The organism is Psychrobacillus sp. NPDC096623, assembly GCF_044762655.1.
Classification (GTDB): Bacteria; Bacillota; Bacilli; order Bacillales_A; family Planococcaceae; genus Psychrobacillus.
This window is the reverse complement of record NZ_JBIWER010000007.1, coordinates 1-56,354: the sequence shown is the minus strand read 5'-3', so window position 1 is coordinate 56,354 and position 56,354 is coordinate 1. Positions and strand designations below refer to the sequence as shown.

71 protein-coding genes and 2 other annotated features (1 of these 73 running past the window's edge) are annotated in these 56,354 nt (G+C 38.7%); of the genes, 69 read left to right on the top strand and 2 right to left on the bottom strand.

Annotation, left to right across the window (positions count from 1 at the left end; genetic code table 11):
* The 68 genes from ACIQX2_RS16640 to ACIQX2_RS16305 form a co-directional block, all read left to right on the top strand.
* On the top strand, positions 1-638 hold the 3' portion of the coding sequence (locus ACIQX2_RS16640; RefSeq protein ID WP_402852901.1) for a PIN/TRAM domain-containing protein. It extends 451 nt beyond the left edge of the window; only the last 638 of its 1,089 coding nucleotides appear in the window; the start codon falls outside the window, past its left edge; it ends in the stop codon at positions 636-638.
* A gap of 66 nt (positions 639-704) precedes the next feature.
* Positions 705-1,397 carry a 2-C-methyl-D-erythritol 4-phosphate cytidylyltransferase gene (ispD, locus tag ACIQX2_RS16635; protein WP_402852898.1) on the top strand — a complete coding sequence of 231 codons (693 nt, stop codon included), beginning with the start codon at positions 705-707 and terminating at the stop codon, positions 1,395-1,397.
* Complete coding sequence (gene ispF / locus ACIQX2_RS16630) at positions 1,398-1,877, top strand: 2-C-methyl-D-erythritol 2,4-cyclodiphosphate synthase (RefSeq protein ID WP_402852895.1); 480 nt, start codon at positions 1,398-1,400, stop codon at positions 1,875-1,877. It begins immediately after the preceding gene.
* A 203-nt stretch (positions 1,878-2,080) separates the two neighbouring features.
* Positions 2,081-3,544, top strand: a complete 1,464-nt coding sequence (gene gltX, locus ACIQX2_RS16625; protein ID WP_402852893.1) for a glutamate--tRNA ligase — start codon at positions 2,081-2,083, stop codon at positions 3,542-3,544.
* 60 nt (positions 3,545-3,604) lie between these two features.
* Positions 3,605-3,821, top strand: a binding site (T-box leader).
* 58 nt (positions 3,822-3,879) lie between these two features.
* Positions 3,880-4,536, top strand: a complete 657-nt coding sequence (cysE, locus tag ACIQX2_RS16620) for a serine O-acetyltransferase (protein WP_402853291.1) — start codon at positions 3,880-3,882, stop codon at positions 4,534-4,536.
* Positions 4,533-5,933, top strand: a complete 1,401-nt coding sequence (gene cysS, locus ACIQX2_RS16615) for a cysteine--tRNA ligase (protein ID WP_402852890.1) — start codon at positions 4,533-4,535, stop codon at positions 5,931-5,933. Before cysE ends, cysS begins: the two co-directional genes overlap by 4 nt.
* A 4-nt stretch (positions 5,934-5,937) precedes the next feature.
* The gene (locus ACIQX2_RS16610; protein WP_402852887.1) at positions 5,938-6,357 is read left to right on the top strand and encodes a Mini-ribonuclease 3; all 420 of its coding nucleotides are present in this window, start codon (positions 5,938-5,940) and stop codon (positions 6,355-6,357) included.
* Complete coding sequence (gene rlmB / locus ACIQX2_RS16605) at positions 6,358-7,128, top strand: 23S rRNA (guanosine(2251)-2'-O)-methyltransferase RlmB (protein WP_402852884.1); 771 nt, start codon at positions 6,358-6,360, stop codon at positions 7,126-7,128.
* Between the two features lie 4 nt (positions 7,129-7,132).
* Positions 7,133-7,642 (top strand): NYN domain-containing protein, encoded by a 510-nt coding sequence (locus ACIQX2_RS16600; RefSeq protein ID WP_402852881.1) that lies wholly within the window; start codon positions 7,133-7,135, stop codon positions 7,640-7,642.
* Positions 7,643-7,711: 69 nt separating this feature from the next.
* The gene (sigH, locus tag ACIQX2_RS16595) at positions 7,712-8,353 is read left to right on the top strand and encodes an RNA polymerase sporulation sigma factor SigH (protein WP_371326730.1); all 642 of its coding nucleotides are present in this window, start codon (positions 7,712-7,714) and stop codon (positions 8,351-8,353) included.
* 39 nt (positions 8,354-8,392) lie between these two features.
* Entirely contained in the window at positions 8,393-8,578 is a 186-nt protein-coding gene (gene rpmG / locus ACIQX2_RS16590; protein WP_402852879.1) for a 50S ribosomal protein L33, read from the top strand.
* Between the two features lie 43 nt (positions 8,579-8,621).
* Positions 8,622-8,807 (top strand): preprotein translocase subunit SecE, encoded by a 186-nt coding sequence (gene secE / locus ACIQX2_RS16585; RefSeq protein ID WP_402852876.1) that lies wholly within the window; start codon positions 8,622-8,624, stop codon positions 8,805-8,807.
* Positions 8,808-8,909: 102 nt separating this feature from the next.
* On the top strand, positions 8,910-9,443 hold the full coding sequence (nusG, locus tag ACIQX2_RS16580) for a transcription termination/antitermination protein NusG (RefSeq protein ID WP_402852873.1): 534 nt from the start codon (positions 8,910-8,912) through the stop codon (positions 9,441-9,443).
* 171 nt (positions 9,444-9,614) lie between these two features.
* Positions 9,615-10,040, top strand: coding sequence for a 50S ribosomal protein L11 (gene rplK, locus ACIQX2_RS16575; protein WP_139176005.1), 426 nt, complete (start codon positions 9,615-9,617; stop codon positions 10,038-10,040).
* A gap of 128 nt (positions 10,041-10,168) precedes the next feature.
* Positions 10,169-10,861, top strand: coding sequence for a 50S ribosomal protein L1 (rplA, locus tag ACIQX2_RS16570; RefSeq protein WP_402852870.1), 693 nt, complete (start codon positions 10,169-10,171; stop codon positions 10,859-10,861).
* Positions 10,862-10,903: 42 nt separating this feature from the next.
* Positions 10,904-11,047: a sequence feature (ribosomal protein L10 leader region), on the top strand.
* 32 nt (positions 11,048-11,079) lie between these two features.
* On the top strand, positions 11,080-11,580 hold the full coding sequence (gene rplJ, locus ACIQX2_RS16565) for a 50S ribosomal protein L10 (protein ID WP_402852867.1): 501 nt from the start codon (positions 11,080-11,082) through the stop codon (positions 11,578-11,580).
* Positions 11,581-11,650: 70 nt separating this feature from the next.
* Positions 11,651-12,013: a 50S ribosomal protein L7/L12 gene (gene rplL, locus ACIQX2_RS16560; protein ID WP_402852865.1), complete on the top strand. Its 363-nt coding sequence runs from the start codon at positions 11,651-11,653 to the stop codon at positions 12,011-12,013.
* A gap of 77 nt (positions 12,014-12,090) precedes the next feature.
* On the top strand, positions 12,091-12,711 hold the full coding sequence (locus tag ACIQX2_RS16555; protein WP_402852862.1) for a class I SAM-dependent methyltransferase: 621 nt from the start codon (positions 12,091-12,093) through the stop codon (positions 12,709-12,711).
* Positions 12,712-12,920: 209 nt separating this feature from the next.
* Positions 12,921-16,475 (top strand): DNA-directed RNA polymerase subunit beta, encoded by a 3,555-nt coding sequence (gene rpoB, locus ACIQX2_RS16550; RefSeq protein ID WP_402852859.1) that lies wholly within the window; start codon positions 12,921-12,923, stop codon positions 16,473-16,475.
* 146 nt (positions 16,476-16,621) lie between these two features.
* The gene (rpoC, locus tag ACIQX2_RS16545) at positions 16,622-20,224 is read left to right on the top strand and encodes a DNA-directed RNA polymerase subunit beta' (RefSeq protein ID WP_402852857.1); all 3,603 of its coding nucleotides are present in this window, start codon (positions 16,622-16,624) and stop codon (positions 20,222-20,224) included.
* Between the two features lie 135 nt (positions 20,225-20,359).
* Positions 20,360-20,608 (top strand): ribosomal L7Ae/L30e/S12e/Gadd45 family protein, encoded by a 249-nt coding sequence (locus ACIQX2_RS16540; RefSeq protein ID WP_402852854.1) that lies wholly within the window; start codon positions 20,360-20,362, stop codon positions 20,606-20,608.
* A gap of 98 nt (positions 20,609-20,706) precedes the next feature.
* A complete protein-coding gene (rpsL, locus tag ACIQX2_RS16535) occupies positions 20,707-21,126 on the top strand; it encodes a 30S ribosomal protein S12 (protein WP_090567780.1) in 420 nt (139 codons plus the stop codon).
* 41 nt (positions 21,127-21,167) lie between these two features.
* Positions 21,168-21,638 carry a 30S ribosomal protein S7 gene (gene rpsG, locus ACIQX2_RS16530; protein ID WP_090567783.1) on the top strand — a complete coding sequence of 157 codons (471 nt, stop codon included), beginning with the start codon at positions 21,168-21,170 and terminating at the stop codon, positions 21,636-21,638.
* Positions 21,639-21,706: 68 nt separating this feature from the next.
* The gene (gene fusA, locus ACIQX2_RS16525; protein ID WP_402852849.1) at positions 21,707-23,785 is read left to right on the top strand and encodes an elongation factor G; all 2,079 of its coding nucleotides are present in this window, start codon (positions 21,707-21,709) and stop codon (positions 23,783-23,785) included.
* 116 nt (positions 23,786-23,901) lie between these two features.
* Positions 23,902-25,089, top strand: coding sequence for an elongation factor Tu (gene tuf, locus ACIQX2_RS16520; RefSeq protein ID WP_402852846.1), 1,188 nt, complete (start codon positions 23,902-23,904; stop codon positions 25,087-25,089).
* 104 nt (positions 25,090-25,193) lie between these two features.
* A complete protein-coding gene (locus tag ACIQX2_RS16515; protein WP_402853288.1) occupies positions 25,194-25,880 on the top strand; it encodes a response regulator transcription factor in 687 nt (228 codons plus the stop codon).
* Between the two features lie 2 nt (positions 25,881-25,882).
* A complete protein-coding gene (locus ACIQX2_RS16510; RefSeq protein WP_402852843.1) occupies positions 25,883-26,908 on the top strand; it encodes a sensor histidine kinase in 1,026 nt (341 codons plus the stop codon).
* 99 nt (positions 26,909-27,007) lie between these two features.
* A complete protein-coding gene (locus ACIQX2_RS16505) occupies positions 27,008-27,769 on the top strand; it encodes an ABC transporter ATP-binding protein (RefSeq protein ID WP_402852840.1) in 762 nt (253 codons plus the stop codon).
* Positions 27,759-29,747 (top strand): FtsX-like permease family protein, encoded by a 1,989-nt coding sequence (locus ACIQX2_RS16500; protein ID WP_402852837.1) that lies wholly within the window; start codon positions 27,759-27,761, stop codon positions 29,745-29,747. Before ACIQX2_RS16505 ends, ACIQX2_RS16500 begins: the two co-directional genes overlap by 11 nt.
* Before the next feature lie 113 nt (positions 29,748-29,860).
* Entirely contained in the window at positions 29,861-31,177 is a 1,317-nt protein-coding gene (locus ACIQX2_RS16495) for a Na+/H+ antiporter family protein (protein ID WP_402852834.1), read from the top strand.
* Between the two features lie 361 nt (positions 31,178-31,538).
* Positions 31,539-31,847, top strand: a complete 309-nt coding sequence (gene rpsJ, locus ACIQX2_RS16490) for a 30S ribosomal protein S10 (RefSeq protein WP_042478628.1) — start codon at positions 31,539-31,541, stop codon at positions 31,845-31,847.
* A 45-nt stretch (positions 31,848-31,892) separates the two neighbouring features.
* A complete protein-coding gene (gene rplC / locus ACIQX2_RS16485; RefSeq protein ID WP_093062488.1) occupies positions 31,893-32,522 on the top strand; it encodes a 50S ribosomal protein L3 in 630 nt (209 codons plus the stop codon).
* A gap of 26 nt (positions 32,523-32,548) precedes the next feature.
* Positions 32,549-33,172 carry a 50S ribosomal protein L4 gene (gene rplD, locus ACIQX2_RS16480; RefSeq protein ID WP_093062489.1) on the top strand — a complete coding sequence of 208 codons (624 nt, stop codon included), beginning with the start codon at positions 32,549-32,551 and terminating at the stop codon, positions 33,170-33,172.
* Positions 33,172-33,456, top strand: coding sequence for a 50S ribosomal protein L23 (gene rplW, locus ACIQX2_RS16475; protein ID WP_342599464.1), 285 nt, complete (start codon positions 33,172-33,174; stop codon positions 33,454-33,456). The genes rplD and rplW overlap by 1 nt, the downstream gene beginning before the upstream one ends.
* A gap of 41 nt (positions 33,457-33,497) precedes the next feature.
* On the top strand, positions 33,498-34,328 hold the full coding sequence (gene rplB, locus ACIQX2_RS16470) for a 50S ribosomal protein L2 (protein WP_402852825.1): 831 nt from the start codon (positions 33,498-33,500) through the stop codon (positions 34,326-34,328).
* 60 nt (positions 34,329-34,388) lie between these two features.
* A complete protein-coding gene (gene rpsS / locus ACIQX2_RS16465; RefSeq protein ID WP_090567829.1) occupies positions 34,389-34,667 on the top strand; it encodes a 30S ribosomal protein S19 in 279 nt (92 codons plus the stop codon).
* Between the two features lie 20 nt (positions 34,668-34,687).
* Positions 34,688-35,032: a 50S ribosomal protein L22 gene (rplV, locus tag ACIQX2_RS16460; RefSeq protein ID WP_093062492.1), complete on the top strand. Its 345-nt coding sequence runs from the start codon at positions 34,688-34,690 to the stop codon at positions 35,030-35,032.
* Between the two features lie 3 nt (positions 35,033-35,035).
* Positions 35,036-35,692, top strand: coding sequence for a 30S ribosomal protein S3 (gene rpsC, locus ACIQX2_RS16455; RefSeq protein ID WP_090567835.1), 657 nt, complete (start codon positions 35,036-35,038; stop codon positions 35,690-35,692).
* A 1-nt stretch (position 35,693) separates the two neighbouring features.
* Complete coding sequence (gene rplP / locus ACIQX2_RS16450; protein WP_090567838.1) at positions 35,694-36,128, top strand: 50S ribosomal protein L16; 435 nt, start codon at positions 35,694-35,696, stop codon at positions 36,126-36,128.
* Positions 36,118-36,318: a 50S ribosomal protein L29 gene (gene rpmC / locus ACIQX2_RS16445; RefSeq protein WP_090567840.1), complete on the top strand. Its 201-nt coding sequence runs from the start codon at positions 36,118-36,120 to the stop codon at positions 36,316-36,318. Before rplP ends, rpmC begins: the two co-directional genes overlap by 11 nt.
* An 18-nt stretch (positions 36,319-36,336) precedes the next feature.
* Positions 36,337-36,600: a 30S ribosomal protein S17 gene (gene rpsQ / locus ACIQX2_RS16440; RefSeq protein ID WP_093062495.1), complete on the top strand. Its 264-nt coding sequence runs from the start codon at positions 36,337-36,339 to the stop codon at positions 36,598-36,600.
* Positions 36,601-36,643: 43 nt separating this feature from the next.
* Positions 36,644-37,012 (top strand): 50S ribosomal protein L14, encoded by a 369-nt coding sequence (gene rplN / locus ACIQX2_RS16435; RefSeq protein WP_053591327.1) that lies wholly within the window; start codon positions 36,644-36,646, stop codon positions 37,010-37,012.
* A gap of 36 nt (positions 37,013-37,048) precedes the next feature.
* On the top strand, positions 37,049-37,357 hold the full coding sequence (rplX, locus tag ACIQX2_RS16430) for a 50S ribosomal protein L24 (RefSeq protein ID WP_093062496.1): 309 nt from the start codon (positions 37,049-37,051) through the stop codon (positions 37,355-37,357).
* Positions 37,358-37,380: 23 nt separating this feature from the next.
* Positions 37,381-37,920, top strand: a complete 540-nt coding sequence (rplE, locus tag ACIQX2_RS16425; protein ID WP_090567848.1) for a 50S ribosomal protein L5 — start codon at positions 37,381-37,383, stop codon at positions 37,918-37,920.
* A gap of 18 nt (positions 37,921-37,938) precedes the next feature.
* On the top strand, positions 37,939-38,124 hold the full coding sequence (locus ACIQX2_RS16420) for a type Z 30S ribosomal protein S14 (RefSeq protein WP_093062497.1): 186 nt from the start codon (positions 37,939-37,941) through the stop codon (positions 38,122-38,124).
* Between the two features lie 30 nt (positions 38,125-38,154).
* Positions 38,155-38,553, top strand: a complete 399-nt coding sequence (gene rpsH, locus ACIQX2_RS16415) for a 30S ribosomal protein S8 (RefSeq protein WP_090567854.1) — start codon at positions 38,155-38,157, stop codon at positions 38,551-38,553.
* 30 nt (positions 38,554-38,583) lie between these two features.
* A complete protein-coding gene (gene rplF, locus ACIQX2_RS16410) occupies positions 38,584-39,123 on the top strand; it encodes a 50S ribosomal protein L6 (protein WP_402852816.1) in 540 nt (179 codons plus the stop codon).
* A 30-nt stretch (positions 39,124-39,153) separates the two neighbouring features.
* On the top strand, positions 39,154-39,513 hold the full coding sequence (rplR, locus tag ACIQX2_RS16405) for a 50S ribosomal protein L18 (protein ID WP_090567859.1): 360 nt from the start codon (positions 39,154-39,156) through the stop codon (positions 39,511-39,513).
* A gap of 21 nt (positions 39,514-39,534) precedes the next feature.
* Positions 39,535-40,035 carry a 30S ribosomal protein S5 gene (gene rpsE, locus ACIQX2_RS16400; RefSeq protein ID WP_093062499.1) on the top strand — a complete coding sequence of 167 codons (501 nt, stop codon included), beginning with the start codon at positions 39,535-39,537 and terminating at the stop codon, positions 40,033-40,035.
* Between the two features lie 14 nt (positions 40,036-40,049).
* The gene (gene rpmD, locus ACIQX2_RS16395) at positions 40,050-40,232 is read left to right on the top strand and encodes a 50S ribosomal protein L30 (RefSeq protein ID WP_090567866.1); all 183 of its coding nucleotides are present in this window, start codon (positions 40,050-40,052) and stop codon (positions 40,230-40,232) included.
* A gap of 32 nt (positions 40,233-40,264) precedes the next feature.
* Positions 40,265-40,705, top strand: a complete 441-nt coding sequence (rplO, locus tag ACIQX2_RS16390) for a 50S ribosomal protein L15 (RefSeq protein ID WP_402852810.1) — start codon at positions 40,265-40,267, stop codon at positions 40,703-40,705.
* On the top strand, positions 40,705-41,997 hold the full coding sequence (secY, locus tag ACIQX2_RS16385) for a preprotein translocase subunit SecY (protein ID WP_402852808.1): 1,293 nt from the start codon (positions 40,705-40,707) through the stop codon (positions 41,995-41,997). Before rplO ends, secY begins: the two co-directional genes overlap by 1 nt.
* Before the next feature lie 64 nt (positions 41,998-42,061).
* Positions 42,062-42,715, top strand: a complete 654-nt coding sequence (locus ACIQX2_RS16380; RefSeq protein ID WP_402852806.1) for an adenylate kinase — start codon at positions 42,062-42,064, stop codon at positions 42,713-42,715.
* 439 nt (positions 42,716-43,154) lie between these two features.
* On the top strand, positions 43,155-43,373 hold the full coding sequence (gene infA, locus ACIQX2_RS16375; RefSeq protein ID WP_016429904.1) for a translation initiation factor IF-1: 219 nt from the start codon (positions 43,155-43,157) through the stop codon (positions 43,371-43,373).
* 40 nt (positions 43,374-43,413) lie between these two features.
* Positions 43,414-43,527: a 50S ribosomal protein L36 gene (rpmJ, locus tag ACIQX2_RS16370; protein WP_003247619.1), complete on the top strand. Its 114-nt coding sequence runs from the start codon at positions 43,414-43,416 to the stop codon at positions 43,525-43,527.
* A gap of 23 nt (positions 43,528-43,550) precedes the next feature.
* A complete protein-coding gene (gene rpsM, locus ACIQX2_RS16365) occupies positions 43,551-43,916 on the top strand; it encodes a 30S ribosomal protein S13 (RefSeq protein ID WP_090567879.1) in 366 nt (121 codons plus the stop codon).
* Positions 43,917-43,941: 25 nt separating this feature from the next.
* Positions 43,942-44,331 (top strand): 30S ribosomal protein S11, encoded by a 390-nt coding sequence (gene rpsK / locus ACIQX2_RS16360; protein WP_090567882.1) that lies wholly within the window; start codon positions 43,942-43,944, stop codon positions 44,329-44,331.
* Between the two features lie 134 nt (positions 44,332-44,465).
* Entirely contained in the window at positions 44,466-45,410 is a 945-nt protein-coding gene (locus ACIQX2_RS16355) for a DNA-directed RNA polymerase subunit alpha (RefSeq protein WP_090567885.1), read from the top strand.
* Between the two features lie 53 nt (positions 45,411-45,463).
* Entirely contained in the window at positions 45,464-45,844 is a 381-nt protein-coding gene (gene rplQ, locus ACIQX2_RS16350; RefSeq protein ID WP_090567888.1) for a 50S ribosomal protein L17, read from the top strand.
* Positions 45,845-46,253: 409 nt separating this feature from the next.
* Positions 46,254-47,102, top strand: a complete 849-nt coding sequence (locus ACIQX2_RS16345; RefSeq protein WP_402852800.1) for an energy-coupling factor ABC transporter ATP-binding protein — start codon at positions 46,254-46,256, stop codon at positions 47,100-47,102.
* Complete coding sequence (locus ACIQX2_RS16340; RefSeq protein WP_402852798.1) at positions 47,078-47,947, top strand: energy-coupling factor ABC transporter ATP-binding protein; 870 nt, start codon at positions 47,078-47,080, stop codon at positions 47,945-47,947. Before ACIQX2_RS16345 ends, ACIQX2_RS16340 begins: the two co-directional genes overlap by 25 nt.
* A complete protein-coding gene (locus ACIQX2_RS16335; protein ID WP_093062505.1) occupies positions 47,947-48,744 on the top strand; it encodes an energy-coupling factor transporter transmembrane component T family protein in 798 nt (265 codons plus the stop codon). Before ACIQX2_RS16340 ends, ACIQX2_RS16335 begins: the two co-directional genes overlap by 1 nt.
* Positions 48,745-48,760: 16 nt before the next feature.
* Positions 48,761-49,510: a tRNA pseudouridine(38-40) synthase TruA gene (gene truA, locus ACIQX2_RS16330; protein ID WP_402852793.1), complete on the top strand. Its 750-nt coding sequence runs from the start codon at positions 48,761-48,763 to the stop codon at positions 49,508-49,510.
* 166 nt (positions 49,511-49,676) lie between these two features.
* Entirely contained in the window at positions 49,677-50,114 is a 438-nt protein-coding gene (rplM, locus tag ACIQX2_RS16325; RefSeq protein WP_090567905.1) for a 50S ribosomal protein L13, read from the top strand.
* Positions 50,115-50,136: 22 nt separating this feature from the next.
* Entirely contained in the window at positions 50,137-50,529 is a 393-nt protein-coding gene (gene rpsI, locus ACIQX2_RS16320) for a 30S ribosomal protein S9 (RefSeq protein WP_277583912.1), read from the top strand.
* 305 nt (positions 50,530-50,834) lie between these two features.
* Complete coding sequence (locus ACIQX2_RS16315) at positions 50,835-52,019, top strand: MFS transporter (RefSeq protein WP_402852787.1); 1,185 nt, start codon at positions 50,835-50,837, stop codon at positions 52,017-52,019.
* 51 nt (positions 52,020-52,070) lie between these two features.
* Positions 52,071-52,784, top strand: coding sequence for an N-acetylmuramoyl-L-alanine amidase (locus tag ACIQX2_RS16310; RefSeq protein ID WP_402853285.1), 714 nt, complete (start codon positions 52,071-52,073; stop codon positions 52,782-52,784).
* Between the two features lie 78 nt (positions 52,785-52,862).
* A complete protein-coding gene (locus tag ACIQX2_RS16305) occupies positions 52,863-53,915 on the top strand; it encodes an Mrp/NBP35 family ATP-binding protein (protein ID WP_402852784.1) in 1,053 nt (350 codons plus the stop codon).
* 30 nt (positions 53,916-53,945) lie between these two features.
* Here the strand turns inward: ACIQX2_RS16305 and gerD are convergent, their stop codons facing one another.
* Positions 53,946-54,539, bottom strand: coding sequence for a spore germination lipoprotein GerD (gerD, locus tag ACIQX2_RS16300; protein ID WP_402852782.1), 594 nt, complete (start codon positions 54,537-54,539; stop codon positions 53,946-53,948).
* A gap of 134 nt (positions 54,540-54,673) precedes the next feature.
* Between gerD and ACIQX2_RS16295 the strand changes: the two genes are divergently transcribed.
* Entirely contained in the window at positions 54,674-55,351 is a 678-nt protein-coding gene (locus tag ACIQX2_RS16295) for a KinB-signaling pathway activation protein (RefSeq protein ID WP_402852779.1), read from the top strand.
* Between the two features lie 37 nt (positions 55,352-55,388).
* Here the strand turns inward: ACIQX2_RS16295 and ACIQX2_RS16290 are convergent, their stop codons facing one another.
* Complete coding sequence (locus ACIQX2_RS16290) at positions 55,389-56,048, bottom strand: hypothetical protein (protein WP_402852776.1); 660 nt, start codon at positions 56,046-56,048, stop codon at positions 55,389-55,391.
* Between the last annotated feature and the right edge of the window lie 306 nt (positions 56,049-56,354).

Genomic DNA, 56,354 nt, shown 5'->3' with positions numbered 1-56,354 from the left:
AGAAAGCAGTGGATGATGATACCCAAGAATTGAGTCTAGGAACTTATAAATTGTTAGACACAAGTGTTATTATTGATGGTCGTATTGCTGATATTTCGACAACGGGATTTATTGAAGGAGTTTTTGTCGTTCCACAATTCGTTTTGACTGAGTTACAACATATTGCGGATTCCTCGGATACGCTTAAACGAACAAGAGGTCGTCGGGGGTTAGATGTTCTGAAAAAACTACAAACGGAACGAGCTTCTGCCGTGTTAATCGTAGAGGAAGACTTCGAGGATATCCAAGAGGTAGATTTAAAATTAGTTCGTCTCGCTAAAAAGATGAATGGAATCGTTGTAACGAATGATTTCAATTTAAACAAGGTTTGTGACCTGCACCAAGTACGGGTTTTGAATATTAATGACTTAGCTAATGCGGTAAAGCCGGTCGTTATTCCCGGGGAAATAATGCATGTTGTTGTCATTAAAGATGGTAAAGAGCACAATCAAGGTGTTGCATATCTAGATGATGGAACGATGATTGTTGTGGAAGGTGGTAAAGCATATATCGGACAGGCTATAAATGTAGAAGTGACAAGTGTGCTTCAAACATCGGCCGGTCGAATGATATTTGCAAAACCACAAGACTCGAAATAACGAAGAAGGGTTGTTTCCTTTGCTAAAGGAATACGCCCTTTTTCTGTGTGATGGAGGATCATTAACATGTTGTATACTGTTTTAATACCAGCTGCAGGTAGTGGGAAGCGAATGGGTGCCGATAAAAATAAGTTATTTTTGAAGCTACGAAATATTCCTATTTTGGTACATACTTTAAGAGTTTTTGACAAAGATCCTAATTGTGAACAAATAGTATTGGCTGTGAAAAAAACGGAACAACTATTCATTGAACAGCTACTTAAGGATTATCGCATTACAAAGGTTTCTGCAATTGTAGAGGGTGGTAATGAGCGTCAGCATAGTGTATATGCTGCTTTAAAAGCAGTTACATCTAAAGAAGTAATTCTCGTTCATGATGCAGCAAGACCATTTATTCATCAGGAAGTAATTCAACAATTAGTAAAAGCAGCAGTTGCTTCTGGGGCAGCGGTTGCGGCAGTTCGGGCAAAAGATACAATGAAAAAAGTAGAAGATGGTATAATTCAAGAAACAGTCGATCGAGAAAGCTTATGGATTATTCAAACGCCTCAAGCATTTCAGTATGCATTATTAGAAAAAGCAGAAAGACTAGCAGAAGCAGAAAATTTTCTTGGGACAGATGAAGCAATGCTCGTAGAAAGATTAGGAGAGCGCGTTCATATTGTGGAAAGCACCTATGATAATGTAAAAATGACAACGAGTGAAGATCTTCTATACGGAGAGGCTATTTTAAATAAGCGGGAGCAGGAGGAACAATAAATGATGCGAATTGGACAAGGTTTTGATGTACATGAATTTGCGGATAACCGTCCGTTAATAATAGGTGGGATTGAAATTCCATATGAAAAAGGGTTAATTGGTCACTCAGATGCAGATGTATTACTACATACTGTTACAGATGCGGCTTTAGGCGCGATTGGAGAAGGCGATATTGGCAGACACTTCCCAGACACAGACCCAGAATTTAAAGATGCAGATTCGGCGAAGCTACTAGAGCATATTTGGAAGCTAGTAGATGCTCGTGGATATAAGTTAGGGAATATCGATTGCACCATTATTGCACAGAAGCCAAAAATGGCACCATATATTGAAACGATTCGTACGCGTTTGGCGGAGTTACTTCAAGCGGATGTTTCTCAGGTAAATGTGAAGGCTACTACAACTGAAAAACTTGGATTTACAGGGCGCGAAGAAGGAATAGCATCGATGGCTACAATATTGCTTCTTAAGAAGGACTAACTTTAAAAAACATATAAGCAATGGTAGAATGAATGAAGTTTACACTTAATTCAGCAAGAGTTAGAACCCTTGCGGAATTAAGTGCAGCCTCCGGCGGATGTCACAGACTTTGTAGGGAGTTAATTGAGCTAGCTCAATTCAAAGTCTGGACACAAATACGCCAAGGCGGATTTGAATTGAACGAAAACTAGGAGGATACACTTATGACACAAGAAGTTCGCGTACGCTACGCACCAAGTCCAACAGGATTTTTGCATATTGGAGGAGCACGTACAGCATTATTTAACTACCTATTTGCACGTCATCATAATGGTAAATTTATTGTTCGTATTGAAGATACAGATATAGAACGTAATGTAGAAGGCGGCGAGTTATCGCAGCTTGAAAACTTAAAGTGGTTAGGAATAGACTATGATGAATCTGTAGATATTGGTGGACCTTATGCGCCATATCGTCAAATGGAGCGTCTAGATATATATACAAAGCACGCAGAGGAAATGTTAGAAAAAGGACATGCCTACAAATGTTTCTGTACTTCTGAGGAATTAGAAGCAGAGCGTGAAGTACAAAAAGAAAAAGGTATTGCAGCTCCTATGTACAATGGTAAATGCCGTCATTTATCAAAAGAAGAGGTACAAGCCAAAGAAGATGCGGGCCAAGCCTACACGATTCGTATGCGTGTACCAGAAAATATAACTTATACATTTGAAGATTTAGTTCGTGGATCGGTTACTTTTGAATCTAAGGACGTTGGTGACTGGGTATTAGTGAAAGCTAATGGGATTCCAACATATAACTATGCGGTAGTATTAGATGATCACTTTATGGAAATCTCTCATGTTTTCCGTGGGGAAGAGCATTTATCGAACACACCAAAGCAACTAATGGTTTTCGATGCATTCGGATGGGCATATCCTAAGTATGGTCACATGACATTAATCATCAATGAAAATCGTAAAAAGCTTTCAAAACGCGATGAGTCGATTATTCAATTTGTTACTCAGTACAAAGATCTTGGGTATTTACCGGAAGCAATGTTTAACTTCTTTGCATTATTAGGCTGGTCGCCTGAAGGAGAAGATGAAATTTTCACTAAAGAGGAATTCATCAAAAACTTCGATGTGTCACGTCTTTCAAAATCACCATCGATGTTTGACAAACAAAAGCTTACATGGATGAATAACCAATATATTAAACAACTGCCACTTGAAAAAGTAGTAGAGCTTGCACTGCCACATCTTCAAAAAGCAGATCTACTTCCAGCTGAATTATCGGAAGAAGAACTTACGTGGGCAACAAAGCTTATTGCTCTTTACCATGAGCAAATGAGTTTTGGTGCTGAAATAGTTGAATTATCTTCATTATTCTTTGACCACGAAATTGCATATACTGAAGAAGCAACAGAAGTGTTAGCTGGGGAGCAGGTTCCTGAAGTTATGGCTGCCTTCAAAACACAGCTTGAAAACTTAGATGCGTTTGAAGCAACAGAGATTAAAGCTGCAATTAAAGCGGTGCAAAAAGAAACTGGTCATAAAGGGAAAAACCTTTTCATGCCAATTCGTGTAGTAACGACTGGTCAAATGCACGGTCCAGAATTAGCTGATGCCATAAGTTTAATTGGAAAAGACAAGGTTATTGCTCGCGTTGCCAAGTTTGCAAAACAATAAGATTGACTTTCCGCTAACAAGGTGTGAAAATGGTGTTACAAATTCGAAAGCGAAACAAATAGTAAAGCGAAGACGAGGAGAAGTAAGTAAAGCATACTCTTTAGAGAGGACCATCACCGGCTGAAAGTGGTCTGAGCCTATGAGTTACTGAAATGCACCTTCGAGCGTCATGCCGAAGTTAAGTAGGCTGAACGTATCATCTGCGTTAAAGATGTCGAGTGGGAAAAGTAATTGTGTTTTCCAATCAGAGTGGAACCACGCAACTTGCGTCTCTGTCTATATTTTTATAGACAGAGACTTTTTTTATGGAGAAAAATGAAAGGGGTGGAGATCCTGTGTTTGAACGGATGAAGGAAGATATAGCAGTAGTATTCGAACAAGATCCAGCAGCTAATAGCAAGCTAGAGGTTGTATTAACATATGCAGGTTTACATGCCATTTGGAGTCATCGCATTGCGCATGCATTATTTAAAAAGAAATTCTTTTTCTTAGCACGTGTCATTTCGCAAATTAGTAGATTTTTTACAGGTGTAGAAATTCACCCAGGAGCAACAATTGGGAGACGTTTTTTTATCGACCATGGCTCGGGTGTAGTAATTGGAGAAACTTGTGAAATCGGAGATGATTGCACGATTTATCAAGGTGTCACACTAGGTGGTACCGGGAAAGAAAAAGGAAAGAGACATCCAACACTTCATAATAATGTTCTAGTTGCGACAGGAGCAAAAGTATTAGGATCGATAACAATTGGGGAAAATAGTAAAGTTGGGGCTGGCTCGGTTGTATTAAAGGATGTACCTACTAATTCAACTGTTGTTGGTATTCCGGGTGTCGTCGTCATTCAAGATGGTGTAAAAGTGAAGCGAAATCTCGATCATCAAGACCTACCGGATCCGTTTGCTGACCGATGTAAACAAATGGAAGCCAAAATAGAGGAGCTTCATAAAGAAGTTGACTGTCTAACGAAAGAAAAGGAGAGAAACTGGTCATGACAATCCAAATTTTCAATACATTAAAGCGCGAAAAAGAACCGTTTATCCCACTCGAAGAAGGCAAGGTCAAAATGTATGTGTGTGGTCCAACTGTTTACAATTATATCCATATAGGTAATGCTAGACCTGTAATTGTCTACGATACGGTAAGAAAGTATCTGCAATATCGCGGATATGACGTGACGTACGTTTCTAACTTCACAGACGTGGATGATAAAATTATTAAAGCGGCAAATGAACTCGGAGAAGATGTCTCAGAGCTTACGGAACGTTTTATCAACGCTTACTTTGCGGACGTGGAGGCACTTGGCTGCAATCGAGCAGATTCACATCCTCGTGTAACAGATCACATGGATCAAATTATTGAATTCATTAAAGTGTTAGAGGAAAAAGGCTACGCTTACGAATCACAAGGAGATGTTTATTACCGCACGAGAAAATTTGATGGATACGGTAAGCTTTCTCATCAGTCTGTAGACGATTTAAAGGTCGGAGCTAGAATTGAGACTGGCGTAAAAAAAGAAGATGCATTAGACTTCGCCCTTTGGAAAGCTGCAAAACCTGGAGAAATCTTCTGGGAGAGCCCTTGGGGGCAGGGGCGTCCGGGATGGCATATTGAGTGCTCTGTAATGGCACGTGAAATTTTAGGGGATACAATTGATATTCATGCTGGAGGTCAGGATTTAACTTTCCCTCACCATGAAAATGAGATTGCACAGTCAGAAGCTAGAACTGGTAAAACATTCGCGAGATATTGGATGCATAATGGGTATATAAATATAGACAACGAAAAAATGTCGAAATCACTCGGTAATTTTGTATTAGTGAATGATATTCGCCAGCAAATTGACCCGCAAGTTTTACGTCTATTTATGCTAAGTGTTCATTATCGAAATCCTATTAACTATTCAAAAGAATTGGTCGAGCAAGCGGAGGCTGGTTTGGATCGTATTCGCACAGCGTACGACAATTTAGTTCATCGCTTAAGTACCACTGCAAATTTAGGGGATCATGAGGATATTTGGTTCCAAAAAATCGCCGATGTGAAAGTGCAATTTGAGATAGCGATGGATGATGACTTCAATACAGCAAATGGAATAGCAGCTATTTTTGAATTGTCGAAACTCGCGAATACGTATTTACAAGAAAAACAAACCACTGAAGGCGTATTAAAACAATTTATATCCGTTATGGATTTATTAACGGCTGTCCTTGGACTTTCATTTGCCAAGGAAAAAGAAGTATTGGATGAAGAAATCGACGCATTGATCGAGGAACGCAATCAGGCAAGAAAGGATCGTAACTTCGCTCGTGCAGATGAAATTAGAGACCAATTAAAAGAGCTAAATATTATTTTAGAAGATACTGCACAGGGTATCCGATGGAAAAGAGGATAAACTTGTGGGAAATTTAAAGCTATCGGATGTCAAACAATTAAATTCTTTAGCGCTTGCCTATATGGGTGATGCTGTTTTCGAACAAGTTGTGCGAGAACACCTCATCCGCTCTGGGCGGGTTCGACCAAATATTTTACACAAAGAAGCTACTACTTATGTATCCGCAAAAGCACAAGCGATGATTGTAAAAGAAATGCTAGATAAAGAGTTTCTAACAGAGGATGAACAAGCAGTACTTCGAAGAGGGCGTAATGCAAAATCAGGATCAGTTCCAAAAAATACTGATGTTATTACTTATCACCATAGTACAGCGTTTGAAGCAGTCATTGGGAGTCTATACTTAAGTGAACAAACAGAGCGTTTGCAAGAAGTGCTGCATTTTTCGATTAACTTTATAGATGAACAGAAAGGGGCGAAAAAATAAATGGTGGAAAAAAATGATCAAATGGAGCAAACTGGAGAACTTATTGCTGGGAAAAACCCGGTAGTTGAAGCTCTTCGTGCTGGTAGAGATATGAACAAGGTTTGGCTAGCGGAAGGCATTCAAAAAAGTGGCGTATCGGAAATTATCCAACTAGCCAAAGATGCTGGAATAATCGTGCAGTTCGTGCCTAAAAAGAAATTGGATAACTTAACAGATGCAAACCATCAAGGGATAGTCGCATCGGTTGCTGCATATCGTTATGCGGAATTAGACGATCTATTTGAGCTGGCAGCTAGTAAACAAGAGGATCCTCTTTTCATTATTTTAGATGAAATTGAAGATCCTCATAATCTTGGTTCTATCATGCGAACAGCAGATGCGGTAGGAGCTCATGGAATTATTATTCCGAAAAGAAGAGCGGTCGGACTTACAGCGGTAGTTGCAAAAGCATCTACAGGAGCGATTGAACATATTCCTGTCTATCGTGCAGGTAACTTGGCCCAAACAGTGGATGAGCTAAAAGAGCGCGGTGTATGGATTGCTGGAACAGATGCTGCAAAGTCTACTGATTATCGAAATATGGATGCGACACTTCCTCTTGCCCTTATTATTGGTAGCGAAGGAAAAGGAATGAGTCGACTGTTAAGAGATAAATGTGATTTTCTTTACTATTTGCCTATGGTCGGTCATGTAACAAGTCTTAATGCATCGGTAGCAGCCTCTGTCTTGTTATATGAAATATGGCGCGTTAGAAATCCGCTAAAAGGATAAGAAGATGCAAATTCTACTTGTCGATGGATATAATATCATCGGCGCATGGAGCGAGTTAAGAAAGTTAAAAGAAATAAAATTATTAGACGCTAGAGACCGCTTGATCGAGCTAATGGCAGAATACAAAGCATATACAGGCGTTCGAGTGATTGTAGTATTTGATGCGCACTTAGTGCCTGGTATCGAAAACAAGAAGAAACAATATGACGTAGAAGTTATTTATACGAGAAAAAATGAAATAGCAGACGAACGTATTGAAAAGTTAACGAAAGAATTGAGTGGTAGAAGAGTTCAAATTTACGTAGCGACATCCGATCTGACTGAGCAACGAATTATATTTGGTCAAGGGGCCCTGAGAAAATCAGCAAGAGAATTAGAAATTGAAATGTTGTCGATCTCCTCCAAAATATCCAAAAAAGTAAAGAGTATTCAAGTGGATAAGCCGGTTTCTAACATTCCATTAACAGAAGAAATTGCAGAAATTTTCGAAAAATGGCGAAGAGGAATGAAATGATTCATTGACGCTATAAATTTCCTTCCTGTATACTGGGAATAACTATTCATGTTAGCTGAGGTGACTTCATTGGAAAAGACAGAACAGAATCTGCATTTGGATAGTTTACTAGATGAAGAGCTTGTGGAATTGGTTCATCAAGGAAACACTGAAGCACTAGATTTTTTAATAACAAAATACCGTTCTTTCGTCCGTATGAAGGGAAGATCCTACTTTTTAATAGGGGCTGATAAAGAAGATATTCTCCAAGAAGGAATGATCGGATTATATAAGGCGATTCGAGATTTTAAGGAAGAAAAACTTGCTTCTTTTCGAGCTTTTGCCGAATTATGTATCACTCGACAAATAATAACCGCTATTAAAACAGCTACTCGTCAAAAACATATTCCGCTAAATTCCTATGTTTCATTGGACAAGCCCATATACGATGAGGAATCTGATCGAACATTGATGGATATGATTGCTGGTTCGGTAATAGATGATCCGGAAGAATTAATCATCAATCGAGAGGATTACGATTATATGGAAGGGAAGATGGCTGAAATACTAAGTGAGCTTGAACAACAAGTACTCGCCTTATACTTAGATGGTCAAACTTACCAAGAAATTTCCGAAGAATTGAACCGTCATGTTAAATCTATCGACAACGCTTTGCAACGAGTGAAGCGTAAACTAGAACGTTATATGGAGATTGGTAGTAACTACGCATAACTGGGATTTTGTTGACATCATTTGTATAAGATGATAATCTTGAAAAAGACTTATGTGCTTAAAAAAGGTGATATTATGGTAAAGAAGACTGTCTTAAGCTGTGTCCAATGTGGCAATCGTAATTATACGGTTCCTACATCTAAAGAAAATGTAGCAATTCGAATAGAACGTAAAAAGTATTGTGCACACTGCAATATGCATACACTTCATAAACAAACGTTATGATTATAAAAATAAGATAGATTTTTTGTGTGGGGGTTTAGCTAAGATGGCTAATGTTAGTGGGTTTTTCAAAAATGTAATGAGTGAAATGAGAAAAGTAAGCTGGCCTAGACGTAAAGAGCTTACTAAGTACACAGTAATTGTACTTGCTACTGTAGTAATAATGGCTCTATTTTTTGCTGTGGTAGATTTAGGTATCTCTGAATTGTTCCGTTGGTATTTGGCATTATAATAAGTAGCATGTAAATATTTGAAAATAGCCCGTCTTATTAAACGAACGGGTTTTTTCATTTGTCTTGAGAAAAGGAGGGAACGGACGATTAGTCCTGACACTATGGAAAAAAATTGGTATGTTGTTCATACGTACTCTGGGTATGAAAACAAAGTAAAAGCAAACTTAGAAAAACGAGTAGAAACAATGGGTATGTCGGATAAAATATTCCGTGTATACATTCCTGAACAAGAAGAGACGGATTTTAAAGACGGCAAAAAACGTGTCGTAGTTAGAAAAACGTTTCCTGGATATGTTTTTGTGGAGCTTATTATGACAGACGACGCTTGGTATGTAGTTAGAAATACACCAGGTGTAACTGGGTTCCTTGGTTCTTCTGGTGGAGGGACAAAACCAACACCTTTAGCTCCAGAAGAAGTACAATCTATGCTAAAACAAATGGGCGATGGTGATCGCGTGGTAGAGGTGGACTTTACTGTCGGAGAATTGGTTGAAGTATTAGAAGGACCTTTTGCACACTTCCAAGGTAAAGTAGAATTGATTGATATAGATAAAGGTAAAGTAACTGTTTCTGTAGATATGTTTGGTCGCGAAACGAATATGGAATTAGATTTCGATCAAGTTATTAAAATATAATTTCCGTTTCCACTTGCTAAAGGTGGAAAATAGTGATATCATTTCAAAGGTCAGACTTAAAATAGGTCTGTATTAATTTTTCTAATGTTATCAGCGCAGAGCTGAGAGACAGATATTTGAGTGGGAGGGGCAACCCAATTACCACATCACGGACTTAAGGAGGTGTGTCTCGTGGCTAAAAAAGTGATTAAAGTTGTTAAATTACAAATTCCTGCTGGTAAAGCAAATCCAGCACCGCCGGTTGGTCCAGCATTGGGTCAAGCAGGTGTTAACATCATGGGATTCTGTAAGGAGTTCAACGCACGTACTGCAGATCAAGCAGGTCTAATCATTCCGGTTGAAATTTCTGTATTTGAAGATCGTTCATTTACTTTCATTACAAAAACTCCGCCGGCAGCAGTGTTACTTAAAGTAGCAGCAGGTATTCAATCTGGATCAGGTGAACCGAACCGCGTAAAAGTGGCGACAGTGAAACGTGAAAAAGTTCGCGAAATCGCAGAACAAAAAATGCCAGATTTAAACGCAGCATCTGTTGAAGCAGCTATGTTGATGGTTGAAGGTACTGCACGCAGCATGGGTATTACGATCGAAGACTAATACTTAATGTGCATTTTGATATGACGCATTGTTTTTTGGAAGGTTGTAGTTGTTCATATAGGATAACTGCAACCTTTACACGTGGGAGGTTTATTCCGCTAAAACCACTATCAAGGAGGACATTTATAATGGCTAACAAAGGTAAAAAGTTACAAGAAGCAGCTAAATTGGTAGAAGCTTCAAAATTATACTCAGCTAAAGAAGCTGTTGAGCTTGCTAAAAAAACAAGCACAGTTAACTTCGATGCAACTGTAGAAGTTGCTTTTCGTTTAGGGATCGATACTCGTAAAAATGACCAACAAATCCGTGGAGCAGTAGTACTTCCGAACGGAACTGGTAAAACACAACGTGTATTAGTATTTGCTAAAGGTGAAAAGTTAAAAGAAGCAGAAGCTGCTGGTGCAGACTATGTAGGCGATACTGAATATATTAACAAAATCCAACAAGGATGGTTTGACTTCGACGTAATCGTTGCAACACCTGACATGATGGGTGAAGTTGGTAAAATCGGTCGTGTACTTGGACCAAAAGGTTTAATGCCAAACCCTAAAACTGGTACAGTTACATTTGATGTAACAAAAGCAATCGAAGAGATTAAAGCTGGTAAAGTAGAATACCGTGCTGACAAAGCAGGGATCATTCACGCTCCTATTGGTAAAGTTTCTTTCGAGGACGACAAATTAGTAGAAAACTTCTTAGCTGTATTTGATGTAGTTCAAAAAGCTAAGCCTGCAGCATCTAAAGGTGTTTACATGAAGTCTGTGAATATCACGACTACTATGGGACCAGCTGTAAAAGTTGACGCACAATCAATTAAATAATAGTTGACAGTTAAAAGTTTATCTGTTAAGATGGCTTTTGTTGTTAAATATACATTTGTACCGAAGACAGTAGGAGCGATTCATCGCTTAATTTCCTACCGAGGACAAGTAAATTCAGATTCTTTTAAGATGATGACTTTCTGCCTCTGTGTCTATTCGTAGAACAGAGGCTTTTCTTTTGTCGGTATAAATGGCCAATTCTTATAGGAGGTGCCAAGATGAACAAAGCAATCGAAACAAAAAAAGTGCAAGTTCAAGAAATTGCTGAAAAGTTTAAAGCTGCTGCTTCCGTAGTAGTTGTTGACTATCGCGGTTTGAATGTTGCACAAGTAACAGAATTACGTAAACAACTTCGTGAAGCTGGTGTGGAATTCAAAGTTTACAAAAACTCACTTACACGTCGTGCGACTGAAGTTGCTGGCCTTGAAGGTATTAACGAAAGCCTTGTTGGTCCAAACGCAGTAGCATTTTCTAACGAAGATGTAATTGCGCCAGCTAAAATCATTAATGATTTCGCTAAAAAGAATGAACAACTTGAAATTAAAGTTGGTGTAATCGAAGGAACTGTAGCATCTGCTGAAGATGTGAAAGCATTAGCAGAACTTCCATCACGCGAAGGACTACTTTCTATGCTTCTTTCAGTACTTCAAGCTCCAATGCGCAACTTTGCGCTTGCAACAAAAGCTGTTGCAGAACAAAAAGAAGAACAAGGCGCATAATTTATTACGCGGCTTAAATACTACCAAACGGCTTATAGCCTAAAATTATCCATAATAGGAGGAAAATAAAATGAATAACGAACAAATCTTAGAAGCTATCAAATCAATGACAGTTCTTGAATTAAACGACTTAGTAAAAGCAATTGAAGAAGAATTCGGTGTTACTGCTGCTGCTCCAATGGCAATGGCTGCTGGTGGCGGAGCTGCTGCTGCTGAAGAAAAAACTGAATTTGACGTAATCCTTACATCTGCTGGAGACCAAAAAATCAAAGTAATCAAAGTGGTTCGTGAAATCACTGGTCTTGGATTAAAAGAAGCTAAAGAATTAGTTGACAATGCTCCAAAACCTCTTAAAGAAGGCATTTCTAAAGACGAAGCAGAAGCTTTCAAAGCACAACTTGAAGAAGTTGGCGCAGGCGTAGAAGTTAAGTAATTTTTGTACAGTTCGAAGAAAAAAGCTCGTCAGTAAACGACGGGCTTTTCTTCGTATGTATTATGGAGGGTGATTTGGTGTCTGATCATTATTACTCTAGGAAACCTCAAACAGAAAGTAAACCACGGCAATGGAATTTTACATTACTAGGGTATAACTTTCGATTTGAAACAGATGCTGGTGTTTTTAGTAAAAGCGAAGTAGATTTTGGCTCCCGTGTATTAATCGATGCTTTTGAAGCGCCGGATCTAGAAGGCCCAATTTTAGATATTGGTTGTGGATATGGGCCAATAGGTCTTTCTATTGCAAAAGCAAATGAGGGAAGAACAGTTCATTTGGTAGATGTTAACACACGTGCAATCCAACTTGCAGAAAAAAATGCTGCTGCTAACGGGATACAAAATGTACGAATCTATGAAAGTGATGGATTGTCAGCGGTTGACACTGCAAACTTTGCGGCTATTATAACTAATCCACCGATTCGCGCTGGAAAAGAAACTATCTTTCGTTTCTATGATGAGGCTTATGAAAAGTTAGTTTCAAAGGGAGAATTGTGGGTTGTGATTCAAAAGAAACAAGGGGCACCATCAACTTTTAGTTATTTAGAAGAGGTTTTTGGTCAGGTTGATGTTGTAGAAAAGTCTAGAGGTTATTGGATTATCAAAGCTACAAAGATTGACTTGACAAAATCGCTATGATATTATAAGAAAATGCAAAATTATTATTTTGAGGACGTATGCCCTTTTGAATAAATAGAAGTAGAAATGGGTATACTTGCCGAGAAAAAGTTTGGTTAATCGAAAATGAGCTCTTATTAAGAACTCGTTTTCTTTTTGTCTTTCGATATCATACACCAAAATGTTCATATCGAAAAGACCTAATATCGCTTTATTGAGGGGTGAATGAGTTGACAGGTCAACTAGTTCAATACGGACAACACCGCCAACGCAGAAGTTTTGCGCGTATTAGTGAGGTGCTGGAACTACCGAATCTAATCGAAATTCAGACGGCATCTTATGAATGGTTCCTTGAAGAAGGTTTACGTGAAATGTTCAAGGATATTTCACCAATCGAGGACTTTACAGGCAATCTATCACTTGAATTTGTCGACTATAGTTTAAACGAACCGAAGTATTCAGTCGACGAATCGAAAGAACGTGACGCAACATACGCAGCACCACTACGCGTAAAAGTACGTCTCCACAACAAAGAAACGGACGAAGTGAAGGAACAAGATGTCTTCATGGGTGATTTCCCATTAATGACTGAAACTGGAACTTTCGTTATTAACGGAGCTGAGCGCGTAATCGTATCTCAGTTAGTCCGCTCACCAAGTGTTTACTTCCATGATAAAACAGACAAAAACGGTAAAAAAGGTTTTGGGTCAACTGTGATTCCAAACCGTGGTGCATGGTTAGAATATGAAATCGATGCAAAAGACGTAGTTTACGTTCGTATCGATCGCACACGTAAATTACCAGTTACTGTTTTACTTCGCGCATTAGGCTTTGGATCAGATCAAGAAATCATCGATTTAATCGGTGACAATGAATATTTACGTAACACGCTAGAAAAAGATAATACAGAAACGTCTGAAAAAGCGTTACTGGAAATCTATGAGCGTCTACGTCCTGGTGAACCACCAACAGTGGAAAGTGCAAAGAGCTTGCTATACTCTCGTTTCTTTGACCCAAAACGCTATGACTTAGCGAATGTTGGTCGTTACAAAATGAACAAAAAATTGCATATTAAAAATCGTTTGTTTAACCAAACAATAGCAGAAACGCTAGTGGATCCGGAAACAGGAGAGATTTTAGTAGAAGCTGGCACGTTGATAGATCGTCGTGTACTAGATCGTCTAATTCCTCATCTTGAAAACGGCATTGGCTTCAAAACATTATCACAAGTAGGTGGTGTTTTAGAAGACGATATTACAATCCAATCGATTAAAATTTATGCTCCAAACGATGAAGAACAAAAAGAAGTTAATGTTATAAGTAACGCGTATGTAGAAACAGAAGTAAAAAACATTACGCCTGCTGATATCGTTGCATCTATTGGTTACTTCTTTAACCTATTGTTCAACGTTGGGAATACGGATGATATCGATCATCTAGGTAACCGTCGTTTACGTTCTGTAGGTGAGTTGCTTCAAAATCAGTTCCGTATCGGTCTTTCACGTATGGAGCGTGTGGTACGTGAGCGTATGTCTATTAACGATACACAATCTATTGTTCCACAACAATTGATTAACATTCGTCCAGTTATTGCATCTATTAAAGAGTTCTTTGGTAGCTCGCAATTATCTCAGTTCATGGATCAGACGAACCCACTTGCTGAATTGACGCACAAACGTCGTTTATCAGCTCTTGGACCCGGTGGTTTAACACGTGAGCGTGCAGGATTTGAAGTACGTGACGTTCATTACTCTCACTATGGTCGTATGTGTCCTATTGAAACTCCTGAGGGACCAAACATTGGACTTATTAACTCGCTTTCTAGTTTCGCAAAAGTAAACAAATTTGGATTTATTGAAACGCCATATCGTCGTGTTGACCCGGAAACGGGATTAGTTACTTCACGTATCGACTATTTAACTGCTGATGAAGAGGATAACTATGTAGTAGCACAAGCTAACTCTCCATTATCTGATGAAGGAGAATTCCTGAAGGAAGAAGTAGTAGGTCGTTTCCGTGGAGATAACACTGTGTTTAGAAGAGAACAAATTGATTACATGGACGTTTCGCCGAAACAAGTTGTTTCTGCAGCAACAGCATGTATTCCGTTCTTAGAAAACGATGACTCCAACCGTGCCCTAATGGGAGCGAACATGCAACGTCAAGCTGTTCCATTATTAAACCCAGAAGCTCCATTCGTGGGAACTGGTATGGAACACGTGAATGCTCGTGACTCAGGTGCTGCGGTTATTGCAAAATACCACGGTATTGTTGAGCATGTTGAAGCAAAAGAAATTCGTGTTAGACGTATTGAAGAAGTGGACGGTAAAGAAGTTAAAGGTGATTTAACAGCTTATAAAGTTCATAAATTTGAACGTTCAAACCATGGTACATCTATAAACCAACGTCCAATTGTAAAAATTGGAGATCGTGTTAAACCTCTTGATATTCTTGCAGATGGTCCTTCTATGGAACAAGGAGAGCTTGCGTTAGGACGTAATGTTCTTGTAGCTTTCATGACATGGGATGGATACAACTATGAGGATGCCGTTATTATGAGTGAACGTCTAGTGAAAGATGATGTATATACTTCCGTGCATATTGAAGAATATGAGTCAGAATCACGTGATACAAAACTTGGGCCAGAGGAAATTACGAGAGATATCCCTAATGTCGGTGAAGATGCATTGCGCAACTTGGACGACCGTGGAATTATCCGTATTGGGGCAGAAGTTCGTGATGGAGATATTCTTGTTGGGAAAGTAACCCCAAAAGGTGTTACAGAACTAACAGCTGAAGAAAGATTACTACACGCAATTTTCGGTGAAAAAGCTCGTGAAGTTCGTGATACTTCTCTACGTGTACCACATGGTGCAGGCGGAATTGTATTAGACGTAAAAGTATTTAATCGTGAAGATGGCGATGAGTTATCTCCAGGTGTTAACCAATTAGTTCGTGCTTATATCGTTCAAAAACGTAAAATCTCCGTTGGGGATAAAATGGCAGGACGACATGGTAACAAAGGGGTTATCTCGCGTATTCTTCCTGAGGAAGATATGCCATTCCTTCCAGACGGCACACCAGTAGATATCATGTTAAATCCACTTGGGGTACCTTCTCGTATGAACATTGGGCAAGTATTAGAGCTTCACTTAGGTATGGCTTCAAGAATTCTTGGTATTCATATGGCGTCGCCAGTATTTGATGGCGCCAACGAAGAAGACGTTTGGAACACAATGGAAGAAGCAGGACTTAATCGTGACGGTAAAACTATCCTTTATGATGGACGTTCAGGTGAACCATTTGATAACCGTGTATCTGTAGGGGTTATGTATATGATTAAACTTGCGCACATGGTAGATGATAAGTTACATGCTCGTTCAACTGGACCTTATTCACTAGTTACGCAACAGCCTCTAGGAGGGAAAGCGCAATTTGGTGGACAACGTTTCGGGGAGATGGAAGTATGGGCACTAGAAGCTTATGGTGCTGCTTATACGTTACAAGAAATTTTAACAGTAAAATCCGATGACGTTGTTGGACGTGTGAAAACATATGAAGCAATCGTTAAAGGTGAAAGTGTACCAGAACCAGGAGTTCCTGAATCATTCAAAGTATTGATCAAAGAACTACAAAGTTTAGGTATGGATGTTAAGATGCTTACAATCGACGAAGAAGAAATTGAGCTTCGCGATCTTGATGAAGATGATGATATTCCAGCAGCTGACGCACTTGGTATTTTACCAATCGCATCAGAGGAAGAACCAGTTGGAACAGTTGAATAAGTAAAAAAAAGCGTAATTGTGCTTAGATGATTACACAATAAAAATCGGACAGGTGATGCCTGTCCGTGTTTCCGTATAAAATTGCATAATGCAGAGCTACTTGGAAAGTCTTTTAAAAGACACAAGACTAAAGGGAGGTAGGCTCCTTGATAGACGTTAATAATTTTGAGTATATGAAAATTGGTTTAGCTTCACCTGATAAAATCCGTTCATGGTCTTATGGGGAAGTAAAAAAACCTGAAACAATTAACTATCGTACATTAAAACCTGAAAAAGATGGTTTATTCTGTGAACGTATTTTCGGTCCTACAAAAGACTGGGAATGTCATTGCGGAAAATATAAACGCGTTCGTTATAAAGGTGTTGTATGTGATCGTTGTGGGGTAGAAGTAACACGTTCTAAAGTACGTCGTGAACGTATGGGTCACATCGAACTAGCTGCTCCTGTATCACATATTTGGTATTTCAAAGGTATCCCAAGTCGTATGGGTCTAATTTTGGATATGTCTCCAAGATCACTAGAAGAAGTAATTTACTTTGCTTCTTACGTAGTAATAGAACCAGCAGACACACCTCTTGAAAAGAAACAATTGCTTTCTGAAAAAGAGTACCGTGCATATCGCGACAAGTTTGGAACTAAATTCCAAGCTGCTATGGGTGCAGAGGCTATTAAACGTCTACTTCAAGAAATTGATTTAGAAAGTGAAACAGAACATTTAAAAGAAGAGTTGAAAACAGCTCAAGGTCAACGTCGTACACGTGCGATTAAACGTTTAGAAGTAGTGGAATCTTTCCGTAACTCAGGTAATAAACCTGACTGGATGATTTTAGACGTTCTACCAGTAATTCCTCCAGAATTACGCCCAATGGTTCAATTGGATGGTGGACGCTTTGCTACATCCGATTTGAATGATTTATACCGTCGTGTTATTAACCGTAATAACCGTTTAAAACGTCTATTGGATCTTGGTGCTCCAAGTATCATCGTTCAAAACGAAAAACGTATGTTACAAGAAGCTGTTGATGCATTGATCGACAATGGTCGTCGTGGTCGTCCGGTAACAGGACCAGGTAACCGTCCGTTGAAATCACTTTCACATATGTTAAAAGGGAAACAAGGTCGTTTCCGTCAAAATCTACTTGGTAAACGTGTAGACTACTCTGGTCGTTCGGTTATCGTAGTAGGACCAAACTTGAAGATGTATCAATGTGGACTTCCAAAAGAAATGGCTATTGAACTATTCAAGCCATTTGTGATGAAAGAACTTGTTGAACGTGGTTTAGCTCACAACATTAAGAGTGCAAAACGTAAAATTGAACGTATGCATGCTGAAGTATGGGATGTATTAGAAGATGTAATTAGAGAGCATCCAGTTTTACTTAACCGTGCACCGACTCTTCACCGTCTTGGTATTCAAGCATTCGAACCAACATTAGTAGAAGGTCGCGCAATTCGTCTTCACCCTCTAGTATGTACAGCATATAACGCTGACTTTGATGGTGACCAAATGGCTGTTCACGTACCTTTATCAGCAGAAGCACAGGCTGAAGCTCGTTTACTAATGCTTGCAGCACAAAACATTTTGAACCCGAAAGATGGAAAACCAGTAGTTACACCATCTCAAGATATGGTTTTAGGTAACTATTACTTAACACTTGAGCGTAAAGGTGCAATGGGTGAAGGTTCAACTTTCTATGGTCCAGAAGAAGTGCTAATTGCTTATAATACTGGTCACGTACATTTGCATACACGTATTGCAATACCTGCTGCATCGGTAAACAACCAAACATTTACCGAAGAGCAAAACAAGATGCTATTGTTAACGACTGTTGGTAAAGTAATTTTCAATGAAATACTTCCAGAAACGTTCCCATACATCAATGAACCGACAGATTTCAATTTACAAACTGAAACTCCGGAGAAATATTTCGTTCCAATGACTACAGATGTGAAAAAGCATTTCGAAACTATGGATCTTGTACAGCCATTCAAGAAGAAAATCCTTGGAAATATCATTGCGGAAGTATTTAAACGTTTCCATATTACAGAAACGTCGAAAATGCTTGACCGTATGAAAGCACTCGGATTTAAATACTCTACTAAAGCTGGTATTACAATTGGTATCTCCGATATTGTCGTATTGCCAGACAAAGGCGAAATTCTTGAAGAAGCACAAGGTAAAGTGGATAAAGTTATTAAACAATTCCGTCGTGGTCTAATCACGGAAGAAGAGCGTTACGCTAGTGTTATTGGACACTGGAGTAAAGCGAAAGAAGTTATTCAAGACAAACTGATGAAATCACTAGATAACATGAACCCAATCTTCATGATGAGTGACTCAGGTGCCCGTGGTAATGCATCTAACTTTACTCAACTTGCAGGTATGCGTGGACTTATGGCCAATCCGGCTGGTCGAATCATCGAACTTCCGATCAAGTCATCGTTCCGTGAAGGGTTAACAGTACTTGAATACTTTATCTCTACACATGGTGCTCGTAAAGGTCTTGCCGATACAGCTCTTAAAACTGCCGATTCAGGTTACTTAACTCGCCGTCTAGTAGACGTTGCGCAAGATGTAATCGTTCGCGAAGATGATTGTGGAACAGACCGTGGATTACTAATTGGTTCACTAATGGAAGGAACGGAAGTTATTGAAGAGTTTGGCGAACGTATTGTTGGTCGTCATACGAAGAAAACAATCTTCCATCCAACTACAAATGAAGTGATTTTAGAAAGAGACGGGTTAATTACACAAGATGCTGCTCGTGTTATTGAAGAAGCAGGTATTACGGAGTTAACAATTCGTTCTGCATTTACTTGTAATACAAAACACGGTGTTTGTAAAAAATGTTACGGCTTGAACTTAGCTACTGGAGACAAAGTAGAAGTTGGAGAAGCAGTTGGTATCATTGCCGCTCAATCTATTGGAGAACCAGGTACACAGTTAACAATGCGTACATTCCATACAGGTGGGGTTGCTGGAGATGATATTACACAAGGTCTTCCGCGTATCCAAGAAATTTTCGAAGCTCGTAATCCGAAAGGGCAAGCTGTTATTTCAGAAATTTCAGGGACTGTTACTGAAATTGATGAAATTAGAGAAGGCCAAAAAGAAATTACAATTCAAGGTAATGTAGAAACTCGTAAATATTTGGCGCCATACAATGCACGTTTAAAAGTTCAACTTAACGATACAATGCACCGTGGTCAAGTATTAACTGAGGGTTCTGTGGATCCGAAGGAATTGTTGAGAGTTAAAGATGTTTCAACTGTTCAAGAGTACTTATTAAAAGAAGTACAAAAAGTTTACCGTATGCAAGGGGTAGAAATCGGGGATAAACATATCGAGGTAATGGTACGCCAAATGCTTCGTAAAGTGCGTGTGATTGAAGCGGGAGAAACTGACCTACTTCCAGGCTCACTACTAGATATCCACCAATTTGCTGAAGCGAACAAGGAAGCAGTTTTACAAGGTAAAATTCCTGCAACATGTCGTCCAGTTATCCTTGGTATTACAAAAGCTTCACTTGAAACAGAATCATTCTTATCTGCTGCATCATTCCAAGAAACAACTCGCGTGTTAACAGACGCAGCGATCAAAGGTAAACGTGATGAGTTATTAGGTCTGAAAGAAAACGTAATTATTGGTAAACTAGTTCCGGCTGGTACTGGTATGCAACGTTATCGCCAGATTAAAATAACAGACAACGAAGCAGATAGTGAAAAAGAATTAGTTAACGCAGAATAATACAACTGAATATTAGAGAGAAGTAATAACATTTCTCTCTAATATTTTCATGATTATTGTTGACACCCTTTTCAATGAATGATAATATATTTAAGGTTGATAGTTATTTGACTTGTACCTTTGGAGGATATGCAAATGTCTTATGAAAAAGTGAAACAAGCGAAAGAAGCAATCATAGGTACAAAGCAAGCAGTAAAAGCAATGAAAAAAGGGCTTGTCAAAGAAGTTTATATTGCACTAGATGTAGAAGAAAGAATCATTGAACTAGCACGACAAACAGCTCAAGAAAACAATGTTTCGATTAACTACGTTGAGTCTAAAGTAGATCTTGGTAAGGCTTGTGGACTGCGCTTAGCGGCGTCAGTTGTAGCTATTACTGTGTAACAGTTTTTGTGTAAAGCACAAAAACTTTGTTTTTACCCAAAAAATGAACCACCTGGATGTGTGGTATTAACAAGAACAAATGAAGGGAGGAATAATCGATGCCTACAATTAACCAATTGGTACGTAAGCCTCGTCAATCCAAAAGTACGAAATCTAAGTCTCCTGCACTAGGAAAAGGTTATAACAGCTTCAAAAAGGCTGGTACTAACCTTAACTCTCCACAAAAACGTGGGGTTTGTACTCGTGTTGGTACTATGACGCCGAAAAAACCAAACTCAGCACTTCGTAAATATGCGCGTGTACGTTTAACTAATACGTTAGAGGTTACTGCTTATATTCCAGGAGAAGGACACAACCTACAAGAACATAGTGTTGTACTTATCCGCGGAGGAAAAGTAAAAGATTTACCAGGAGTACGTTACCATATCGTACGTGGTGCTCTTGATACAGCTGGTGTTACAGGTCGTATGCAAAGTCGTTCACTTTATGGTGCAAAACGCCCTAAAGAAAAGAAATAATTTAATTAATAATTTGACATTCGTCGAAAGGAGGAAAACACATGCCTCGTAAAGGTCCTGTTTCCAAACGTGACGTGTTACCAGATCCAATTTATAATTCAAAACTAGTAACTCGTTTAATCAATAAAATGATGGTTGACGGTAAAAGAGGTACTTCTCAAAAAATTCTATACGGAGCGTTTGAACTTGTAAAAGAACGTTCTGGTAAAGATGCATTAGAAGTATTTGAAGCTGCCCTAAACAATGTAATGCCAGTTCTAGAAGTGCGTGCTCGTCGTGTTGGTGGTGCAAACTACCAAGTACCGGTTGAAGTACGTCCTGACCGCCGTTCAACACTAGGTCTTCGTTACTTAGTAAACTATTCACGTCTTCGTGGAGAAAAAACGATGGAAGAACGTTTAGCTAACGAAATTCTTGATGCATCAAACAATACTGGTGCTTCAGTTAAAAAACGTGAAGATATGCACAAAATGGCAGAAGCTAACAAAGCATTCGCTCACTATCGTTGGTAAAATCTTTTTTAACATTAACATGAAATCAAAATCATACTCTAATCCGAATATGGAAGGAGAAATACAATATGGCTAGAGAGTTCTCCTTAGAAAAAACACGTAATATCGGGATCATGGCTCACATCGATGCTGGTAAAACGACTACTACGGAGCGTATTCTTTATTACACTGGTAAAATCCACAAAATCGGGGAAACTCATGAAGGTGCATCACAGATGGACTGGATGGAGCAAGAACAAGAACGTGGAATCACTATCACTTCAGCTGCAACAACTGCTGCTTGGGATAATCACCGTGTAAATATCATCGATACACCTGGACACGTAGACTTCACTGTTGAAGTTGAACGTTCACTTCGTGTACTTGATGGTGCGGTTACAGTTCTAGATGCTCAATCTGGTGTTGAACCACAAACTGAAACAGTATGGCGTCAAGCTACAACTTATGGCGTACCACGTATTGTTTTTGTTAACAAAATGGATAAAACGGGCGCAGATTTCTTATATTCTGTAGGAACTCTTCACGATCGTTTACAAGCTAACGCTCATCCAATTCAATTACCAATCGGTGCTGAAGATGAGTTCTCTGGAATCATTGATTTAGTAACGATGAAAGCTACTGTCTACGGTAATGACTTAGGAACAGACATTCAAGAAGTGGAAATTCCTGAAGAATACAAAGCTCAAGCTCAAGAATACCGTGAAAAATTAGTTGAAGCGGTAGCTGAACTTGATGAAGATTTAATGGATAGATATTTAAATGGTGAAGAAATCACGAACGAAGAATTAGTGAAAGGTATCCGTAAAGGTACCCTAAACGTAGAATTCTATCCAGTAGTGTGTGGTACTGCATTTAAAAACAAAGGTGTTCAAAAAGTTCTTGATGCTGTTGTTGCATACCTTCCATCACCACTTGATATTCCAGCTATGAAAGGAATCGATCCTGATTCTGATGAAGAAATCGAACGTCATTCTGACGATTCAGAACCATTCTCAGCATTAGCATTTAAAGTTATGACTGACCCTTACGTTGGTAAATTAACATTCTTCCGTGTATATTCTGGTACATTACAAGCTGGATCTTATGTTCAAAACTCTACTAAAGGTAAGCGTGAACGCGTAGGACGTATTCTACAAATGCATGCAAACTCTCGTGCAGAGATTTCAGAAGTATTTGCTGGTGATATAGCTGCAGCTGTAGGCTTAAAAGATACAACAACTGGTGACACTCTGTGTGATGAAAAAGCTTTAGTAATTCTAGAGTCTATGGTATTCCCAGAACCAGTTATTTCTTTATCAGTTGAACCAAAATCTAAAGCTGACCAAGATAAAATGGGTGCTGCTCTTGTAAAATTAGCAGAAGAAGATCCTACATTCCGCGTACATACAGACCAAGAAACTGGTCAAGTTATTATCGCTGGTATGGGTGAACTTCACCTTGATATCTTAGTTGACCGTATGCGTCGCGAATTTAAAGTAGAAGCTAACGTAGGTGCTCCTCAAGTATCTTACCGTGAAACTTTCCGCTCTTCAGCAAAAGTTGAAGGTAAATTCGTACGTCAATCAGGTGGACGTGGTCAATTCGGACACGTTTGGATTGAATTCTCTCCAAACGAAGAAGGAAAAGGCTTTGAATTTGAAAACGCTGTTGTCGGTGGGGTAGTTCCACGTGAATACATTCCAGCTGTTGAGGCGGGTCTTCGTGACTCACTTAACAATGGTGTACTTGCTGGATATCCGTTAATCGATATTAAAGCGAAATTATACGACGGATCATATCATGATGTTGACTCCAATGAAATGGCCTTCAAAGTTGCTGCTTCTATGGCATTGAAAAATGCTGTATCTAAAGTAAACCCAGTAATTCTTGAGCCAATCATGAAAGTTGAAGTTGTTATTCCTGAAGAGTATTTAGGAGACATCATGGGTGATATCACTTCACGTCGTGGACGCGTTGAAGGTATGGACGCTCGCGGTAACGCACAAGTTGTACGTTCAATGGTTCCGCTTGCTGAAATGTTCGGATATGCAACGTCTTTACGTTCTAATACGCAAGGACGCGGAGTCTTCTCAATGACATTCGATCACTATGAAGATGTTCCAAAATCAATCTCTGAAGAGATTATCAAAAAAAATAAAGGTGAATAATTGAATTTTCACCAAAATTAAAGTATAACTAATTTGTAGTCTATGAAAGGCAAGGGGCTTTTAGTCCCTTACTTTTATAATAAAAAATCATACAATTACTGAGGAGGACTTCTCTAATGGCTAAAGAAAAATTTGACCGCTCCAAAACACATGCTAACATTGGTACAATCGGACACGTTGACCATGGTAAAACAACTCTAACTGCTGCTATCGCAACAGTTCTTTCTAAAAAAATGGGTGGTACAGCTAGATCATACGCTGATATCGATAACGCTCCTGAAGAAAAAGAACGCGGTATCACAATCAATACTTCACACGTTGAGTATGAGACTGCTGCTCGTCACTACGCACACGTAGACTGCCCAGGACATGCTGACTATGTTAAAAACATGATCACAGGTGCAGCACAAATGGACGGCGGGATCCTAGTAGTTTCTGCTGCTGATGGCCCAATGCCACAAACTCGTGAGCATATCCTTCTTTCACGTCAAGTAGGTGTTCCATACCTAGTTGTATTCATGAACAAATGTGATATGGTTGATGACGAAGAACTTCTTGAATTAGTTGAAATGGAAATTCGTGACCTTCTTTCTGAATACGACTTCCCAGGCGACGACATTCCTGTAATTAAAGGTTCTGCTCTTAAAGCTCTTGAAGGTGAACCAGAATGGGAAGAAAAAATCGTTGAATTAATGGACGCTGTAGATAGCTATATCCCAACTCCAGAACGTCAAACTGACAAACCATTCATGATGCCAGTTGAGGATGTATTCTCAATCACTGGTCGTGGTACAGTTGCTACTGGACGTGTTGAGCGTGGCCAAGTTAAAATCGGTGACGTTGTAGACATTATCGGTATTTCTGAAGAAGCAAAATCAACTACTGTAACTGGTGTTGAAATGTTCCGTAAACTTCTTGATTATGCTGAAGCTGGAGATAACATTGGTGCTCTTCTTCGTGGGGTTTCTCGTGAAGAGATCCAACGTGGTCAAGTATTAGCTAAACCAGGTTCAATTACACCACACACAGACTTCAAAGCTGAAGTTTATGTTCTTTCAAAAGAAGAGGGTGGACGTCATACTCCATTCTTCTCAAACTACCGTCCTCAGTTCTACTTCCGTACAACTGACGTAACTGGTGTTTGTAACTTACCTGAAGGTGTAGAAATGGTTATGCCTGGAGATAACATCGAAATGACTGTATCTCTAATCTCACCAATCGCTCTTGAAGAAGGTACTAAATTCTCTATCCGTGAGGGTGGACGTACTGTAGGCGCTGGTGTAGTTGCTACTATCACTAAGTAATCTATAATTCTCTATTATAAAAACCATCTCGTGACGACGAGATGGTTTTTTTTGTATGAAGAAATAGTGTAGACTATCTGAAAGGAGTGAATTAGTCGATGATGATGAAAGTATTGGTAATAGAAGATGATGACGCCATCTATGAAATGATTAAAGAAAGATTTGCCCAATGGTCAATTGACGTTAGTAGACCAGAAGATTTTCAAAAAGTAATGTCTACGTTTATTGAAGAAAAACCACAGTTTGTTCTCATTGATATTCAACTTCCAGCATTTGATGGATTTCATTGGTGTAGAGAAATACGTCGTATATCTAAGGTTCCCATAATTTTCTTATCATCGCGTGATCACCCCATGGATATGATTATGGCCATGCAGATGGGTGCGGATGATTTTGTACAAAAACCATTTCACCTTGATGTATTAGTTGCCAAAGTCCAAGCGCTTCTCAGAAGAACAAATGATTATCAAGAGGAGTCTATGGATATATGTAGTTGGAATGAGGCTATTATCGATTTTGCAAAAAGTGAAATTACATATAAAGAACAAACGGTCGCTTTAACGAAAAATGAGCTGTTTATATTGCGGATACTTTTGCAATCTGTAGATAAAATAGTTACTAGAGATAGTTTAATGCGAAAACTTTGGGATGATGAGCGTTTTGTTAATGATAATACATTGTCTGTAAACGTTAATCGACTTCGCTCAAAACTAGAGGTAATTGGACTTGCAGAAGTGATCATAACAAAAAAAGGTTTAGGGTATATGGCTATTACTAAGGAGGGTTTATAATCTTGTTCATTTTGTACATCAAAGAAAGAAAATCATGGATTCTTTACTTCATCATCCTTCAGATTTGGTTGAATCTCATACTAACTTTGGATGTAGCCTTTATGGAAATTTCTCTACAATACATTAACTTTATCAATATGACTGCATTTATCTTATTTTTTATATGGCGATATTTTCAAGAAACAAAGTATATTAAAGCCTTAGTTAGTAGTTTAGATAACGAGAAAGATTTAGATTTTATATTAGAATCCTTTCCAGATGGATATTCTAGCTTTGAGAAGACGTTATCCAACACGGTAGCTGAACTTGTTTTAGTAGCAAAAGAAGAGCTTAATGAGTTGAAAGTAGAGCATTTAGAAGAAAATGACCACACACTTGCATGGATTCATGAGGTAAAAACTCCACTTACTAGCATGAAGCTGATGATAGACTCGTTAGATGATAGGGGTGCGCAAAAAAAGTTAGAAGTAGAATGGCTTCGTATCCACCTATTATTAGATCAGCAATTACATAACACAAGACTTTCTACTATAGAAAAAGATTATATGATTGAAGAAGTAGACATTAAAAAGATATTACACATAGAAATAAAAGAGTTTCAAGCATGGTGTATGCAGAAAAATATTGGTTTTGACTTAGAAAATCTAGAGGTAAAAGTGATGTCCGATCAAAAATGGTTAGCCTTTATTGTGAGGCAAATAATATCCAATGCCGTAAAGTATAGCCATGTAGACAGTGAAATTCATATTCAAGCTAATATGGATGATATAGGACATGTTATTTTAAAGATTGGAGACACAGGGATAGGAATTTCTCAAGCAGATTTACCTAGAATTTTTGAAAAAGCTTTTACGGGAACAATTGGCCGACAAACTACTGCATCTACTGGAATGGGACTTTATTTGGCTAAAAATGTTGCTGAGCAGTTAGGTATTCATGTATTTGTTTCCTCTACTAGTGGAGAGGGCTCGACATTTTCTCTTCAATTTCCTTTAAAAAATGAAATAGTAAAGATTTTAGGTAGGTGACAAAATTGTCATCTACTTTATTTGTTTGTAACGTTAATCAAACGATTATCGAAAAGAATAATCGTACAATAAGATTACTAAGTAGTAGGGGGAACATACATGACTATTTTGAGCGGTCGCAAAATAAAGAAAATATATGGCAAGAAGGCAACGGCACAGGAAGTATTGAAAGGGATTGACTTAGAAGTAGGAGAAGGAGAATTCGTAGGGATAATGGGTCCGTCTGGATCTGGAAAAACGACTCTATTGAATGTACTTGCCTCTATTGATAAAGTGACAGAAGGGGTTATCGAGATAAGTGGGCAAAACCTACGTACGATGAAGGAAAAAGCATTAGCTAATTTTCGAAGAGAACAATTGGGCTTTATCTTTCAGGATTACAATTTGTTAGATACATTGACGGTAAAAGAAAATATTTTACTGCCACTTTCTATTAGTAAAGTCTCTAAACAGAAAGCGGAACAACGTTTTCAGGAAATAACACGAACGCTAGACATTCAGGAACTAGTTAATAAGTATCCAAATGAAATATCCGGTGGACAAAAGCAAAGAACTTCTGCTGCAAGAGCATTAATAAGTAATCCTACGATTGTTTTTGCGGATGAACCAACAGGGGCACTTGACTCTAAATCGGCTACCGCCCTATTAAGTAATTTAGAAAAAATTAATAAAGACAAAAAAGTAACTATTATGATGGTAACCCATGATGCTGTAGCAGCTAGTTTCTGCTCCAGAGTCTTATTCTTAAAAGATGGTCAGTTATATACCGAGTTATATAAAGGGGAGAAAAACCGTAAACAGTTCTTCCAAGAGATAATAAATACACAAGTTGTGCTTGGCGGTGATGGTTATGACGCTTAGTCAACTAGTGTTCCGAAGTATGAAGAAAAATATTAGACATTACTACTTGTATTTCTTTGCATTAATCTTTAGTGTATCACTGTATTTTTCCTTTGTAACACTACAGTATAATCCAAGTGTTCTCGAAATATCTAAGGGAGTGAAAGCTTCAGCAGGTTTGAAATCTGCCTCTTTTATTCTGTTGTTTGTTGTAGTATTTTTTGTATTGTACGCTAATCATTTATTTATGAAGAGAAGAAGCAAGGAGATTGGATTATACCAGCTAATTGGTATGTCTAAAGGATTAGTGACTAGATTATTAGCTTTAGAAAATACTATTTTATGGATCAGTGCAATTGGAGTTGGTGTAGGAATAGGGTTTTTGACATCTAGATTGTTTGCGATGATTTTACTTCGTATTTTAGAGGAAGAGGCAAGTGTAGATTTAATTTTTTCAGTGAATGCTTTGCAAATGACGATAATAGTGTTTGTAGCTCTTCTTTTTGTAGTACTGATACAGACGATGATTCATATTCGTCGGGTGACCTTGCTGACGTTATTTACTGCAACGGCTATTGCAGATACGAAAATTAAGAGATTTAGTGCTCCACAGATGGTTTTAGGATTATTCGGACTTTTATTGATCAGTTATGGTTATTATTCTTCTACGAAGTTATTCGATGTAGAAAATGCTAGTGTCCGTGCTCTGTTTACTAGAATGTTAATTATTTTAACAAGTACAATTATTGGTACGTATTTTGTATTTCGCTTTTCAGTATCATTCGTACTGAATTTAATACGTAAACAAAAAAGAGGTCATTTGTCGATTGTAGACGTATTGTCCCTGTCGCCTATAATGCATCGGATGAAATCTAATGCAATGTCCCTGACGACAATTACAATTATATCAGCAACAGCATTGGGTATTCTCTGTTTGTCATATATCTCTTATTATTCTGCAGGGTCAGTAGCTAAACAAAATATACCGTTTGACTATGTAATACCCAACAATAGTGGAGATGCATTTATTGCTGCATTAGAAGATAAAAATATTCGACATACACATACAGCTATTGAATTGCTGGATTTGGAAGTTGATACTGGGGAGTTATTTGCGAGTAAAATTCCTGATGGTATAACTGTAATGACGAAGGGTCTTATGCCAGTTGCTAAGCTTAGTGATGCGCAACAAGTGATGCCAGGACTTGAGTTGGAAGAGGATGAAGGTTATGTAGTGGGATATAGTAATGTAATGGCTGAGCTAATAAAACTGGAAGCAAATAATCCTGTTCAAATGACAACTTCTAATGAAAAACTTGAGGTCACGATAAAAGAAATAATGGGGGATTCTCTTCTTGCCTATTTTCTTTCAGGCGGTGGAATGACAATCGTTGTAAACGATGAATTATTTGAAAAACTTTCTGAAGATAAGCTGATACAACAACAAACAGTTTGGAACAAACAAGTAGGGATTGACTTAGAGGATCGCTCACGATTATCAGAAGTTCAATCAATATACGATGAAACAACTAATGATGGAATGCTAGAGCTAATGATAAATAATGGGGAAAGAAGGATTGTGAAACTAGAAAGTCAAGAAACTTATCGGCAAGACACGTTGGAGATGATGGGATTGGTAATCTTTGTTACAGGATTTTTAGGATTAGCATTTTTAATCACTACGGGCAGCATTTTGTACTTTAAACAAATGAGTGAAGCCGACGAAGAGCGCTCTTCTTATACAAATTTACGCAAGATAGGGTTTACGACAAATGAATTAATGAAAGGAATTTATATGAAGCAATTATTTAACTTTGGTGTACCGTTAATCATAGGATTAGCACATAGTTATTTTGCAGTTAAGTCAGGGTGGATGTTCTTTGGTACCGAACTATTAGCGCCATTATTAATAACGATGGGAGTGTATGTAGTTTTATATTCCACTTTTGCATTTTTATCTATCGGGTACTATCGTAAAGTAGTAAATAATTCCTTATAATCAGCGTCACTGCCTCTTTGTATAATACAAAGGGGTATTTTTGTTGACAGATTCAACAAATGATTATAAACTTTAACATGTTAGTAATCTAGTGTGTGAAAGTGAGTGTTGTTATGAATGCAGTAATAATTGCGGTAATAGTCATGTTAGTGTTGAGTTTACTTCGTATCAACGTAGTATTCTCGTTAATTATAGGAGCTCTAGTAGGAGGGCTTACAGCTGGTCTGTCATTCGCAGAAACGATTGACGCATTTACAGGTGGGTTAGGTGCTGGAGCGACCATAGCGTTAAGTTATGCATTGTTAGGAGGCTTTGCCATTGCTATCTCTAAAACCGGTATTCCTGAGCTGTTAGTGCTGGCAATTTTAAAGATAGTAAAGAGTAAAAGGGATTCAAATAAAATAGGACTAGTGAAAGCCTTAGTCTTTTTATTGTTACTTATGATGGCCGTGTTCTCTCAAAATTTAATACCAATTCATATCGCCTTTATTCCATTATTAGTACCTCCAATCTTAAAAGTATTAAACATGTTGCAAGTGGATAGAAGATTAATAGCTTGTATTTTAGCGTTTGGATTAATTACTCCGTATATGTTCCTCCCGTACGGTTTTGGTGCAATTTATCAGGACATCGTTGCTACGCAGATGGGGCTATCTGGTTTAGAGATAGCATTAAGTGATATTCCAAAGGCAATGGCGGTTCCAGCTCTTGGAATGGTATTTGGACTGATAATGGCCTTTGTTTTATTTAGGAAGCCAAGAAACTATAAACAGGAAGTAGTAGAAGTAAGTGATTTAAATGTGGAAGTGAAGAAGAGTAGTATAATCTTTACTATCGTTTCTTTAATAGCTGCATTGGTTGTTCAAGTTCAAACAGATTCTATGATTGCAGGAGCGCTTGCTGGTATCGTGGTACTTTATATTAGTGGTGCTTTAAAAAGGAAAGAGGCTGACGTACTCCTAACAGAAGGTATGCGCATGATGGCATTCGTTGGTTTTGTAATGATTACAGCGAATGGCTTTGCAGCGGTCATCAATGCTACAGGTCATGTGAAAAGCCTAGTGGAAGCATCCTCTGAGCTTTTAGCGGGTAATGTGAGTGTGGCAGTACTGATTATGTTGATTATCGGGTTAATCGTGACTATGGGAATAGGATCGTCGTTTGCTACTATTCCAATAATAGCAGCAATCTTTGTTCCGCTTGCTATGGAGTTAGGATTAAGTCCATTAGCGACAATTGCATTAATAGGTACGGCAGGTGCTTTAGGTGACGCAGGCTCACCAGCTTCCGACTCAACACTCGGACCAACAGCGGGATTAAATGTAGACGGACAACATAACCATATCTGGGATACATGCGTTCCAACTTTTATGGCTTATAATATTCCACTCGTTATTTTCGGATGGATAGCAGTAGTGTTTGTTCTATAATAGAAAAAAGGATATCTCTATGTAAGAGATATTCTTTTTTTGTTGAAATTATTTTATATAAGGATTCGCATGTCAAAAACATAATCACCCTTATCAGTTGCTATTTTCAATGGAATTTTATATACTAGTGAACGGCTTAGAAAAACAAAAGTATTATAGAAAAAGTAATGCGGTTATAATATTAAAAAGAATTTCGTAAAAAGACTTGCGAAATCTTTTTTTATTGTTTATAATATTGTAGTTGGTCTTTGACTGCGATGAAGCGAGAGGTTACCGACACACCCGGCCGCTTTGCCATGGCGAGTGTACGGAAAATTTTCGTGGAGAATGTCTAGAAAATAGGCGAAAAGGAGGGAAAGTAATGGCAAAACAAAAAATTCGTATCCGTTTAAAAGCGTATGATCACAGAATTCTGGATCAATCTGCTGAGAAAATTGTGGAAACTGCTAAACGTTCAGGTGCAAGTGTATCGGGTCCGATTCCACTTCCGACTGAGAGATCTGTTTATACGATTCTTCGTGCTGTTCATAAGTATAAAGATTCTCGTGAGCAATTCGAAATGCGTACGCATAAACGTCTTATCGATATCGTTAACCCAACACCACAAACTGTTGATGCGTTAATGAAGCTTGATTTACCATCTGGCGTTGATATTGAAATCAAACTTTAATGGTAAAAAATAAAAAACACAAAATTATTGTAGGAGGTGTGACGGATGACCAAAGGAATCTTAGGTAGAAAAATCGGTATGACGCAAGTATTTGCTGAGAACGGTGACTTAATCCCTGTAACTGTTATTGAAGCTACTCCAAACGTAGTACTTCAAAAGAAAACAGCTGAAACAGACGGTTACGAAGCTATTCAGTTAGGTTTTGAAGACAAGCGCGAAAAGCTTTCTAACAAACCTGCGAAAGGGCACGTAGCTAAAGCAAGCACTGCTCCTAAGCGCTTCATCCGCGAATTCCGCGGCTTGGATACAGCTAATTACGAAGTTGGTCAAGAAGTCAAGGTAGAAAGTTTTGCAGAAGGCGATGTAATTGATGTAACAGGTACTACTAAAGGTAAAGGTTTCCAAGGTGTTATTAAACGCCACGGACAATCTCGTGGACCAATGGCCCACGGATCTCGTTACCACCGTCGTCCAGGTTCAATGGGGCCAGTTGCTCCGAACCGTGTATTCAAACAAAAGAAATTACCTGGTCAAATGGGTGGACATACAGTAACTATCCAAAACTTAGAAATCGTAAGAGTGGATGCTGAACGTAACCTATTATTAGTAAAAGGTAATGTTCCTGGTTCTCGTAAATCATTAGTAGTTGTTAAAGCTGCTATTAAATCGAAATAATTCTCTGAAGAAAGGAGGAAACAGGAATGGCAAAAGTATCATTATTCAATCAAGCAGGATCTTCAGTTGGTGAAATCGAGTTAAACGATAAAGTTTTCGGAATTGAACCAAATGAATCTGTTTTATTTGAAGCTATCATTTCTCAACGCGCTTCACTTCGTCAAGGTAATCACAAAGTGAAAAACCGTTCTGAAGTTGCTGGTGGTGGACGTAAACCATGGAAACAAAAAGGAACTGGACGTGCTCGTCAAGGTTCTATCCGCTCTCCACAATGGCGTGGTGGTGGTGTTGTTTTCGGACCAACTCCACGTAGTTACAGCTTTAAATTACCTAAAAAAGTACGTCGTTTAGCTCTTCTTTCAGCTCTTTCAACAAAAGTTCGTGAAGAAAGCATCGTAGTACTTGAAGGTTTAGCATTTGACGCACCAAAAACAAAAGAATTCGTGAAAGTGTTATCTAACCTTTCAATCGATAAAAAAGCGTTATTCGTAACTGCTGATTTAGATGAAACAGTAGCGTTAGCTGCTCGTAACATCCCTGGAATCACAGTTGTGTCTGCAACAGGCATTAACGTTTTAGACTTAATCGGTCATAACAAGCTTGTAATGACTAAAGCTGCAGTAGAAAAAGTAGAGGAGGTGCTTGGATAATGGAAGCACGTGATATCATTAAACGTCCGGTCATTACCGAGCGTTCTTCTGAAGTAATGGCAGATAAAAAGTACACTTTCGAAGTGGACACTCGCGCTAACAAAACTCAAGTTAAATATGCGATTGAAGAAATCTTTGGAGTAGATGTTGAAAAAGTAAACATCATGAACTACAAAGGTAAATACAAACGTGTAGGTAAATTTGGTGGGTATACGAACAAACGTCGTAAAGCGATTGTTACGTTAACTCTAGACAGTAAAGAAATCGAGTTATTCGAAATCTAATCCTGTAAAAAGGAATTAATACTCAAGAAGGAGGGAATAACATGGCGATTAGAAAGTATAAACCAACGACAAACGGACGTCGTAACATGACATCATTAGATTACGCTGAAATCACAACTGACAAGCCAGAGAAATCTCTACTTGCTCCTGTGAAACGTAAAGGCGGCCGTAACAATCAAGGTAAAATTACTGTTCGTCATCATGGTGGTGGACACAAACGTCAATACCGTATCATTGATTTCAAACGAAATAAAGATGGTATACCAGGACGCGTTGCTACTATTGAATATGATCCAAACCGATCTGCGAATATCGCATTAATTAATTATGCGGATGGGGAAAAACGTTACATCCTAGCTCCTAAAGGCTTAGAAGTGGGAATGACAATCGTGTCAGGACCAGAAGCTGATATTAAAGCAGGAAACGCTCTTCCATTACAAAACATCCCAATGGGTACTACTATCCATAACATTGAAATGAAACCTGGTAAAGGTGGTCAGTTAGTTCGTTCTGCTGGTACATCTGCTCAATTACTTGGTAAAGAAGGTAAGTACGTAATCGTACGTTTACAATCTGGTGAGGTTCGTTTAATCCTAGGTGTTTGCCGTGCTACTATCGGTGAAGTAGGAAACGAACAACATGAACTTGTGAACATTGGTAAAGCCGGTCGCTCTCGTTGGTTAGGTAAACGCCCAACTGTACGTGGATCAGTAATGAACCCGAACGATCACCCACACGGTGGTGGTGAAGGTAAAACTCCAATCGGTCGTAAGTCACCTATGTCTCCATGGGGTAAACCAACTCTTGGATACAAAACTCGTAACAAGAAAAACAAATCCGACAAACTTATCATTCGTCGTCGTAAAAAATAAAGTGGTTTTACTACGGTTCATAGATAGAGCCGTGGTGTTATCACAGAGGGAGGTTTCAGCATGGGTCGTAGCTTGAAAAAAGGACCTTTCGCAGACGATCATTTATTGAAAAAGGTCGATGCACAAAAGGACTCTGAGAAAAAACAAGTAATTAAGACTTGGTCTCGCCGTTCAACAATTTTCCCTACTTTTATCGGTTTAACTATCGCGGTATATGACGGACGTAAACATGTTCCTGTATACGTGACTGAGGATATGGTAGGTCATAAACTAGGCGAGTTCGCACCAACACGCGCTTATAAAAGCCATGGTGCAGATGATAAGAAAACAAGACGCTAATTTGAGAGGAGGTCATTCAAATGTCACAAGCAAAAGCTATTGCTAAAACAGTGCGCATTGCCCCTCGTAAGGTAAGATTAGTCGTTGATTTAATCAGAGGTAAGCAAATCGGTGAAGCAGTTGCGATTTTACAACTTACTCCAAAAGCAGCATCTCCTGTTGTTGAGAAAGTATTAAAATCTGCTGTTGCAAACGCTGAGCACAATTATGATTTAGATGTTAATAATCTTGTTGTTTCTGAAGTCTTCGTTGACGAAGGTCCAACATTAAAACGTTTCCGTCCACGTGCTATGGGACGTGCAAGTGCTATCAACAAACGTACTAGCCACATCACAATCGTGGTATCAGAGAAGAAGGAGGGATAATTCGTGGGTCAAAAAGTACATCCTATAGGATTACGAGTAGGCATCATTCGTGACTGGGAGTCAAAATGGTACGCTGGTAAAGACTATGCAACTCTACTACACGAAGACTTGAAAATCCGTAAGTACATCGAAACTCGTTTAAAAGAAGCTTCTGTTTCTACTGTAGAAATCGAACGCGCTGCTAAACGTGTTAACGTTACAATTCACACTGCTAAACCAGGTATGGTAATCGGTAAAGGTGGTACGGAAGTGGAAGCACTTCGCAAGCACTTAAACGATTTAACTGGTAAACGTGTACACATAAATATCGTAGAAATTAAAAGAGCTGACTTAGATGCTAAATTAGTAGCAGAAAGTATTGCACGCCAATTAGAAGGCCGCGTATCTTTCCGTCGTGCTCAAAAACAAGCAATTCAACGCACAATGCGTTCTGGAGCTAAAGGTATTAAAACTCAAGTATCTGGACGTTTAGGTGGCGCTGATATCGCTCGTGCTGAACATTACAGTGAAGGAACTGTACCACTTCATACATTACGTGCTGACATCGATTACGCACATGCTGAAGCTGACACAACTTATGGTAAGCTAGGCGTTAAAGTATGGATCTATCGTGGTGAAGTCCTTCCAGTTAAGAAGAACTCTGAGGAAGGAGGCAAATAATATGTTAATGCCTAAACGCGTTAAATATCGTCGTGAACACCGTGGTAAAATGCGTGGTGAAGCAAAAGGCGGCAAAGAAATAGCATTCGGTGAATTCGGCTTACAAGCTACTGAAGCAAGCTGGATCACAAGTCGTCAAATTGAATCAGCTCGTATTGCAATGACACGTTACATGAAACGTGGCGGTAAAGTCTGGATCAAAATATTCCCTCATAAACCATATACGAAAAAGCCTCTTGAGGTACGTATGGGTTCAGGTAAAGGTGCTCCTGAAGGATGGGTAGCAGTTGTAAAACCTGGAAAAATTATGTTTGAAATAGCTGGCGTTTCTGAAGAGGTTGCACGTGAAGCATTACGTTTAGCATCACATAAGCTTCCGATTAAATGTAAAATAATCAAACGTCAAGAAATTGGTGGTGAATCTAATGAAAGCTAATGACATCCGTGAACTTACTACTGCAGAAATCGAACAAAAGGTAAAATCACTGAAAGAAGAGCTTTTCAACCTTCGCTTCCAATTGGCGACTGGTCAATTAGAAAACACAGCTCGTATCCGCGAAGTTCGTAAAGCTATCGCGCGTATGAAAACTGTGGTACGTGAAAGAGAAATCAGTGCAAACAACTGATAAAGGAGGTTTTCTGGCATGACTGAGCGTAATCAACGCAAAGTATACACTGGCCGTGTTGTATCAGATAAAATGGATAAAACAATTTCTGTTTTAGTTGAAACTCATAAAAAACACAAGTTATATGGCAAACGTGTTAAGTATTCTAAGAAATTTAAAGCTCATGATGAGCAAAACGAAGCCCAAATCGGAGATATCGTCCGTATCATGGAAACTCGTCCGCTATCAGCTACTAAACGCTTCCGCCTATTGGAAGTTGTAGAAAAAGCGGTTATTATCTAATAATAAGTTCGGAACTAATAAATTCCGAAGGGAGGTTACCTAAGTGATCCAACAAGAAACTCGTATGAAAGTTGCTGACAACTCAGGTGCACGTGAAGTTTTAACTATTAAAGTACTTGGTGGTACTGGACGTAAAACTGCTAATATCGGCGATATTGTCGTATGTACAGTTAAGAAAGCAACACCAGGTGGCGTTGTCAAGAAGGGTGACGTCGTTAAAGCTGTAATCGTTCGCACTAAGAGCGGCGTACGCCGTAAAGACGGAACTTATATCAAATTTGATGAAAATGCTTGCGTTATTATCAAAGATGATAAAGGACCGCGTGGAACTCGTATTTTCGGACCTGTTGCTCGTGAATTACGCGACAGCAATTTCATGAAAATCGTATCTTTAGCTCCAGAAGTTCTTTAATTTACATGAAAGTGCCAATCAAGGAGGTGCGATAGAATGCATGTTAAAAAAGGCGACAAAGTAATGGTAATCTCAGGTAAAGACAAAGGTAAAACAGGTGTTGTTCTTACTTCTTTCCCTAAGAAAGACCGTGTGTTAGTTGAAGGTGTAAACATCATCAAAAAACATATGAAGCCAAACCAAGCTAATCCGCAAGGAGGAATTGTAAGCCAAGAGGCTGCAATCCACGTATCGAATGTTATGTTAATCGACCCGAAAACTGGCGAGCCGACTCGCGTAGGTTACAAAGTGGAAGATGGCAAAAAAGTTCGTGTTGCGAAAAAATCCGGTGAAATTATTAAATAAGTAAAGAGAAGGGAGGTACACACATGAACCGCCTAAAAGAAAAGTATCTTAAGGAAGTTTCTCCTGCTCTAATGAGCAAGTTTGAATATAACTCAGTAATGCAAGTACCTAAAGTTGATAAAATTGTTATCAATATGGGTGTTGGTGATGCTGTATCTAATACAAAAGCTCTTGATGCTGCTGTAGAAGAATTACAAATCATCTCAGGTCAAAAACCTGTAGTTACGAAAGCTAAAAAATCGATCGCTGGTTTCCGTCTTCGTGAGGGTATGCCAATCGGTGCGAAAGTCACTCTACGTGGAGAGCGTATGTATGACTTCTTGGACAAATTAATTGCTATTTCTCTTCCGCGTGTACGTGACTTCCGTGGTGTTTCTAAAAAAGCATTCGACGGTCGCGGTAACTACACTCTTGGAGTTAAAGAACAGTTAATCTTCCCTGAAATCGATTATGATAAAGTTTCGAAAGTACGCGGTATGGACATCGTAATTGTAACAACTGCGAACTCTGATGAAGAAGCTCGTGAGTTATTAACACAATTCGGTATGCCATTCCAAAAGTAAAATAAGGGAGGCGAAAACGTGGCTAAAAAATCAATGGTCGTTAAACAACAACGTACGCCAAAGTTCCAAGTGCAAGCATACACACGCTGTGAGCGTTGTGGACGTCCGCACTCTGTATATCGTAAATTTAAGCTTTGCCGTATTTGTTTCCGTGAACTTGCATACAAGGGACAAATTCCTGGCGTTAAAAAAGCAAGCTGGTAATCCCCTATAACTGGGAAGGAGGTAAATGTAATGACAATGTCAGATCCAATTGCAGATATGCTTACACGCATTCGTAATGCTAACATGGTTCGTCACGAGAAATTAGAAGTTCCTGCTTCAAACCTGAAAAAGGAAATCGCGGAGATTTTAAAACGCGAAGGTTTCATCCGTGATGTTGAATATGTAGAAGATAGCAAACAAGGTATCATCCGTATCTTCTTAAAATATGGTCAAAACGACGAGCGTGTTATCACTGGTTTGAAACGTATTTCAAAACCTGGTCTACGCGTTTACGCTAAAACAAACGAAGTACCTAAAGTATTGAACGGTTTAGGAATTGCTTTAGTTTCTACTTCAAATGGTTTATTAACAGATAAAGAAGCTCGCGCTAAACAAGTTGGCGGAGAAATCGTAGCTTACGTTTGGTAATAATCAACAAACGAATGGAGGTGCAACAAAATGTCTCGAGTAGGTAAAAAACCAATAGAGGTTCCTGCAGAAGTTACTGTAACAGTTAACGCTGAAAATACAGTAGTTGTAAAAGGACCAAAAGGTGAATTAACAAAAACTTTTAACCAAGATATTAAAATTGAGCAAGAAGGTACTGTAATAACTTTAGTGCGTCCTTCAGATTCAAAAGAACACCGTACGATTCATGGAACAACTCGCGCTTTGCTAGCTAACATGATCACGGGAGTATCTGCTGGATTCGAACGTGGACTAGAATTAGTTGGGGTAGGTTACCGTGCACAATTACAAGGTTCTAAACTTGTACTTAATGTAGGGTACTCACATCCAGTTGAGTTCACACCTGAAGATGGAGTAGTAGTTGAAGTTCCTTCTAATACAAAAGTTATCGTTCGCGGTATTGATAAAGAACGCGTTGGTGCATTAGCATCTAACATTCGCCAAGTTCGTCCACCAGAGCCTTATAAAGGTAAAGGTATTCGTTATGAAGGCGAAGTTGTACGCCGCAAAGAAGGTAAAACAGGTAAATAATGCATCTCGCATTAGAAAGGAGTGACCACTGTGATTACGAAACAAGACAAAAATCAAGTTCGTAAGAAACGTCATGCACGTGTTCGTACAAAAATCACGGGTACTACTGAACGTCCACGTTTAAATGTATTCCGTTCAAACAAACATTTATACGCACAACTGATTGATGATACTCAAGGTGTTACAATCGCAAGTGCATCCACTATGGATAAAGATTTCAATGGAACAGCTGGAAATGTAGAAGCTGCTAAATTGATCGGTGAAACAATCGCAAAACGCGCTACAGAAAAAAACATCAAATCTGTTGTATTTGACCGTGGCGGTTACTTATATCATGGACGTGTTAAAGCGTTAGCTGAAGCTGCACGTGAAAACGGCTTAGAATTTTAAGAAGAAGGAGGGACATATTTCATGCGTGGTATTGACCCAAACAAACTTGAACTTGAAGAACGCGTAGTAACAATCAACCGTGTTGCTAAAGTTGTAAAAGGTGGACGTCGTTTCCGTTTTACAGCATTAGTAGTTGTTGGTGATAAAAACGGTCATGTAGGATTTGGTACTGGTAAAGCACAAGAAGTTCCAGATGCTATCCGTAAGGCAGTTGAAGACGCGAAGAAAAACTTAATAGAAGTACCAAGAGTTAAAGGAACTACTCCTCACCTTGTAGTTGGACAATTTGGTGCTGGTTCTATTCTAGTTAAACCTGCTGCACCTGGTACAGGAGTTATTGCTGGTGGACCGGTTCGTGCGGTACTTGAATTAGCTGGAATTACAGATATTCTTTCTAAATCACTTGGATCTAACACACCTATCAACATGGTACGTGCTACAGTACAAGGTTTAACTCAATTAAAACGTGCTGAGGACGTTGCTAAATTACGTGGTAAATCAGTAGAAGAACTGTTAGGATAAGGGGGGAAATTACAATGGCAACTAAATTAGAAATTACCCTTACTAGAAGCTTGATCGGTACTAAACCAGCTCAACGCAAAACAGTAGAAGCTCTTGGATTACGTAAAATGCATCAAACAGTTGAGCATCAAGACAATGCAGCTATCCGCGGGATGGTTGGCAAAGTAGCTCACTTAGTAACAACAAAAGAAATTTAAGGTTTATTTATAGAATAAGGAGGTGCCACCATATGAAACTTCATGAGTTAAAACCATCAGAAGGATCTCGTTCATCGCGCAAGCGTATCGGACGTGGTATCGGTTCTGGAACTGGTAAAACATCAGGTAAAGGTCATAAAGGTCAAAACGCTCGTTCAGGCGGAGGCGTTCGTCCAGGATTTGAGGGCGGTCAAAACCCGTTATTCCGTCGTTTACCAAAACGTGGATTTACGAATATTAATCGTAAAGAATTCGCAATTGTGAACCTTGACACATTAAATCGTTTCGAAGAAGGCACAGAAGTTACACCTGCATTATTAATCGAAACAGGTGTTGTGAGCAGTGAAAAATCAGGTATTAAGATTCTTGGTAACGGATCACTTGACAAGAAGTTAACTGTAAGAGCTCATAAATTCTCTGCATCAGCTAAAGAAGCAATTGAGAACGCTGGCGGATCAACAGAGGTGGTTTAATGTTTCAGACAATCTCCAACTTTATGCGTGTGAGAGATATTCGAAATAAAATCATTTTTACTTTATTGATGTTAATCGTCTTCCGTATTGGGACATTTGTTCCTGTGCCATTTGTCGATGCCGATGTATTAAAACAAACAGATCAATTAGGTTTGATCGGTTTTCTAAATACATTTGGTGGTGGGGCCCTTGCTAACTTCTCTATTTTAGCGATGGGTATCATGCCTTACATCACTGCATCCATCATTGTACAATTACTACAAATGGATGTTGTTCCGAAGTTTACGGAGTGGGCTAAACAAGGAGAAGTCGGAAGACGGAAACTTGCACAATTCACTCGTTACTTCACAATTGTGTTAGCTTTTATCCAGGCAATTGCTATGTCATACGGTTTTAACCGCATGTATAGTGGTTCTTTGATAAAGGAAGACGGTATATTGACATACTTAGTTATTGCAGTTGTTTTGACAGCCGGTACTGCATTTTTAATGTGGTTAGGAGAACAAATTACTGCTAAAGGTGTTGGTAATGGTATTTCTATTATTATCTTCGCTGGTATTGTTGCTGCCATTCCAAATGCAGTTAACCAAGTGTATGCACAACAAATTGAAGGTGCAGGCGATGCACTGTTTATCAATATTGTAATAGTACTTTTACTTTTATTGGCGATTATCGCAGTAACAGTTGGAGTAATTTACGTTCAACAAGCGTTGCGTAAAATTCCAATTCAATATGCGAAGCGTGTTTCTGGTACTGCCCAAACGGGTGGCCAACAAACTCATTTGCCTTTAAAAGTTAATGCTGCGGGAGCAATTCCGGTAATCTTTGCATCAGCGTTTCTTATGGCGCCTCAATCAATCGTATTATTCTTCGGTCAAAACAATGTTACCGATAGTATTACGAGAGCATTAGATTATACACAACCTATTGGTATGACAATTTATATTGCTTTAATCATTGCGTTTGCTTACTTCTATGCGTTCATTCAAGTGAACCCCGAGAACGTAGCGGACAATTTGAAAAAGCAAGGTGCGTATATTCCAGGGATTCGTCCAGGGATCAATACACAAAATTATTTAACTAGCGTTTTGTATCGTTTAACTTTTGTTGGAGCTATATTCTTAGCTGTTATTGCAATCATGCCGATGCTGTTTGTGAAATATGCGGATCTTCCGCAGTCAGCACAAATTGGCGGAACAAGTTTGTTAATCGTGGTTGGGGTTGCACTCGAAACGATGAAACAGTTGGAATCCCAATTAGTTAAACGTCATTATAAAGGCTTTATGAAATAAGGTAGGTTTTTAGGGACTTTGAGTTCCTAAAAATCAACTATATAGTCCTGGGGGGCATTTTCGTATGAATATCGTTTTAATGGGTTTACCTGGTGCTGGTAAAGGTACTCAGGCAGATAAAATTGTTGAGAAGTACGCAATCCCTCATATTTCTACAGGCGATATGTTTCGTGCAGCAATTAAAGATGGTACGGAACTAGGTTTGAAAGCAAAATCGTTTATGGATCAAGGTGCTTTGGTACCTGATGAAGTTACGATTGGTATTGTCCGCGAAAGATTAAGCAAACCAGACTGTGAAAAAGGATTCCTACTTGATGGTTTCCCTCGTACAGTTCCACAAGCAGAAGCACTTGATGCTTTACTTTCGGAACTTGATAAATCTATTGAGCATGTGCTTAATATTCAAGTAGAACAAGAAGAATTGATCAAACGTCTAACAGGACGACGCATTTGTAAAGAATGTGGTACTGCTTATCATTTAGTCTTTAATCCACCTGCTAAAGATGGAGTATGTGACAAAGATGGTGGCGAGCTTTATCAACGTGCTGACGATAATCCGGAAACGGTAACTAACCGTCTGGAAGTAAATATGAAGCAAACACAGCCTTTGCTTGATTTTTATGAAGACAAAGGTGTTTTAACTAATATAAATGGACAGCAGGATATTAAACTAGTATTCGCTGATCTTGATGCTCTGTTACAGGGCAACCGCATATAATTGCCCGGTGCCCGTCGCAGACGACTGAATACCCGGGTAGTGTGCAAAGAACGAAAATGTTTTTTTCGAGAGCTGCAAAAGCATATTGCGCCCGGTATACGTTCGGAGGAATAAGAATGCATCAAAAGCGGGGACTCCCTTGTCCACGTGCATTTATACTACTTACGAGGTATAATGGGTTTCGTGGAAGCATCTGTGTAACGAACGGGTACTATGGAACTCTACCAACACATTCGTACGAACATGTTGACATGAGGGAGACGGTCTACTCCGTGGATTGCTATAAGCGAAACCTTACGAGTGTCTTTCGAACATCTCTCATGATTTCCAAACATATGCTTGAACGAATAGTTTCGTTCTACTCGAGGCTATACTAACAGCAAATTACGTTTGATTATTGATGAGAACCTGATTTGTATATAGAAGGGAGACAGGGTTGATGGCGAAAGATGATGTAATTGAAGTCGAAGGAACAGTTGTTGAGACTTTGCCAAACGCGATGTTTAAGGTAGAATTAGAAAACGGTCATACGATACTTGCGCATGTATCGGGTAAAATTCGTATGCATTTCATTCGTATTTTACCTGGAGATAAAGTCACAATTGAACTTTCTCCTTACGATTTAACTCGCGGTCGTATTACGTACCGTTTTAAATAATAATCTTTTGCACTCCGGACTACTAAGGAGGTTAGGTTAGATGAAAGTGAGACCATCTGTGAAACCGATCTGCGAAAAATGTAAGGTAATTCGCCGACGCGGTAAAGTAATGGTAATCTGTGAAAATCCTAAACACAAACAAAGACAAGGATAATAAGAAGGAGGTGCACGACACATATGGCACGTATTGCTGGTGTTGACATTCCACGCGATAAACGCGTTGTTATTGCATTAACATACATTTTCGGAATTGGTAAAACGACTTCTCAAAAAGTATTAGCAGAAGCTGGTATTTCAGAAGAAACACGTGTACGTGATCTTACGGAAGACGAATTAAACAAAATCCGTGAACAAATCGGTGTATATAAAGTAGAAGGTGACCTTCGTCGTGAAGTATCACTAAACATTAAACGTTTGATGGAAATCGGTTCATTCCGTGGTATCCGTCACCGTAGAGGCTTACCAGTACGCGGACAAAATACGAAGAACAATGCACGTACTCGTAAAGGTCCACGTAAGACAGTAGCTAACAAGAAAAAATAATCGGTAAAGGAGGTTTCTTCTTAACATGGCACGTAAACAACAAACACGTAAGCGTCGTGTGAAAAAGAATATCGAATCCGGTATTGCTCACATTCGCTCAACATTTAACAACACAATTGTGACTATCACAGACATGCAAGGAAATGCACTTTCTTGGTCAAGTGCTGGAGCTCTTGGATTTAGAGGTTCTCGTAAATCTACTCCATTTGCTGCACAAATGGCTGCAGAAACAGCTGCAAAAACTTCAATGGAACATGGTATTAAAACTTTAGAAGTAACTGTTAAAGGACCAGGTGCTGGTCGTGAAGCGGCAATCCGCGCACTTCAAGCTGCAGGTCTAGAAGTTACAGCAATTAAAGACGTAACACCAGTACCACATAATGGTTGCCGTCCACCAAAACGTCGTCGCGTTTAATAGGTGATACTCAACTTGTTTGAGAACATCATTTATTGTACAGACTGAGGATGTATTAACAGCAATCAGTTAACGATCGAATTCATGATGGAAAGAACCTATACATTCGATGTTTTGAGGGAGGGTAAATTGGAATGATCGAAATCGAAAAACCAAAGATTGAAAGTGTAGAAATCAGCGAAAATACCAAGTTTGGTAAATTTGTTGTAGAACCGCTAGAACGTGGCTATGGAAATACTTTGGGTAATTCTTTACGACGCATCCTTCTGTCATCTTTACCAGGAGCTGCAGTTACTTCTATTCAAATTGATGGCGTTTTACACGAGTTTTCAACTATTGAAGGCGTAGTGGAAGATGTGGCATCTATTATTATGAATGTGAAAAAACTAGCTTTGAAAATCTACTCTGACGAGGAAAAGGTCATTGAGATTGATGTTAAAGGTGAGGGAACGATTACTGCTGCTGACATTACACATGACAGTGACGTAGAAATTTTAAACCCGGAACTCTATATTGCTACAATCGGCAAAAATGGTCATTTCCGTATGCGTATGTACGCAGGTCGAGGCCGTGGCTACACTCCTGCTGTTCAAAACAAACGTGAGGATCTTCCTATCGGCGTAATCCCGATCGACTCTATTTATACTCCAGTTTCACGCGTGAATTTCCAAGTGGAAAATACTCGTGTTGGACAATTGTCTAACTTCGATAAACTAACACTTGATGTGTGGACAGATGGCAGCACAGGTCCTAAAGAGGCGATTTCTCTTGGAGCAAAAATCTTAACAGAGCACTTGAATATTTTTGTAGGGATGACGGATGAGGCACAAACTGCTGAAATCATGGTCGAAAAAGAAGAAGATCAAAAAGAAAAAGTTTTAGAGATGACTATTGAAGAACTTGATCTTTCTGTTCGTTCTTATAATTGCTTAAAACGCGCTGGTATTAATACAGTACTTGAGCTTGCAAGCAAATCAGAAGACGATATGATGAAAGTAAGAAACCTTGGACGTAAATCTTTAGAAGAAGTAAGAGCGAAGTTAGATGAGCTTGGTTTAGGATTACGTAAAGAAGACTAAACGGGTTTTGATATAGCAAGACTTGAATTATTCACCAAAGGAGGGAAACATCCATGGGTTACAGAAAACTTGGACGTACAAGTTCTCAACGTAAAGCGATGTTACGTGACTTAACAACGGACCTAATTATTAATGAACGTATTCAAACTACTGAAGCACGTGCAAAAGAATTACGTTCTGTTGTTGAAAAAATGATCACTTTAGGTAAACGCGGAGATTTACACGCTCGTCGTCAAGCTGCGGCTTACATTCGTCGTGAGGTAGTTGCTTCTACTGATGAAGAAGGAAACGAATCTACAATCTATGCTTTACAAAAATTGTTTGATGATGTAGCACCACGCTATGCTGATCGTCAAGGCGGTTACACTCGTATTATGAAAGCTGGACCTCGTCGCGGAGACGGAGCACCGGTAGTAGTAATCGAATTAGTTTAATTTATTTTTCAGACGTTTCACGTCTGAAAATAAATTTGCTTTAACAATTTAACAGGCGTTTATACGCCTGCCAAATTGAAGAGGGTATTTGGTGGGATACTACCGCCCTCTTTTTTTCAAACAGATTTATACGACATTATAAAAGCAGAGTGTTACGATGAGCGGACTTCTCAGGATTTCAAATCCCGAGAAGTGGCGACTCGTCTAGCTCTACGCACCTCATTTTTCTGATTGGTCTTGAGCAACCAATCTGGAAATAAGTTATAGAAGAGCGCATTTCTCAAAATGAGGTGCGCGCTTTTTTAATTTTGCCGCAAAATCCGAGTGGTTGGGAGCAACAGGAAGTTTTACTTTGTCGTAAAATGATGTAGAATATTAGCACAGCTGAGTTGAGCAGAGGAGGTAAAGGATGAAACGCGAAATTATTTCTTTACAGGAAGTTACATTTACATATACTGAGGAAGATTCAAGTATACGACCAGCGATACAAAATGTGTCCTACACTATTAATGAAGGTGAATGGGTGGCGATTGTCGGCCATAACGGTTCTGGTAAATCGACATTAGCACGATTAATGAATGGTCTTCTATTTCCTCAGACGGGAACGGTACGAATTTTTGGAGAACCACTCAGTGAACATAATTTATGGGACACTCGCTCTAAAATGGGGATGGTTTTTCAAAATCCAGATAACCAATTTGTCGGTGCAACCGTACAGGATGATGTAGCATTTGCATTAGAAAATAACGGAATCCCTTTTGAGGAAATGGTAGAACGAGTACAGGCCTCTTTGGTAAAAGTGAAAATGAGCGACTTTATGAATAGTGAGCCCCATCATTTATCTGGTGGACAGAAACAAAGGGTTGCCATAGCAGGGGCTATAGCACTTCAGCCAAGAATTTTATTGTTAGATGAAGCAACTTCCATGTTAGATCCACAGGGTAGGGATGAAGTGCTACAAACAGTGCGCCAGCTGAGAGTTGAAACAGACTTAACAGTTATCTCTATTACTCATGATTTAGAAGAAGCACTTCTAGCAGATCGCGTGATTGTTATGAACCGTGGAGAGAAGTATGCAGAAGGAACACCAAAAGAAATATTTGAGCGAGGACAAGAGTTAATCGATTTAGGATTAGACCTTCCTTTTGCGATGAATATGTCTAGATTACTACGAGCACAGGGTGTGCAAATTGTAGCAGATCACATGTCAGAAGAAGAGTTGGTGAATGATTTATGGACATCTCACTTCAACAAGTAAGCTACGCATATGCAAAAGATACCCCCTTTGAAAAAAGAGCTTTATATGATGTAGATTTACTTATTCCCTCCGGTTCTTATCAAGCAATTATTGGTCATACGGGTTCTGGGAAGTCTACGGTGCTTCAGCATTTAAATGCGTTGCTCAAGCCTACCGAGGGTGTCATACGAATAGGTAGCACGGAAGTTGCCGCAGACAAAAAGAATAAAAAATTACGAGAGATTAGACAAAAAGTAGGGATCGTTTTTCAATTTCCTGAGCATCAATTATTCGATGAAACAGTGCTGAAGGATATTATGTTTGGACCTATGAATTTTGGTGTGCCCGAAGAAGAAGCAAGGCGACGTGCCATAGAATTAGTAAAGTTACTTGGTTTACCAGAAGAGGTTATGGAAAAGTCACCCTTCGATTTATCTGGAGGACAAATGCGAAGAGTTGCCATAGCCGGTGTGCTAGCGATGAATCCCGAGGTACTGGTATTGGATGAACCAACTGCTGGGCTTGATCCAAGAGGTCGCAAAGAAATAATGGAGCTGTTTAAGCGGCTTCATGAAGAAAAAGGCTTAACGACCGTACTTGTCACGCATAGCATGGAAGATGCAGCAAGATATGCTGATCGAATTGCTATTATGCATAATGGGAAATGTGTACTGCAAGGTATTCCGCAGGATATATTCTCCGATGAAGACCGTTTAATGGATTATCGATTAGAGTTACCTCAATCTATTAAGTTTCAAAAGAAAATAGAAGAGATGATAGGCGAAAAGCTCCCTAGACTATGTTTAACAGAAGAGACTTTAGCGGAAGAACTAGCACGCCTGATGAAAAAGGAGCGTGAAATCTAATGCTTGAAAAAATGATATTTGGGCGTTATATTCCCGGTGATTCTTTTATACATCGTTTGGATGCTCGCGCAAAGCTGATATTTGTATTCTTGTTTATCATGGTTGTTTTCATTGCGAATAACTGGATTACGTATGGAATATTACTACTTTTTACTTTATTAATCATCCGTTTATCCAAAATTAGGCTATACTTTTTGATTAATGGATTAAAACCGGTTGTTTTCTTAATCATATTTACTTTTTTATTGCATCTGTTCTTTACGCGAGAGGGTCCAATTATATTTGACTGGAAGTTCATCACGATTTACGAGGAAGGATTGAAGCAAGGTATTTTCATATCTATTCGCTTTACTGTACTCGTTGTTTTGACATCAATTCTTACGTTAACTACGACTCCTATTTCGATTACAGATGCTTTAGAAATCTTGTTAAATCCATTAAAAAAATGGAGACTTCCAGTGCATGAGTTGGCGCTTATGATGTCTATTTCATTGAGATTTATCCCGACTTTGATGGATGAGACAGATAAGATTATGAAAGCACAGATGGCGAGAGGCTCTGATATGACAACAGGTAGTATGAAGGAGAGAATGAATGCGATTGTCCCACTTCTAATACCTTTGTTTGTTAGCGCTTTTAAACGTGCAGAGGATTTAGCAACTGCAATGGAAGTAAGAGGCTATAAAGGCGGAGAGGGTCGTACTAGATATCGAAAGCTAGAGTGGGCTACGAGAGACACGCTCATTATCCTATGTCTTGTAGTATTAGCCGCAATACTCGTTTACTTTAGACAATGATTAGGAGTTGATTGGCGTGAGACTTCGAGCAATTATTAGTTATGATGGCAGTCAATTTTCCGGTTATCAGGTACAACCGGGAAAACGAACTGTTCAATTAGAAATTGAACGTGTCTTAGAAACAATTCATAAAGGCGACGTTGTGAAAATAGTTGCAAGTGGAAGAACAGATGCGGGGGTTCATGCAACAGGGCAGGTTATTCATTTTGATAGTCCGCTAACATTTCCATTAGATCGTTGGATTACCGCCTTAAATGTTCAACTACCTAGAGATATTCGTATTTTATCGGTAGAGCAGGTATCTGATGACTTTCATGCCAGATACCATGCAGTTGGAAAAACATATCGTTATATTTGGTCACTTAGTGAAATACATAGTCCATTTGAACGTGATTTTTCTGTACATGCAGAACGATATAAACCAGATATTGCATCTATGCAAAAAGCAGCTCAGCATTTACTCGGGACACATGACTTTTCGAGTTTTTGTGCAGCTAATACAAATATTAATGATTTTGTGAGAACTATTTATTCTATTAACTTTGAAGTGAAGAAAGAAACGCAACAGCTTCATATGATTATTAGTGGAAGTGGCTTTTTATATAATATGGTTCGTATTATTGCGGGTACATTATGGGAAGTTGGTATTCGAAAAAAAACTGTGGAGAGTATTCCAGATATCCTCTTAGCCTGTGCTCGGAAGGAAGCGGGGAAAACCGCGCCAGCACACGGTTTATACCTCGAAAAAGTGGTTTACGATGTATGAAACAACCTCACCAGGTGTTTTTTGAAAAATGCTTGACTAATTGTTCCTTTCGAGGTATGATGATGTATGGTATTTCTTAACCCCACAATATAAGCCCCGAAACTTATTGGTATGAGGATATAGAAAATTTTAGATCGATTATGATTGAATTAGGAGGACAAAATACATGCGTACAACATTCATGGCTAAAGGTCACGAAGTAGAACGTAAATGGTTAGTAGTAGACGCTGAAGGCCAAACTCTTGGTCGTCTAGCTTCAGAAGTTGCAGCTATTTTACGTGGTAAAAACAAACCAACATTCACACCAAACGTTGACACAGGTGATCATGTGATCATTCTTAATGCAGAAAAAATTCATTTAACTGGGAACAAGCTAAATGATAAAATTTACTACCGTCACACTCAATTCTCTGGTGGACTTAAACAACGCACAGCTTTAGAAATGCGTACTAAGTACCCAACGAAAATGCTTGAGTTAGCTATTAAAGGAATGCTTCCTAAAAACTCTTTAGGACGTCAAATGTTCAGCAAGCTTCATGTATACACTGGAGCAGAACACCCACATGCAGCACAGAAACCAGAAGCATACGAGCTTCGCGGATAAAAATTAAGAGGAGGACATTCACTTGGCACAAGTTCAATATATCGGCACTGGTCGCCGTAAAAGTTCAGTAGCACGTGTACGTTTAGTACCGGGCGAAGGAAAAATCGTTATCAACAAACGTGACGTAGCAGATTACGTACCATACGAAACTTTACGTGAAATCATTAAACAACCATTAGTAACTACTCAAACTTTAGGTAGCTACGATGTACACGTAAACGTTAATGGTGGTGGATTCACAGGACAAGCAGGAGCAATCCGTCACGGTATTGCACGTGCGCTACTTACAGTAGATCCTGATTTCCGTCCAGCATTAAAATCAGCAGGATTCTTAACACGTGACCCACGTATGAAAGAACGTAAAAAACCAGGACTTAAAGGCGCTCGTCGTGCACCTCAGTTCTCAAAACGTTAATATTATATTATCAGTTCAAAGCACTTCTCGAGATTATTCGGGGAGTGCTTTTTTTATGCTTTAAGAAATTATAAATCTTTGGTACGTGAATAACTTTCCACAAGTGAATTTCCATCGAGACTCGAGCTTGCGCAGGAACACCACAATGTCGAACTTATACTGACTCCCAAAGGATAAGCACTTGCGCTTTTGTTCTTTGACATACATTAAAAAAAGAATTGTTTAGCGAATTGGAGAAGTGTATATTTAGAAAACAATACCAAGGTAGTTAATATAGATGATTTAAAGAGAAAAAGAGGAATAGTATGAGAAGTAAATTTAATGCTGTAACGAGCACGATTCTTATTAGTATCTTTATTGCACGTTTTGGAACATTTTTAGTATTGCCCTATTTAACGCTTTTTTTACTCGAGGAATTCCATTATTCGGGCATGCAAATTGGAACTATAATATCAATGTTGGCCTTATCCAATTTAGTAATGAGTTTTATAGTGGGACCTTATATTGATAAATATCCGAAGAACAAAGTCATTATTATTGGTCTCGTTGGATACTTAGTTTGCTATTTCTATTTTCCTTTCATCGAGCATTATGCAGGGTTTATCGCATTTGCTGCTCTACTTGGGGCGAGTCAGGCAGTAGTGGAACCTACTTACCGAGTGTTATTAAGTTTGTATACTGAGCCCCAGAATCGACGCCTAATATTTAATATTCGCTATTTTTTAATTAATATATCTGCCGCTATAGCTCCACTTACTTCTGTCTACTTTCAGCAGTATGGAATGGAGAATCTATTTTTTATTGTAGGGCTGATTTTCTTACTTAATATAGGTACTTTTGTCATTATATTTAAAAAGTACCCATTAAAACAGGAGTTTATCAATAAAACGAAGCCATCCATTTTTCAATCGTTTTATGTCTTTAAAAAGGATGCTGGTTTTACTATTTTTGTCTTGGCATTAATATTTATTAGTTTTGGCTACAGCCAGTTTGACTCTACATTCAGCCAATACTTAGGAAAGTCGTTTGACCATGAACTGGCGATCCAATATTTTGCTTGGCTCATAACTACAAATGCTATTACCGTACTTGTCATTCAATACTTCGTTTATAAGCTAGGTGAATGGATGAGCACGACTACTTCTTTAATGATTGGAAGTGGGTTATTGTCTATCGGATTATTTTTCTTCGGGCAAAGTGGCTACATATTATGGTTGATGGTCGCGATGGTTATTTTTACAGCAGGTGAAGTATTGGTATTTACCATGGTGGATATCCATTTGGATGGAATGTGTGAGGATCGTGAGAAGGGTACTTATTTTGCTCTATCTGGTGTGAAGTCTGTCGGTAGAATAGCTGGTCCGGGCCTAGGTGGATTTTTACTAGATATGATGAGCAGTGGTGCAATGGTCTTTTTTATTATTTCATTTGTGACTTTACTGGCAATCCCATCGTTCTATTATAGTTCAAAAATACGTGGACAATTCTAATCATACTCTTTGTCCCTCATACGTATAATGAGTGAAAAAGGAGCGATAAACCTGAAAAAATGGCTTGTTATCTTGGTTTTGTTTTTGATATCCCTTCTTGCAGTTGTGTATGGAACAAAAGCGAGTGATATTGGTTTCTTCTTACCCGAACCAATGAGCGGGGTGAAAGTTGTTATTGACCCAGGGCACGGGGGAATTGATGGTGGAGCTACTAGTGGAGATACCGTAGAAAGAGATATTACTCTTGCTATGTCCCTAATGCTAGAGAAAAAGTTAACGTCGCAAGGTGCAACAGTGATCATGACGCGTAGAAAAGAAGGGGATTCACTCGCTGAGCATAGACCGGATGAAGATTTCCCTACTACTAGAGCGAGAAAACGTGCTGATCTTTTATTACGTGAAGAAATTATGAATAACTCAGAGGCGGATTTAGTTATTAGCGTTCATGTGAATGCTGTTCCAGAAGAAAGATGGAGAGGTGCTCAGGTTTTCTATCATGCAGAGGGACATGCGGGTGGCGAACTATTAGCTAAGTCTATTCAAGGATCCATTCGAGAGAATATTGGAAACACAGAGCGAGAGGCACTGGCTATTAAACAGGTGTATATATTGAAGAAAGCAATTGTTCCTGCAGTGCTAGTGGAAACGGGCTTTATAAGTAATAATGAAGAACGTGAATTACTTAAATCCGAAAAATATCAAAAGCAAATGGTGGAAGCAATTTCAGAAGGTGTAGTTAAATTTGTGGAAGATAATATTTACTAAGACTAACTAACGTTTGTAGACACTCAGGTTATGGTATACTATAGGGCGAATAGTGAAACTTAAGGGGAGTGTCTACAGATGATTAATGAGCAACAAGTTCGTGCCTTGCTAGGAGCATTAAACGACCCATTTTTACATAGAACACTAGAAGAAACAAACGGGATTTCGGAAGTGTCTATTAAAGAAGAAAAAAATCACGTGAGTGTAAAATTAGCTATAGCTAAAATAAATTCAGCAGAACAAATGCAACTACAAGGAAAAGTCGTGGAAGTATTGAAAGAAGCTGGAGCAGCAACTGTAGGTATTCGATTTGAAGAACTACCAAAAGAAGTACTAGAGCAGTTCCGAGGGAAAACAAAAGATAGTGATAACGAGAACCTACTATCACCAAACAGTAAAGTGAAAATTATTTCAATCGCATCGGGTAAAGGTGGAGTTGGAAAATCAACAGTATCCGTTAACTTAGCAGTAGCACTTGCTCGTTTAGGTAAAAAAGTAGGGCTGGTAGATGCGGATATTTATGGTTTTAGTGTACCCGATATGATGGGTGTAAAAGACATTCCGCAAATCATAGAAGACCGTATCATCCCAGTAGAACGAAAAGGTGTTAAAGTAATCTCTATGGGCTTCTTTGTAGAGAACAATACTCCGGTAGTATGGCGTGGACCTATGCTTGGAAAAGTATTAGACCAATTCTTCAAGGATGTTGAGTGGGGAGAACTAGACTATTTATTACTAGATTTACCACCAGGTACTGGAGATGTGGCGTTAGACATTCACCAAATGCTACCTGCATCAAAAGAAATCGTCGTAACAACACCACATCCAACAGCAGCTTTCGTTGCGGCTAGAGCTGGCGCTATGGCACTTCAAACAGATCATGAAATTCTTGGAGTAATCGAAAATATGTCGTGGTACGAATCAAAATCCACTGGTGAAAAAGAATTTGTGTTTGGTAAAGGTGGCGGTCCAAAGCTTGCCGATGAACTACGTACAGAATTACTCGGACAATTACCATTAGGGCAGCCGGACTGGAATGATATTGATTTTGCTCCTTCTGTTTATGGAGAAACACATAATACGGGGAAAATCTACTTGGACATTGCACAAAAAATTATCGAGAAAGCATAAGAAAGAGGCCGTTTCCACAGGGGAGCGGCCTTATTTTGCTTCTTGTTTCTTTTTCTCTTCCTCCGAAGAACTAGCTCCTCCTCCACCACCACTTTTTTCTGTTTTACCTCCAGCTTCTTCAACTAATTTCTGCCACTTAGTTTGAAGTAAAGGACTTTGAATCGTTTCTTCTACAACCTTTTGCATTTCTTTTCTCATATCACTTGATTCCAATACTTTAGACAGTTCTTTTTTCATCTCAGCTGAGCCAAAAAAAGTTTCTAAATCCTTTAAATATGTGGGATCCTTCATTAAGGCTTTCATTAATTCTTCTTGCTGCTTAACCATACTTTTAGCTATTGTCTCTGAAAATTTTGGATCTGAGTAGACTTTTTTCCAAAAGTCCTCTGCTTCTTTTGAAAGCATTGTCTGTTCAACAGAAGTTTTCACTTGTTCACTGTCTAAAACTAAAAGATCCTTGAATTGAGGGTCTGTAAGCAATGTTCGGATTGCTTTTTTCCCATCCTCTGTTTGCAGTGCATCGATGAACATCTTCTTATTCTCCTCATAAGAAGGCTGAACAGCAGGAGAACTACAACTAGCGAGAAGTCCAATACTCATTAATAAGAGTGCAAAGTATTTCATATCTGTCACCGTCCTTTCGAATATTGTTCACATTTGGTTAGGAAATATGTATAGTAGGTAGGAAGAAATAGATTTTTCTTAAAAGGCTTGTTACAATTTATAGAGGAAATTGAAAAGATGGAGGATATCTTGTAGTGACTATTCGTAATTGGTTTAAATTCTTTCTAAATGCCATGTTAATCGGTGGTTTAATAACAGGCGTTTTTGGTTTATTTATACGTTGGGATGATGCTTTTTCAAAATACTTTGAAGCAGGACAATGGAGTGAGTTTTTTGCTGCATTTGCCTTTATGGTCATAATGGGGTTTACTATCAGTGTCATTGCACAAATGGGTTTTTTCGCTTATTTAACAATTCACCAAATGGGAGTTAATATTTTTAGAACGCTCACTTTATGGAACTGGGTGCAGCTATTAATTATTGCATTTGTTATTTTTGATTTAATCTTTTTCCGTTTTAAACCAAATGCAGAAACTACAGGACAAATATGGTTATATGTTATCTTGCTCGCAGTACTAATTATTACCTCACTAGTGGTAGCAATTATTAAAGCAAATATAACGAAAAAGCACACGCTAATATCTGCTTTGTTTTTCATGGTTGTTGTTTCAACTCTAGAGTGGCTTCCAGTATTAATGGTACGTGCAGACAATGTAGATAGTTGGGTAACGCTGTTATTATTCCCTATCCTTGCAGTTAATGCATTCCAATTACTGGCTCTACCGAAATATAACGCGCAGTCAGAAGTAGATCGCTTAAAATTAGAAGAACGCAGAAAGAAGAGAAGAGACGCAGCATCGGCAAAGAACTAATAAAAAGTTGCTCTGACTACGAGTCAGAGCAACTTTTTTATTCTGGATAGGTTTTTGTTTTTACTTTTAAACCAAAAATATTTTGTTCAATGGTGATAATTTCTTTAGTCTGAACGACTTTAATTAGTTGTTGCATATCTACCCGTTCTTCCTGATGCAGGGGAATAGTAAGGATATCTCCCTTTTCAAGTTTAGGAGCTTTGTCGGACCAATATTTATTAGAGCTGAGTAAATTTACTTCCTGTTCCCAAGCCTGTTTTTGAAGTTCAATAGGAAACTCATAATCGATTGTTCTAAACCAAAGTGGTCTTTCACCGATTGCTTTTTCAAATCGTTCCACTTCATTTTCAAACAATGTCGGATTTTCAATATAAGTTATTCCACTTTTACCTAAAAGGCTAATAGGTACATTTTTTTCTTTCATGAGCTCTATAATCTCCTCAGAACGCTCAATCCATTCAATACTTATAAAAAAATGTGGATAAGGAGCCTGCAGATCATTCACAAGCTTTTCTATATCACTCTTTCCAAAAGTCAAATCTATCGTTACCGTATTCCCGTACGATCCTTTCGAAATAACAGTAGGCTTTTCAGTAAGCTGAAAAACAGGGAGCAGCGAAGAAAAGTTTTTTGGTACATTAAATAAAACCAATACTAAAACTAACAATAAACCAACCATCAAAGCCTTTGTTTTCACAGAAACACACACCTTTTCAAATCGTTTTAATTAATTTTATGATTTAGTGTTGACATTAATGTTTAAAAGATGTTAAGATACAAAGGTCGCTGAAACAAGACGACAACTTAAACAACATGAACATTGAAAACTGAACATGCAAAACGTTAAGACATACAGTTATCTGCTAACTTCGTTAGTTTGATAGCAAAACAATTTGGACATCATTTATTGATGATGCCAGCAAAACAAAATGAGCTTTTTAAGTTCTCTATTATGGAGAGTTTGATCCTGGCTCAGGACGAACGCTGGCGGCATGCCTAATAC

Excerpts from the sequence above, each read along its gene's own strand:
- infA (WP_016429904.1), top strand. The coding sequence starts at position 43,155 with ATGGCGAAAGATGATGTAATTGAAGTCGAAGGAACAGTTGTTGAGACT.
- ispD (WP_402852898.1), top strand. The coding sequence starts at position 705 with ATGTTGTATACTGTTTTAATACCAGCTGCAGGTAGTGGGAAGCGAATG.
- rlmB (WP_402852884.1), top strand. The coding sequence starts at position 6,358 with ATGGTGGAAAAAAATGATCAAATGGAGCAAACTGGAGAACTTATTGCT.
- rpsG (WP_090567783.1), top strand. The coding sequence starts at position 21,168 with ATGCCTCGTAAAGGTCCTGTTTCCAAACGTGACGTGTTACCAGATCCA.
- rpsL (WP_090567780.1), top strand. The coding sequence starts at position 20,707 with ATGCCTACAATTAACCAATTGGTACGTAAGCCTCGTCAATCCAAAAGT.
- rpsK (WP_090567882.1), top strand. The coding sequence starts at position 43,942 with ATGGCACGTAAACAACAAACACGTAAGCGTCGTGTGAAAAAGAATATC.
- rplO (WP_402852810.1), top strand. The coding sequence starts at position 40,265 with ATGAAACTTCATGAGTTAAAACCATCAGAAGGATCTCGTTCATCGCGC.
- ACIQX2_RS16500 (WP_402852837.1), top strand. The coding sequence starts at position 27,759 with ATGACGCTTAGTCAACTAGTGTTCCGAAGTATGAAGAAAAATATTAGA.
- rplP (WP_090567838.1), top strand. The coding sequence starts at position 35,694 with ATGTTAATGCCTAAACGCGTTAAATATCGTCGTGAACACCGTGGTAAA.
- secE (WP_402852876.1), top strand. The coding sequence starts at position 8,622 with ATGGCTAATGTTAGTGGGTTTTTCAAAAATGTAATGAGTGAAATGAGA.
- rpsS (WP_090567829.1), top strand. The coding sequence starts at position 34,389 with ATGGGTCGTAGCTTGAAAAAAGGACCTTTCGCAGACGATCATTTATTG.
- rplD (WP_093062489.1), top strand. The coding sequence starts at position 32,549 with ATGGCAAAAGTATCATTATTCAATCAAGCAGGATCTTCAGTTGGTGAA.
- ACIQX2_RS16315 (WP_402852787.1), top strand. The coding sequence starts at position 50,835 with ATGAGAAGTAAATTTAATGCTGTAACGAGCACGATTCTTATTAGTATC.
- rpsE (WP_093062499.1), top strand. The coding sequence starts at position 39,535 with ATGCGTGGTATTGACCCAAACAAACTTGAACTTGAAGAACGCGTAGTA.
- rpsM (WP_090567879.1), top strand. The coding sequence starts at position 43,551 with ATGGCACGTATTGCTGGTGTTGACATTCCACGCGATAAACGCGTTGTT.
- rplJ (WP_402852867.1), top strand. The coding sequence starts at position 11,080 with ATGAACAAAGCAATCGAAACAAAAAAAGTGCAAGTTCAAGAAATTGCT.
- rplM (WP_090567905.1), top strand. The coding sequence starts at position 49,677 with ATGCGTACAACATTCATGGCTAAAGGTCACGAAGTAGAACGTAAATGG.
- nusG (WP_402852873.1), top strand. The coding sequence starts at position 8,910 with ATGGAAAAAAATTGGTATGTTGTTCATACGTACTCTGGGTATGAAAAC.
- ACIQX2_RS16515 (WP_402853288.1), top strand. The coding sequence starts at position 25,194 with ATGAAAGTATTGGTAATAGAAGATGATGACGCCATCTATGAAATGATT.
- rplQ (WP_090567888.1), top strand. The coding sequence starts at position 45,464 with ATGGGTTACAGAAAACTTGGACGTACAAGTTCTCAACGTAAAGCGATG.
- rplV (WP_093062492.1), top strand. The coding sequence starts at position 34,688 with ATGTCACAAGCAAAAGCTATTGCTAAAACAGTGCGCATTGCCCCTCGT.
- rpmD (WP_090567866.1), top strand. The coding sequence starts at position 40,050 with ATGGCAACTAAATTAGAAATTACCCTTACTAGAAGCTTGATCGGTACT.
- ACIQX2_RS16305 (WP_402852784.1), top strand. The coding sequence starts at position 52,863 with ATGATTAATGAGCAACAAGTTCGTGCCTTGCTAGGAGCATTAAACGAC.
- rplF (WP_402852816.1), top strand. The coding sequence starts at position 38,584 with ATGTCTCGAGTAGGTAAAAAACCAATAGAGGTTCCTGCAGAAGTTACT.
- rplB (WP_402852825.1), top strand. The coding sequence starts at position 33,498 with ATGGCGATTAGAAAGTATAAACCAACGACAAACGGACGTCGTAACATG.
- ACIQX2_RS16335 (WP_093062505.1), top strand. The coding sequence starts at position 47,947 with ATGCTTGAAAAAATGATATTTGGGCGTTATATTCCCGGTGATTCTTTT.
- rpsJ (WP_042478628.1), top strand. The coding sequence starts at position 31,539 with ATGGCAAAACAAAAAATTCGTATCCGTTTAAAAGCGTATGATCACAGA.
- gltX (WP_402852893.1), top strand. The coding sequence starts at position 2,081 with ATGACACAAGAAGTTCGCGTACGCTACGCACCAAGTCCAACAGGATTT.
- rpsH (WP_090567854.1), top strand. The coding sequence starts at position 38,155 with ATGACAATGTCAGATCCAATTGCAGATATGCTTACACGCATTCGTAAT.
- ACIQX2_RS16540 (WP_402852854.1), top strand. The coding sequence starts at position 20,360 with ATGTCTTATGAAAAAGTGAAACAAGCGAAAGAAGCAATCATAGGTACA.
- ACIQX2_RS16380 (WP_402852806.1), top strand. The coding sequence starts at position 42,062 with ATGAATATCGTTTTAATGGGTTTACCTGGTGCTGGTAAAGGTACTCAG.
- ACIQX2_RS16495 (WP_402852834.1), top strand. The coding sequence starts at position 29,861 with ATGAATGCAGTAATAATTGCGGTAATAGTCATGTTAGTGTTGAGTTTA.
- rplE (WP_090567848.1), top strand. The coding sequence starts at position 37,381 with ATGAACCGCCTAAAAGAAAAGTATCTTAAGGAAGTTTCTCCTGCTCTA.
- secY (WP_402852808.1), top strand. The coding sequence starts at position 40,705 with ATGTTTCAGACAATCTCCAACTTTATGCGTGTGAGAGATATTCGAAAT.
- rplA (WP_402852870.1), top strand. The coding sequence starts at position 10,169 with ATGGCTAACAAAGGTAAAAAGTTACAAGAAGCAGCTAAATTGGTAGAA.
- rpmJ (WP_003247619.1), top strand. The coding sequence starts at position 43,414 with ATGAAAGTGAGACCATCTGTGAAACCGATCTGCGAAAAATGTAAGGTA.
- cysS (WP_402852890.1), top strand. The coding sequence starts at position 4,533 with ATGACAATCCAAATTTTCAATACATTAAAGCGCGAAAAAGAACCGTTT.
- gerD (WP_402852782.1), bottom strand. The coding sequence starts at position 54,539 with ATGAAATACTTTGCACTCTTATTAATGAGTATTGGACTTCTCGCTAGT.
- ACIQX2_RS16345 (WP_402852800.1), top strand. The coding sequence starts at position 46,254 with ATGAAACGCGAAATTATTTCTTTACAGGAAGTTACATTTACATATACT.
- ispF (WP_402852895.1), top strand. The coding sequence starts at position 1,398 with ATGATGCGAATTGGACAAGGTTTTGATGTACATGAATTTGCGGATAAC.
- rplC (WP_093062488.1), top strand. The coding sequence starts at position 31,893 with ATGACCAAAGGAATCTTAGGTAGAAAAATCGGTATGACGCAAGTATTT.
- rpmC (WP_090567840.1), top strand. The coding sequence starts at position 36,118 with ATGAAAGCTAATGACATCCGTGAACTTACTACTGCAGAAATCGAACAA.
- fusA (WP_402852849.1), top strand. The coding sequence starts at position 21,707 with ATGGCTAGAGAGTTCTCCTTAGAAAAAACACGTAATATCGGGATCATG.
- rplX (WP_093062496.1), top strand. The coding sequence starts at position 37,049 with ATGCATGTTAAAAAAGGCGACAAAGTAATGGTAATCTCAGGTAAAGAC.
- tuf (WP_402852846.1), top strand. The coding sequence starts at position 23,902 with ATGGCTAAAGAAAAATTTGACCGCTCCAAAACACATGCTAACATTGGT.
- rplW (WP_342599464.1), top strand. The coding sequence starts at position 33,172 with ATGGAAGCACGTGATATCATTAAACGTCCGGTCATTACCGAGCGTTCT.
- ACIQX2_RS16505 (WP_402852840.1), top strand. The coding sequence starts at position 27,008 with ATGACTATTTTGAGCGGTCGCAAAATAAAGAAAATATATGGCAAGAAG.
- ACIQX2_RS16355 (WP_090567885.1), top strand. The coding sequence starts at position 44,466 with ATGATCGAAATCGAAAAACCAAAGATTGAAAGTGTAGAAATCAGCGAA.
- rpsQ (WP_093062495.1), top strand. The coding sequence starts at position 36,337 with ATGACTGAGCGTAATCAACGCAAAGTATACACTGGCCGTGTTGTATCA.
- rplL (WP_402852865.1), top strand. The coding sequence starts at position 11,651 with ATGAATAACGAACAAATCTTAGAAGCTATCAAATCAATGACAGTTCTT.
- ACIQX2_RS16340 (WP_402852798.1), top strand. The coding sequence starts at position 47,078 with ATGGACATCTCACTTCAACAAGTAAGCTACGCATATGCAAAAGATACC.
- ACIQX2_RS16600 (WP_402852881.1), top strand. The coding sequence starts at position 7,133 with ATGCAAATTCTACTTGTCGATGGATATAATATCATCGGCGCATGGAGC.